Annotated in this window: 59 protein-coding genes and 3 tRNA genes; 48 read left to right on the top strand and 14 right to left on the bottom strand. The window is 70.2% G+C overall.

The window, feature by feature from the left end; genetic code table 11:
• Positions 1–57: 57 nt before the first annotated feature.
• The gene (locus tag E5N76_RS04640; RefSeq protein ID WP_149536147.1) at positions 58–822 is read right to left on the bottom strand and encodes a 2-keto-4-pentenoate hydratase; all 765 of its coding nucleotides are present in this window, start codon (positions 820–822) and stop codon (positions 58–60) included.
• Positions 823–842: 20 nt separating this feature from the next.
• Positions 843–1,697 carry a TrmH family RNA methyltransferase gene (locus E5N76_RS04645; RefSeq protein WP_187829983.1) on the bottom strand — a complete coding sequence of 285 codons (855 nt, stop codon included), beginning with the start codon at positions 1,695–1,697 and terminating at the stop codon, positions 843–845.
• A gap of 313 nt (positions 1,698–2,010) precedes the next feature.
• Between E5N76_RS04645 and E5N76_RS04650 the strand changes: the two genes are divergently transcribed.
• From E5N76_RS04650 to nusG, 7 genes are all read left to right on the top strand, one after another.
• Positions 2,011–2,093 (top strand) — tRNA-Tyr (locus tag E5N76_RS04650).
• A gap of 48 nt (positions 2,094–2,141) precedes the next feature.
• Positions 2,142–2,215: transfer RNA gene (locus E5N76_RS04655), tRNA-Gly, on the top strand.
• A gap of 98 nt (positions 2,216–2,313) precedes the next feature.
• On the top strand, positions 2,314–3,501 hold the full coding sequence (tuf, locus tag E5N76_RS04660; protein WP_149536149.1) for an elongation factor Tu: 1,188 nt from the start codon (positions 2,314–2,316) through the stop codon (positions 3,499–3,501).
• Between the two features lie 323 nt (positions 3,502–3,824).
• On the top strand, positions 3,825–4,310 hold the full coding sequence (locus E5N76_RS04665; RefSeq protein ID WP_149536150.1) for an RDD family protein: 486 nt from the start codon (positions 3,825–3,827) through the stop codon (positions 4,308–4,310).
• 31 nt (positions 4,311–4,341) lie between these two features.
• Positions 4,342–4,418 (top strand) — tRNA-Trp (locus tag E5N76_RS04670).
• Between the two features lie 284 nt (positions 4,419–4,702).
• The gene (gene secE, locus E5N76_RS04675; protein ID WP_149536151.1) at positions 4,703–4,897 is read left to right on the top strand and encodes a preprotein translocase subunit SecE; all 195 of its coding nucleotides are present in this window, start codon (positions 4,703–4,705) and stop codon (positions 4,895–4,897) included.
• 13 nt (positions 4,898–4,910) lie between these two features.
• Positions 4,911–5,447 (top strand): transcription termination/antitermination protein NusG, encoded by a 537-nt coding sequence (nusG, locus tag E5N76_RS04680; protein WP_149536152.1) that lies wholly within the window; start codon positions 4,911–4,913, stop codon positions 5,445–5,447.
• Between the two features lie 246 nt (positions 5,448–5,693).
• Here the strand turns inward: nusG and E5N76_RS04685 are convergent, their stop codons facing one another.
• Positions 5,694–6,413 carry a YidB family protein gene (locus tag E5N76_RS04685; RefSeq protein ID WP_207791888.1) on the bottom strand — a complete coding sequence of 240 codons (720 nt, stop codon included), beginning with the start codon at positions 6,411–6,413 and terminating at the stop codon, positions 5,694–5,696.
• Between the two features lie 142 nt (positions 6,414–6,555).
• Here E5N76_RS04685 and E5N76_RS04690 point away from each other — a divergent pair, with 142 nt between their 5' ends.
• The 37 genes from E5N76_RS04690 to rplQ all read left to right on the top strand — a co-directional run bounded on the left by E5N76_RS04690 (position 6,556) and on the right by rplQ (position 35,131).
• Positions 6,556–6,825, top strand: coding sequence for a GlsB/YeaQ/YmgE family stress response membrane protein (locus tag E5N76_RS04690; RefSeq protein WP_149536153.1), 270 nt, complete (start codon positions 6,556–6,558; stop codon positions 6,823–6,825).
• Between the two features lie 302 nt (positions 6,826–7,127).
• Complete coding sequence (gene rplK / locus E5N76_RS04695; RefSeq protein ID WP_149536154.1) at positions 7,128–7,562, top strand: 50S ribosomal protein L11; 435 nt, start codon at positions 7,128–7,130, stop codon at positions 7,560–7,562.
• A gap of 3 nt (positions 7,563–7,565) precedes the next feature.
• Positions 7,566–8,267 carry a 50S ribosomal protein L1 gene (gene rplA / locus E5N76_RS04700; protein WP_149536155.1) on the top strand — a complete coding sequence of 234 codons (702 nt, stop codon included), beginning with the start codon at positions 7,566–7,568 and terminating at the stop codon, positions 8,265–8,267.
• A gap of 298 nt (positions 8,268–8,565) precedes the next feature.
• Positions 8,566–9,084, top strand: a complete 519-nt coding sequence (gene rplJ / locus E5N76_RS04705) for a 50S ribosomal protein L10 (RefSeq protein ID WP_149536156.1) — start codon at positions 8,566–8,568, stop codon at positions 9,082–9,084.
• Positions 9,085–9,196: 112 nt separating this feature from the next.
• The gene (gene rplL, locus E5N76_RS04710; protein WP_149536157.1) at positions 9,197–9,583 is read left to right on the top strand and encodes a 50S ribosomal protein L7/L12; all 387 of its coding nucleotides are present in this window, start codon (positions 9,197–9,199) and stop codon (positions 9,581–9,583) included.
• A gap of 223 nt (positions 9,584–9,806) precedes the next feature.
• The gene (gene rpoB / locus E5N76_RS04715) at positions 9,807–13,985 is read left to right on the top strand and encodes a DNA-directed RNA polymerase subunit beta (protein ID WP_149536158.1); all 4,179 of its coding nucleotides are present in this window, start codon (positions 9,807–9,809) and stop codon (positions 13,983–13,985) included.
• 79 nt (positions 13,986–14,064) lie between these two features.
• Positions 14,065–18,222: a DNA-directed RNA polymerase subunit beta' gene (gene rpoC / locus E5N76_RS04720; protein ID WP_149536159.1), complete on the top strand. Its 4,158-nt coding sequence runs from the start codon at positions 14,065–14,067 to the stop codon at positions 18,220–18,222.
• A gap of 332 nt (positions 18,223–18,554) precedes the next feature.
• Positions 18,555–18,926, top strand: coding sequence for a 30S ribosomal protein S12 (rpsL, locus tag E5N76_RS04725; protein WP_149536160.1), 372 nt, complete (start codon positions 18,555–18,557; stop codon positions 18,924–18,926).
• A gap of 12 nt (positions 18,927–18,938) precedes the next feature.
• On the top strand, positions 18,939–19,415 hold the full coding sequence (rpsG, locus tag E5N76_RS04730; protein WP_149536161.1) for a 30S ribosomal protein S7: 477 nt from the start codon (positions 18,939–18,941) through the stop codon (positions 19,413–19,415).
• A 25-nt stretch (positions 19,416–19,440) separates the two neighbouring features.
• Positions 19,441–20,628: an elongation factor Tu gene (gene tuf, locus E5N76_RS04735; RefSeq protein ID WP_149536149.1), complete on the top strand. Its 1,188-nt coding sequence runs from the start codon at positions 19,441–19,443 to the stop codon at positions 20,626–20,628.
• A gap of 18 nt (positions 20,629–20,646) precedes the next feature.
• A complete protein-coding gene (gene rpsJ, locus E5N76_RS04740; RefSeq protein WP_007004401.1) occupies positions 20,647–20,955 on the top strand; it encodes a 30S ribosomal protein S10 in 309 nt (102 codons plus the stop codon).
• A gap of 22 nt (positions 20,956–20,977) precedes the next feature.
• Positions 20,978–21,697: a 50S ribosomal protein L3 gene (gene rplC, locus E5N76_RS04745; protein WP_149536162.1), complete on the top strand. Its 720-nt coding sequence runs from the start codon at positions 20,978–20,980 to the stop codon at positions 21,695–21,697.
• Positions 21,698–21,709: 12 nt separating this feature from the next.
• The gene (gene rplD / locus E5N76_RS04750) at positions 21,710–22,330 is read left to right on the top strand and encodes a 50S ribosomal protein L4 (protein ID WP_149536163.1); all 621 of its coding nucleotides are present in this window, start codon (positions 21,710–21,712) and stop codon (positions 22,328–22,330) included.
• Positions 22,327–22,650: a 50S ribosomal protein L23 gene (locus E5N76_RS04755; protein WP_149536164.1), complete on the top strand. Its 324-nt coding sequence runs from the start codon at positions 22,327–22,329 to the stop codon at positions 22,648–22,650. The genes rplD and E5N76_RS04755 overlap by 4 nt, the downstream gene beginning before the upstream one ends.
• A gap of 4 nt (positions 22,651–22,654) precedes the next feature.
• A complete protein-coding gene (rplB, locus tag E5N76_RS04760) occupies positions 22,655–23,491 on the top strand; it encodes a 50S ribosomal protein L2 (protein WP_149536503.1) in 837 nt (278 codons plus the stop codon).
• A 5-nt stretch (positions 23,492–23,496) separates the two neighbouring features.
• Complete coding sequence (gene rpsS, locus E5N76_RS04765; RefSeq protein ID WP_149536165.1) at positions 23,497–23,775, top strand: 30S ribosomal protein S19; 279 nt, start codon at positions 23,497–23,499, stop codon at positions 23,773–23,775.
• Between the two features lies 1 nt (position 23,776).
• Positions 23,777–24,178 (top strand): 50S ribosomal protein L22, encoded by a 402-nt coding sequence (gene rplV / locus E5N76_RS04770; protein WP_149536166.1) that lies wholly within the window; start codon positions 23,777–23,779, stop codon positions 24,176–24,178.
• A 1-nt stretch (position 24,179) separates the two neighbouring features.
• Positions 24,180–24,857 carry a 30S ribosomal protein S3 gene (rpsC, locus tag E5N76_RS04775; protein ID WP_149536167.1) on the top strand — a complete coding sequence of 226 codons (678 nt, stop codon included), beginning with the start codon at positions 24,180–24,182 and terminating at the stop codon, positions 24,855–24,857.
• 12 nt (positions 24,858–24,869) lie between these two features.
• On the top strand, positions 24,870–25,289 hold the full coding sequence (gene rplP, locus E5N76_RS04780) for a 50S ribosomal protein L16 (protein WP_149536168.1): 420 nt from the start codon (positions 24,870–24,872) through the stop codon (positions 25,287–25,289).
• A gap of 5 nt (positions 25,290–25,294) precedes the next feature.
• The gene (gene rpmC / locus E5N76_RS04785; protein WP_149536169.1) at positions 25,295–25,510 is read left to right on the top strand and encodes a 50S ribosomal protein L29; all 216 of its coding nucleotides are present in this window, start codon (positions 25,295–25,297) and stop codon (positions 25,508–25,510) included.
• Between the two features lie 16 nt (positions 25,511–25,526).
• Entirely contained in the window at positions 25,527–25,799 is a 273-nt protein-coding gene (gene rpsQ / locus E5N76_RS04790; RefSeq protein WP_149536170.1) for a 30S ribosomal protein S17, read from the top strand.
• Complete coding sequence (rplN, locus tag E5N76_RS04795) at positions 25,796–26,164, top strand: 50S ribosomal protein L14 (RefSeq protein WP_043364848.1); 369 nt, start codon at positions 25,796–25,798, stop codon at positions 26,162–26,164. Before rpsQ ends, rplN begins: the two co-directional genes overlap by 4 nt.
• Before the next feature lie 3 nt (positions 26,165–26,167).
• A complete protein-coding gene (gene rplX, locus E5N76_RS04800; protein WP_149536171.1) occupies positions 26,168–26,488 on the top strand; it encodes a 50S ribosomal protein L24 in 321 nt (106 codons plus the stop codon).
• Positions 26,485–27,159, top strand: a complete 675-nt coding sequence (gene rplE / locus E5N76_RS04805; protein WP_149536172.1) for a 50S ribosomal protein L5 — start codon at positions 26,485–26,487, stop codon at positions 27,157–27,159. The genes rplX and rplE overlap by 4 nt, the downstream gene beginning before the upstream one ends.
• Positions 27,160–27,209: 50 nt before the next feature.
• Positions 27,210–27,515, top strand: a complete 306-nt coding sequence (gene rpsN / locus E5N76_RS04810; protein ID WP_149536173.1) for a 30S ribosomal protein S14 — start codon at positions 27,210–27,212, stop codon at positions 27,513–27,515.
• Positions 27,516–27,530: 15 nt separating this feature from the next.
• The gene (gene rpsH, locus E5N76_RS04815; RefSeq protein WP_149536174.1) at positions 27,531–27,929 is read left to right on the top strand and encodes a 30S ribosomal protein S8; all 399 of its coding nucleotides are present in this window, start codon (positions 27,531–27,533) and stop codon (positions 27,927–27,929) included.
• A 14-nt stretch (positions 27,930–27,943) separates the two neighbouring features.
• Positions 27,944–28,477, top strand: a complete 534-nt coding sequence (gene rplF, locus E5N76_RS04820) for a 50S ribosomal protein L6 (RefSeq protein WP_149536175.1) — start codon at positions 27,944–27,946, stop codon at positions 28,475–28,477.
• On the top strand, positions 28,477–28,839 hold the full coding sequence (gene rplR / locus E5N76_RS04825; protein WP_149536176.1) for a 50S ribosomal protein L18: 363 nt from the start codon (positions 28,477–28,479) through the stop codon (positions 28,837–28,839). The genes rplF and rplR overlap by 1 nt, the downstream gene beginning before the upstream one ends.
• 11 nt (positions 28,840–28,850) lie before the next feature.
• Positions 28,851–29,495: a 30S ribosomal protein S5 gene (gene rpsE / locus E5N76_RS04830; protein WP_149536177.1), complete on the top strand. Its 645-nt coding sequence runs from the start codon at positions 28,851–28,853 to the stop codon at positions 29,493–29,495.
• Positions 29,488–29,676 carry a 50S ribosomal protein L30 gene (gene rpmD, locus E5N76_RS04835; protein ID WP_149536178.1) on the top strand — a complete coding sequence of 63 codons (189 nt, stop codon included), beginning with the start codon at positions 29,488–29,490 and terminating at the stop codon, positions 29,674–29,676. The genes rpsE and rpmD overlap by 8 nt, the downstream gene beginning before the upstream one ends.
• Before the next feature lie 69 nt (positions 29,677–29,745).
• On the top strand, positions 29,746–30,240 hold the full coding sequence (gene rplO / locus E5N76_RS04840) for a 50S ribosomal protein L15 (protein WP_149536179.1): 495 nt from the start codon (positions 29,746–29,748) through the stop codon (positions 30,238–30,240).
• Positions 30,241–30,384: 144 nt separating this feature from the next.
• On the top strand, positions 30,385–31,743 hold the full coding sequence (secY, locus tag E5N76_RS04845) for a preprotein translocase subunit SecY (protein ID WP_149536180.1): 1,359 nt from the start codon (positions 30,385–30,387) through the stop codon (positions 31,741–31,743).
• Positions 31,744–31,764: 21 nt separating this feature from the next.
• Positions 31,765–32,427: an adenylate kinase gene (locus E5N76_RS04850; RefSeq protein ID WP_149536181.1), complete on the top strand. Its 663-nt coding sequence runs from the start codon at positions 31,765–31,767 to the stop codon at positions 32,425–32,427.
• 350 nt (positions 32,428–32,777) lie between these two features.
• Entirely contained in the window at positions 32,778–33,155 is a 378-nt protein-coding gene (gene rpsM, locus E5N76_RS04855; protein WP_149536182.1) for a 30S ribosomal protein S13, read from the top strand.
• A gap of 1 nt (position 33,156) precedes the next feature.
• Entirely contained in the window at positions 33,157–33,558 is a 402-nt protein-coding gene (gene rpsK, locus E5N76_RS04860; protein ID WP_149536183.1) for a 30S ribosomal protein S11, read from the top strand.
• Positions 33,559–33,641: 83 nt separating this feature from the next.
• The gene (locus E5N76_RS04865; RefSeq protein WP_149536184.1) at positions 33,642–34,673 is read left to right on the top strand and encodes a DNA-directed RNA polymerase subunit alpha; all 1,032 of its coding nucleotides are present in this window, start codon (positions 33,642–33,644) and stop codon (positions 34,671–34,673) included.
• 26 nt (positions 34,674–34,699) lie between these two features.
• On the top strand, positions 34,700–35,131 hold the full coding sequence (gene rplQ, locus E5N76_RS04870; RefSeq protein WP_149536185.1) for a 50S ribosomal protein L17: 432 nt from the start codon (positions 34,700–34,702) through the stop codon (positions 35,129–35,131).
• 167 nt (positions 35,132–35,298) lie between these two features.
• On the opposite strand, the gene E5N76_RS04875 is transcribed toward rplQ, so the two are convergent.
• Positions 35,299–36,159: an FkbM family methyltransferase gene (locus tag E5N76_RS04875; protein ID WP_149536186.1), complete on the bottom strand. Its 861-nt coding sequence runs from the start codon at positions 36,157–36,159 to the stop codon at positions 35,299–35,301.
• A 461-nt stretch (positions 36,160–36,620) separates the two neighbouring features.
• Between E5N76_RS04875 and E5N76_RS04880 the strand changes: the two genes are divergently transcribed.
• On the top strand, positions 36,621–37,598 hold the full coding sequence (locus E5N76_RS04880) for a cyclase family protein (RefSeq protein ID WP_149536187.1): 978 nt from the start codon (positions 36,621–36,623) through the stop codon (positions 37,596–37,598).
• Between the two features lie 129 nt (positions 37,599–37,727).
• Here the strand turns inward: E5N76_RS04880 and E5N76_RS04885 are convergent, their stop codons facing one another.
• The 9 genes from E5N76_RS04885 to fliF form a co-directional block, all read right to left on the bottom strand.
• A complete protein-coding gene (locus E5N76_RS04885) occupies positions 37,728–38,807 on the bottom strand; it encodes an OmpA family protein (protein ID WP_149536188.1) in 1,080 nt (359 codons plus the stop codon).
• 270 nt (positions 38,808–39,077) lie between these two features.
• On the bottom strand, positions 39,078–39,860 hold the full coding sequence (locus tag E5N76_RS04890) for a nucleotide-binding protein (RefSeq protein ID WP_149536189.1): 783 nt from the start codon (positions 39,858–39,860) through the stop codon (positions 39,078–39,080).
• Positions 39,857–40,861: a flagellar biosynthesis protein FlhF gene (locus tag E5N76_RS04895; protein WP_149536190.1), complete on the bottom strand. Its 1,005-nt coding sequence runs from the start codon at positions 40,859–40,861 to the stop codon at positions 39,857–39,859. Before E5N76_RS04895 ends, E5N76_RS04890 begins: the two co-directional genes overlap by 4 nt.
• Before the next feature lie 16 nt (positions 40,862–40,877).
• Positions 40,878–42,944: a flagellar biosynthesis protein FlhA gene (gene flhA / locus E5N76_RS04900; RefSeq protein ID WP_149536191.1), complete on the bottom strand. Its 2,067-nt coding sequence runs from the start codon at positions 42,942–42,944 to the stop codon at positions 40,878–40,880.
• A gap of 246 nt (positions 42,945–43,190) precedes the next feature.
• Positions 43,191–44,594, bottom strand: a complete 1,404-nt coding sequence (locus E5N76_RS04905) for a sigma-54 interaction domain-containing protein (protein ID WP_457852672.1) — start codon at positions 44,592–44,594, stop codon at positions 43,191–43,193.
• Positions 44,591–44,887, bottom strand: coding sequence for a flagellar motor switch protein FliN (fliN, locus tag E5N76_RS04910; protein ID WP_235907595.1), 297 nt, complete (start codon positions 44,885–44,887; stop codon positions 44,591–44,593). Before fliN ends, E5N76_RS04905 begins: the two co-directional genes overlap by 4 nt.
• Before the next feature lie 30 nt (positions 44,888–44,917).
• Positions 44,918–45,640, bottom strand: coding sequence for a hypothetical protein (locus tag E5N76_RS04915; protein ID WP_149536192.1), 723 nt, complete (start codon positions 45,638–45,640; stop codon positions 44,918–44,920).
• Positions 45,641–45,753: 113 nt separating this feature from the next.
• Positions 45,754–46,758, bottom strand: a complete 1,005-nt coding sequence (fliG, locus tag E5N76_RS04920) for a flagellar motor switch protein FliG (protein ID WP_268921285.1) — start codon at positions 46,756–46,758, stop codon at positions 45,754–45,756.
• Entirely contained in the window at positions 46,755–48,449 is a 1,695-nt protein-coding gene (fliF, locus tag E5N76_RS30945; protein WP_149536193.1) for a flagellar basal-body MS-ring/collar protein FliF, read from the bottom strand. The genes fliG and fliF overlap by 4 nt, the downstream gene beginning before the upstream one ends.
• 574 nt (positions 48,450–49,023) lie before the next feature.
• On the opposite strand from fliF, the gene E5N76_RS04930 reads away from it, so the two are divergent.
• The 3 genes from E5N76_RS04930 (at position 49,024) to E5N76_RS04940 (ending at position 51,463) form a co-directional block, all read left to right on the top strand.
• Positions 49,024–49,956, top strand: coding sequence for a ribose-phosphate pyrophosphokinase (locus E5N76_RS04930; protein WP_149536194.1), 933 nt, complete (start codon positions 49,024–49,026; stop codon positions 49,954–49,956).
• A 123-nt stretch (positions 49,957–50,079) separates the two neighbouring features.
• Complete coding sequence (locus E5N76_RS04935; protein ID WP_149536195.1) at positions 50,080–50,697, top strand: glutathione S-transferase family protein; 618 nt, start codon at positions 50,080–50,082, stop codon at positions 50,695–50,697.
• A gap of 184 nt (positions 50,698–50,881) precedes the next feature.
• Positions 50,882–51,463, top strand: coding sequence for a histidine phosphatase family protein (locus tag E5N76_RS04940; RefSeq protein ID WP_149536196.1), 582 nt, complete (start codon positions 50,882–50,884; stop codon positions 51,461–51,463).
• Positions 51,464–51,829: 366 nt separating this feature from the next.
• Here E5N76_RS04940 and E5N76_RS04945 read toward each other — a convergent pair whose 3' ends face one another.
• Positions 51,830–54,478: a DUF2339 domain-containing protein gene (locus E5N76_RS04945; RefSeq protein ID WP_149536197.1), complete on the bottom strand. Its 2,649-nt coding sequence runs from the start codon at positions 54,476–54,478 to the stop codon at positions 51,830–51,832.
• Positions 54,479–54,685: the final 207 nt, after the last annotated feature.

The following is a 54,685-nucleotide window of genomic DNA, read 5'->3' on the forward strand; positions in this document are numbered from 1 at the left end:
GGGCCGCGCCCCCAAACGCCCGCTGCAGAAGCTGGCGTCCTTGCGCAGGGCCTCGTTTCAGGTGAAGCGCAGCCGCGCCGTCCCCAGCCCTTCGAACCGCGCTTCCACCGCGCAGGGCCCGTCCAGCCAGATCGGCGGCGTCACCGAGCCCAGCCACACCACCTGCCCGGCTTTCAGCCCGCCGAACACCTCTGCCGCGCCGGACCCGGCCAGCCAGGCCAGCGCCGCCATCGGGTGACCCAGCAGGTCCCGCCCATGCCCGGCCCCCACCACCTTCCCGCCGACATGGAATTCCCCGCGCACCGCGCCGAGATCCATCTCCCGCCACCCCGCGCAGGGCGCGCCGATGACCCCGGAGGCGTGGAACACCTGGTCGGCGATCAGCGTCGGCGCGTGCAGCCTGCCCATATCGCCATAGCGCTTCTCGACGATCTCGATAGCGGGAAATACCTCCGCCACCGCCGCGGTCGCCGCCTCGGGCGAGCAGGGCCCGGGCGGCAGGTCGCGCCCCAGCCGTACCCCGATCTCGCACTCCACCCCCGGCTGGCGGAAACCGGCGAAGCGGAATTCCGTGCCATCCGGGTTCACGCTGCCGGCCGGCACGAAGCCCGCCGCCGGGCCGGTCAGCCCCAGGATCTTCTGCATCTGCTGCGTGGTGGCGCCGATCTTGAAGCCCGCCGGCGGCACCGCACCCAGCGCCTTCGCCACCTCCCATTGCAGGGCGTAGCCGGATTCCGGCGTCGCCGGCGCCAGATCGCCTGGCAAAGCGAGGTCGGCCTTGGCCCGGCGCGCGGCAAGGATGGTGTCGAGGGCAGCGGACATGGCTTTTTTCCTCCCCGGGGTCAGCCCCGATTCAATTCATAGAGGGCGACGGCGGCGGCGGCGCTGACATTCAGGCTTTCCATCTCCGGCGCGATGGGCAGCCGGGCCAGCTCGTCGCAATGCTCCCGGGTCAGGCGGCGCATGCCCTCGCCCTCCGCGCCCAGCACCAGCGCCACCCGGCGGCCGCCCAGGCCGGCCTGGGCCAGGGTGACGGGCGCCGCCCCCTCCAGCCCCACCACCCAGAGGCCGGCCTGCTTCAGCGCCTCGATAGCGCGGGCCAGGTTCACCTCCCGCACCACCGGCACCAGCTCCAGCGCGCCGGAGGCGGCGCGGGCCAGGGCGCCGGTCTCGGGCGGGGCGTGGCGGTCCTGCATCACCAGCGCGGCGGCGCCGAAGGCGGCGGCGGAGCGCAGGATGGCGCCGATATTGCGGGGGTCCGTCACCTGGTCCAGCACCAGCACCGGGCCGTCGCGATGCGCCAGGGCCTTCTCCAGCGGCGGGTTGGGCAGCTTCTCCACCAGCAGGGCGGCGCCCTGATGCACCGCATCCTCCGGCAGGAAGGTGGCGAAGCGGGCGCGCTCCGCCCGTTCCGGCGCGATGCGCCAGGGCGGCGGCAGACGGGCGGCGAGGGCCTGCTCCGCCTCCGCCGTCAGCAGCAGGCGGCGCAGGCGGCGGGCAGGGTTGGCGAGGGCGGCGGCGACCGGGTGCAGCCCGTGCAGCCAGACGCCGCCTTCCTTCGGTGCGGACTCGCCCCTGGCTTCTCCCCTGGGTTCTCCCCTGGGTTCTCCTCTGGCTTCTCCCCTGGGTTCTCCCCTGGGTTCTCCTCTGGCCTCTCCCCTGACTTCTCCCCTGGGGCCTCCCCTTTGGCCACCCATGGGGGGGCCGCCCGAGGGGGCGGCGCGATCCGGGGCCGGGGGGCGCGCGGGACGGCGCGGCGGGGAAGGGCGCATGCGGCGGAGATTGCCCGTCGCCGCCCGGCGGCGCCAGAGGGGCGCAGAAAGGGGCGCAGAAAGGGGAGGGAAGGCGGCATGCAGGGTGGAGACGGCAGCGGCGCCTTCCGCCCGGGCGGAGCAGGGCGGCCGGCCCCGGGGATCGGCGCCGGCGCGGCGCGATTCCGCCGCGGCCACATTGACATCCCACCGCCGACCCGGTACGCGCCCCCCCACTCGCCGGCCCGACCTGGCCCGCGGAGGGGTGCCCGAGTGGCTAAAGGGGACGGACTGTAAATCCGTTGGCTCGCGCCTACGTTGGTTCGAATCCAACCCCCTCCATATCTCCGGCCCGGGATGTCTTCCCTTGGGGCGGCGGTGCTGGCGCGGGCGGGTGTAGCTCAATGGTAGAGCCCCAGCCTTCCAAGCTGGTTGTGCGGGTTCGATTCCCGTCACCCGCTCCAGCCGGCGGGCCGCCCGGGCCGCGCAGCCGGGGGCAAGGCCGGGGTTGGCCTGCGCGGGCTCGGTGCAACGGGTATGCGGGCAACGGGGTAGCGGACAGATGGCGAAGGCGAAGTTTGAGCGGAACAAGCCGCACTGCAACATCGGGACGATCGGGCATGTGGACCATGGGAAGACGTCGCTGACGGCGGCGATCACCAAGGTTCTGGCGAAGACCGGCGGCGCGACGTTCACGGCGTATGATCAGATCGACAAGGCGCCGGAGGAGAAGGCGCGCGGGATCACGATCTCGACGGCGCATGTCGAGTACGAGACGACGAACCGGCACTACGCGCATGTGGACTGCCCTGGCCACGCCGACTACGTGAAGAACATGATCACCGGCGCGGCGCAGATGGACGGCGCGATCCTGGTGGTGTCGGCGGCGGACGGGCCGATGCCGCAGACGCGGGAGCACATCCTGCTGGCGCGGCAGGTGGGCGTGCCGGCGCTGGTGGTGTTCCTGAACAAGATGGACATGGCCGACCCGGACCTGGTCGAGCTGGTGGAGATGGAGGTGCGCGAGCTGCTGTCCTCCTACCAGTTCCCGGGCGACGATATTCCGGTGATCAAGGGCTCGGCGCTGGCGGCGCTGGAGGACAAGACGCCAGAGATCGGCGAGCAGGCGGTGCTGCAGCTGATGGCGGCGGTGGATGAGTACATCCCGCAGCCGGAGCGGCCGATCGACCGCCCCTTCCTGATGCCGATCGAGGACGTGTTCTCGATCTCGGGCCGTGGCACGGTGGTGACCGGCCGTGTCGAGCGCGGCATCGTGAAGGTGGGCGAGGAAGTCGAGATCGTCGGTCTGAAGGACACCGCGAAGACGGTGGTGACCGGGGTCGAGATGTTCCGCAAGCTGCTGGACCAGGGCCAGGCGGGCGACAATATCGGCGTGCTGCTGCGCGGCACGAAGCGGGAGGATGTGGAGCGCGGGCAGGTGCTGGCGAAGCCCGGCTCGATCACGCCGCATACCGGCTTCAAGGCGGAGGCGTACATCCTGACGAAGGAGGAGGGTGGGCGGCACACGCCGTTCTTCACCAACTACCGGCCGCAGTTCTATTTCCGGACCACGGATGTGACGGGCATCGTGAAGCTGCCCGAGGGCGTCGAGATGGTGATGCCGGGCGACAATGTGACGATGGACGTGGAGCTGATCGCGCCGATCGCCATGGATGAGGGGCTGCGCTTCGCCATCCGCGAAGGCGGCCGCACCGTCGGCGCCGGCGTCGTCGCCAAGATCGTGAAGTAAGGCCAACGATTTCGGGTTGCCGGCAGGGGGCGGGCCGCCGCAAGGTGGCCCGCCCTTTTGCCGTTCCGCCTCTTGCGGTCCCGGGGCGCTAGTGTCCTGCCCGCGACGTTCGCTGGATTTCCAGCGAACGCAGCGGACAAGCAGGCCACTGAAAGCCAGGCCAGTGGCCCGAGAATGAAGTCCACAGGCCTTCGGAATCGGGACACTGGAGCGGTTTCCTCGCCTGCGCTCGGCAAACCCGCTCCAGCCCTTCGTTTGGTCGCATTTTCCGAGTCGTCCGGCGATTCCGCCGGAATTGAGAATGCTCTAGTCGGGAGTGCCGCATGCAGAGCTATGGGACGCGCCCGGTGGACTCGCCCGGGATGGTGCTGGCGGGGTTCTGGCGCCGGGTGCTGGCGCAATTCATCGATGTGCTCTGGACCCTGCCGCTCTCCCTGGCGATGGGGCTGCTGGGCAGCCTGCTGCGCGGCGGCGGCGAGGCGCCGCTGCTGTCCGAGCTGCTGCAGAACGTCATCATCGGCCTGGTGGTGCTGATCTTCTGGGCCGGACGGCAGGCGACGCCGGGGAAATGGGTGCTGGGCCTGCGCATCGTCGCCGCCGAGGATGGCGGGCATGTGCCGATCGGCCGGCTGGTGGCGCGCTATCTCGGCTACATCGTCTCGGCGCTGCCGCTCTGCCTTGGCTTTCTCTGGATGCTGTGGGATTCCCGCCGGCAGGGCTGGCACGACAAGCTGGCGCGCACCCTGGTGGTGCGGGACCTGGCGCCGGGCGAGGCGCCGCCCGGCCCCTCGACAGCCCTGTTCCGCTGACCTATAGGGCCGCTCTGCGCGCCCGCGCCGCAGGGGCATAGCTCAATTGGCTAGAGCGCCGGTCTCCAAAACCGGAGGTTGGGGGTTCGAGACCCTCTGCCCCTGCCATTCCGCCGGTCCGCCGGTTCGGGATGCTGCGTGGTGGCGCCGCGGGAGCTTTGCGGCGGGCCGCCGGGCTTTCGGCCAGGACATAGCTCGCCGGCCATGGCCCCTTGGCATGGCCCCCCGGGCACGCCCCCTGCACGCCCCCTGGGGCCTGCGCGGCGGCCGGCCGGTCCGGCGCCTGGGCTTCCCTTGGCCTGCCGGGGCGTGTAGTGGCGCGTAATATGGGGCGGCGGCCATGGGGCCGGCCGCCCGCTGGATGATTCACCCGAGCCTGAGGATCGACCGAGTTGGCCAAGCTTGATCCCGCGCAGTATGTCCGGGACGTGCGGTCGGAGGTGGCCAAGGTCACCTGGCCGACCCGCAAGGAGACCCTGATCACCACCGGCCTGGTGCTGGCCATGTCGGCGCTGGCGGCGGTCTTCTTCCTGGTGGTCGATCAGCTCATCGCCCTGGCGATGCGCGGCGTGTTCGGGCTGGGCTGAGGAGGACGGGATCATGGCCGAGAAGCGCTGGTACGTGGTGCACGTCTATTCGGGCTTCGAGAAGAAGATCGCCCAGCAGATCAAGGAACAGGCCGCCCAGAAGGGCCTGGCCGAGTCCTTCGACGAGATCCTCGTCCCCTCCGAGGAGGTGACCGAGGTGCGGCGCGGCCAGAAGGTGAATGCCGAGCGCAAATTCTTCCCCGGCTATGTGCTGGTGAAGATGGAGATGTCGGACGACGCCTGGCACCTGGTGAAGGACACGCCGAAGGTCACCGGCTTCCTCGGCAACAAGAACAAGCCGACGCCGATCCCGGAAAGCGAGGCGATGCGCCTCATCAACCAGCTCAAGGAAGGCGTGGACAAGCCGCGCAAGCCGGCGGTGGTGTTCGAGGTGGGCGAGCAGGTGCGCGTCGCCGACGGGCCCTTCACCAGCTTCAACGGCACGGTGGAGGAGGTGGATGAGGAGCGCGGCCGGGTGAAGGTCAGCGTCTCCATCTTCGGCCGCTCCACCCCGGTGGAGCTGGAATACAACCAGGTCGAGAAGGTCTAGCACCGGCCCGGCCTGCCCGTCCCCGAAGTCCGCAGGACTTCGGAATCGGGACGCTAGAGCATTCTCCATGCACCAAGGGGGATCGAGAATGCTCTAGTTCTTTGTTCAGGCGAGCAAATTACCCCAATCAGGTGATTCCACCTAGTCGGAGCTTGCTCTAGCTCACCGACGGGCCGCGCCGGGCGGGTCCTGCTGCCGGCTCCGTCGCGTTCTCAGGCCAGCCGATGATCAGGCCGCCCCGGCAGGTCAGCGGCCGGGAGGCGGATCGCCACCCGCGAGCCGCGCCAGGATGTCGCCGATGCCGCCGGTGCCGAGCTCTTCCTCCCGCGCCGGCACCTGGCCGCCAGGGGTCATCCGGTCCACCATCTCCGGCAGCATCCGGCTCAGCTCCTGCAGCAGGGTGCCGCTATCGGTCCCCGCCTGCTGCGCTGCATTCTCCACCGCCTCCGGGTCCAGCTCCTGGCGCAGCGCCTCCGGGCTCACCGGCTCGTTCGGGCCGGGCGCCACCCAGGAATCCACCTGCTGCCCGAGGCCGTGGCCGCGCATGCTGCCGAGCAGCCCACCCAGCCCGCCCAGCAGCCCACCCGCCGCGGCGCCGCCGCCGAGCAACCCGCCCAGGATGTCGCCGAGCCCGCCGCCGGCGGAGGGCCCGCCCGGCACCCCGCGCCCTGCGCCGCCGCCGCCCAGCAGCCCGCCCAGCACGTCGCCGAGCCCGCCGCCGCCGGCGGACGGCCCGCCCGGCCCCGCGCGCCCCGCGCCGCCGCCCAGCAGCCCGCCGAGGACGTCGCCGAGCCCGCCGCCGGTGCCAGCGCCGCCGGCCGGCGCTTCCGCCTGGCCCGCCCCGGCCTCGCCGGACCGGGCATGCTTCATCAACTGGTGCACCAGCAGCGCGATGGCCGCGAGCTTCACCCCACCCGAAAGCCCCCCGGCCACCCCGCCGGAGCGACCGAACAGTGATCCGCTCATGCTCCATTCCTCCCTTGCTGCCTGCCTCATGGAACGCCGCGGCGGCGCCTTCGTGCCACCGGCGCTGGAACCGGGCCGGGCGTCGCCGCCTTGTCCGGGATGGGCCCGGGCATCGGCGCCGGGGCCCCGGAGGGGCTTTGGCATGGGCATCATCGGTACGATCATCATCGGCTTCCTGGCGGGGCTGGTAGCGCGTTTCCTGCACCCGGGGCGGGACCCGGGCGGCTTCATCATCACCACCCTGCTCGGCATCGTCGGCGCGGTGGTGGCCACCTATCTGGGCCAGGCCATAGGCTGGTACCGCGCCGGGGAGGGCGCGGGCTTCATCGGCGCGGTGGTGGGCGCCGTCATCGTGCTGGCCCTCTACAACATGCTGGCGCGGCGGTCCGGCAACAACGTGGCGCGGCAATAGGCCAATCCCGGGGCAGCGAGGCGCCCGGGCGCGCCGGAGCATCCCCGGATCCGAAACTCCCACCGGGGTCCGGGGAGGGTCCCCTCTACGGCGGGGACCGAGCGCATGCGTTCGATGGGGGCAGCGCCCCTGCTCAGGGTGCCGGGGGCGAGCCCCCGGCGGCACGATTCCGCTTGACAGCCGTGCCGCGCGCGCCCATACGCCGCGCCTCACTTCATCCGGGACGCGGGAGGTGGCGGGGCGGCTATCGCCCCGTTGCCGCAGGCACCGCGCCTCCCTGACAGCAGGGACCAGGAGCCGTCATGGCGAAGAAGATCACCGGCTACATCAAGCTGCAGATTCCGGCGGGCAAGGCCAACCCCTCCCCGCCCGTGGGCCCGGCGCTCGGCCAGCGCGGCCTGAACATTATGCAATTCGTCAAGGAATTCAACGCGGCGACGCAGCAGATGGAGCCGGGCACGCCGACGCCCGTCGTCATCACCGCCTATTCCGACCGCACCTTCTCCTTCATCACCAAGACCCCGCCCAACACCTACTTCCTGCTGAAGGCGGCGAAGATCGACAAGGGCAGCCAGACCCCCGGCAAGGGCGGCTCGGTCGGCCGGGTGACCAAGGCCCAGCTCCGCGAGATCGCGGCGATCAAGATGAAGGACATGAACGCCAACGATGAGGAGGCGGCGGTGCGCATGCTGGCGGGCTCGGCCCGGGCCATGGGCCTGACCGTGGTGGAGGGCTGAGCCATGGCGAAGCAGGGCAAGCGGCTGAAGGCGGTCTATGCCGGCCTCGACCGGGAGGCGGTGGTGCCGCTGGAGCAGGCGATCAGCCTGGTGAAGGCGAATGCCAAGGCGAAATTCGACGAGACCATCGAGATTTCGATGAATCTCGGCATCGACCCGCGCCATGCCGACCAGATGGTGCGCGGCGTGGTCGGGCTGCCGAACGGCACCGGCAAGACGGTGCGCGTGGGCGTCTTCGCCCGCGGCCCGAAGGCCGAGGAGGCGCTGGCCGCCGGTGCCGACGTGGTGGGCGCGGACGACCTGGCCGCGGCCGTGCAGGAAGGCCGGATCGAGTTCGACCGCTGCATCGCGACGCCCGACATGATGGGCATCGTCGGCCGCCTCGGTAAGATCCTCGGCCCGCGCGGGCTGATGCCGAACCCGCGCCTCGGTACGGTGACGATGGATGTGAAGGGCGCCGTCACCGCCGCCAAGGCCGGCCAGGTGGAGTTCCGCGCCGAGAAGGCCGGCATCGTCCATGCCGGCATCGGCAAGGCGAGCTTCGACGACGCCAAGCTGCTGGAGAATGCGCGGGCCTTCGTGGACGCCATCCAGAAGGCCAAGCCGACCGGTGCCAAGGGTACCTATGTGAAGAAGGTCGCCGTCAGCTCCACCATGGGGCCGGGCGTGAAGGTCGACATCGCCTCGCTCAGCGCGACGGCGTAACCAGATACGCCGCCCCGTATGGGGTGGCGGGCAGGCGGGGCTTTGGCCCCGCCGAAACCTGTCGGAGACCGCGGGTGGCCTTCGGGCCCTAAGGGGGTGCGCCCCGCCAGCGATAGACGGGAAGCCGAGAAAGACGCGCCGCCCGGGGTCTTGCCCCGGCGGTTCTGATGGCTTGGCGGTCCGGCTCAGACAGGCGAACCGGGGTTCCGGGTGATGGGGAATGGTCCCCGGCCCGGCACCCCCGTGTGAACCGGCCGGCGCCCCTCCACCAGGCGCTGGCCACCGACGGAGACGGGATTTGGACCGCACGGAAAAGCGCGAGTTCATCGCCCACCTCGCCGCGGTGTTCGCCGATACCTCCTTCGTGCTCGTCGCCCAGAACAAGGGTCTGACGGTCGCGGATGTGAGCGATCTGCGGCGCCGCATGCGGGGCGCGGGGGCGACGTACAAGGTCGCGAAGAACCGGCTGGCCATGCTCGCCCTCGACGGCACCCGCTTCCAGGGCGTCAAGCCGCTGCTGAAGGGCCCGACCGCGCTTGCGTGGTCGAAGGACCCGGTGGCGGTGGCGAAGACCGCCACGGAGTTCGCCAGGGGTAACGACAAGTTCGTCATCCTGGGCGGGGCACTCGGGACCCAGACGCTGAACCCCGACGGGGTGAAGGCGCTGGCCGAACTGCCCTCGCTCGAAACGCTGCGGGCGCAGCTGCTGGGTCTGCTCCAGACCCCGGCGACGCGCATCGCGGGCGTCCTGCAGGCCCCTGGCTCGCAGCTGGCACGGGTGTTCAGCGCCTTCGCAAAGAAGGACGAGGCGGCATAGCCGAACGGACCGGACAAGGAACGGGATGGCCCGGCCCCGGCAATTGCCGGATGGGCCACCCCGGGGTGTTGCAAAAGTCAAGCCAAGCCATTAGATCGAAGGACACACAGACATGGCCGATCTCGCAAAGCTGGTCGAGGAGCTCTCCAGCCTGACCGTTCTGGAAGCCGCTGAGCTTTCGAAACTGCTGGAGGAAAAATGGGGCGTCTCTGCCGCGGCTCCGGTCGCGGTGGCGGCGGCGCCGGCGGCTGGCGGCGGTGCCGCGGCGGCCGCCCCGGCCGAGGAGCAGACGGAGTTCACCGTCATCCTGGCCGCGGCCGGCGACAAGAAGATCAACATCATCAAGGAAATCCGCACCATCACCGGCCTGGGCCTGAAGGAGGCCAAGGACCTGGTCGAGGGCGCGCCGAAGACCGTGAAGGAGGCTGTCTCGAAGGACGAGGCCGCCAAGATCAAGAAGGTGCTCGAGGACAACGGGGCGACCGTAGAGGTTAAGTAAGGGGCCCGGCCAGGTCAGGCCTCGTCGCCTCGCCGGTCCCGGGCGTCCGTCGCCGGGGCCGGTACAGTTTGGGTCAGGTACGGGCGGGAACCCCCTGGGTTGCCGCCCGTACCGCCGTTTCTTCGCCCCGCCGGGTTGTTCCGGCCGGACGGGAAAGGGTTGGCGGACGACAGTTCGGAAGACGCCGGGCGGTTAGCCGGGGCGAGAGGGACACGGGACAGGCATGAACGCTATCACGAAGTCGTTCACCGGGCGCAAGCGGATCCGCAAGAGCTTCGGGCGGCTGCCCGAAGTCGCGCCGATGCCGAACCTCATCGATGTGCAGCGCGCCTCCTACGAGGCCTTCCTGCAGATGGAGGTCAATCCGGATGCGCGCACCCATACCGGGCTGCAGGAAGTTTTCAAGTCGGTCTTCCCGATCGATGATTTCGCCGGCCGCGGCCGGCTGGAATTCGTCCAGTACGAGCTGGAAGAGCCGAAATACGACGTCGAGGAGTGCATCCAGCGTGGCCTGACCTTCGCCGCGCCGCTGAAGGTGCGGCTCAGGCTGATCGTCTGGGACGTGGATGAGGACACGGGCAGCCGTTCCGTCCGCGACATCAAGGAGCAGGATGTCTACATGGGCGACATGCCGCTCATGACGGACAACGGCACCTTCATCATCAACGGCACCGAGCGCGTCATCGTCTCCCAGATGCACCGCTCCCCCGGCGTGTTCTTCGACCACGACAAGGGCAAGACGCACAGCAGCGGCAAGTATCTCTTCGCCGCCCGCGTCATCCCCTATCGCGGCTCCTGGCTCGACTTCGAATTCGACGCCAAGGACATCTGCTATGTCCGCATCGACCGCAAGCGGAAGCTGCCGGCGAGCACGCTGCTGCTGGCGCTGGATTCCGCGCGGACCGAGGCGCTGCGCGCCGAGAAGGGGGCGAACCTGGAGCTGAACGAGGTCCGCGGCATGGATGCCGAGGAGATCCTCAACCAGTTCTACGGCCAGGTCGCCTTCACCCGCAGCGCCAATGGCTGGTCGCGCCCCTTCGACCCCGACGCCTTCCGCGGCGTCAAGCTCTCCGAGCCGCTGATCGACGCCAAGACCGGCGCCGTCGTCGCCGAGAAGGATGTGAAGCTGACGCCGCGCGCGGCGCGGAAGATCGCCGAGGGCGGCACCACGGAGGTGCTGGTCGGCCGCATGGATCTGCTCGGCCGCTACGTCGCCGAGGATCTGGTGGACATGACCACCGGCGAGATCTGGGCCGAGGCGGGCGAGGAGCTGACCGAGGTGAAGCTCGCCCTGATCGAGCAGGTCGGCCTTGAGCGGCTGCCGACGCTGGCCATCGACCAGCAGACCGGGCCCTGGATGCGCAACACGCTGGCGGTGGACAAGAACACCAACCGCGACGAGGCGCTGATGGACATCTACCGGGTGATGCGCCCGGGCGAGCCGCCGACGCCGGAGACCGCGGAGACGCTGTTCCGCGGGCTGTTCTTCGATTCCGAGCGCTACGACCTCTCCTCGGTCGGGCGGGTGAAGATGAACATGCGCCTCGGCTTCTCCGCCGAGGAAGTGCCGGACACCATCCGGGTGCTGCGCAAGCAGGACATCATCGCCACGCTGCGCGTGCTGCTGGACCTGAAGGATGGCCGCGGCCAGATCGACGACATCGACAATCTCGGCAATCGCCGGGTGCGCTCGGTCGGCGAGCTGATGGAGAACCAGTACCGCGTCGGCCTGCTGCGCATGGAGCGCGCGATCAAGGAGCGCATGGGGTCGGTCGATATCGACACCGTCATGCCGCATGACCTGATCAATGCGAAGCCGGCGGCAGCGGCGGTGCGGGAGTTCTTCGGCTCCTCGCAGCTCAGCCAGTTCATGGACCAGACCAACCCGCTCTCCGAGGTGACGCATAAGCGCCGCCTCTCGGCGCTGGGTCCGGGCGGTCTGACCCGCGAGCGCGCGGGCTTCGAGGTGCGCGACGTGCACCCGACGCATTACGGCCGCATCTGCCCGATCGAGACGCCGGAAGGGCCGAATATCGGCCTGATCAACTCGCTGGCGACCTTCGCCAAGGTGAACAAGTACGGCTTCATCGAGACGCCCTACCGCCTGGTGCGGGACGGCAAGATCGTCGGCGAGCCGCGCTACCTCTCCGCCATGGAGGAGGAGCGGCTGGTGGTCGCCCAGGCGGATGCCGAGGTCGATGCCGAGACCGGCGAGTTCAAGTCGGAGCTGGTGAGCGTGCGCCAGGGCGGCGATTTCCGGCTGGTGAAGCCGGAAGAGGTCACCGCCATCGACGTCTCGCCGAAGCAGCTCGTCTCGGTGGCGGCGGCGCTCATTCCGTTCCTGGAGAACGACGACGCCAACCGCGCGCTCATGGGCTCCAACATGCAGCGCCAGGCGGTGCCGCTGGTGCGGGCCGATGCGCCGCTGGTGGGCACCGGCATGGAATCCGCGGTGGCACGGGATTCCGGCGCGACCATCGTGGCGCGGCGGGACGGCGTGATCGACAGCATCGACGGCGCGCGCATCGTGGTGCGGGCGACCGGGGAGGACGGCACGACGCGCGGCGTCGACATCTACCGGCTGCGGAAATTCCAGCGCTCCAACCAGTCCACCTGCATCAACCAGCGCCCGCTGGTGAAGGTGGGCGATCAGGTGCTGGCCGGCGACATCATCGCCGACGGGCCCTCGACCGAGCTCGGCGAGCTGGCGCTGGGGCGGAACGTCCTCGTCGCCTTCATGCCGTGGAACGGCTATAATTTCGAGGACTCGATCCTGATCTCCGAGCGGATCGCCAAGGACGACGTCTTCACCTCGATCCATATCGAGGAATTCGAGGTGATGGCCCGCGACACCAAGCTGGGCCAGGAAGAGATCACCCGCGACATCCCGAATGTCGGCGAGGAAGCGCTGCGCAACCTCGACGAGGCGGGGATCGTCTATATCGGCGCCGAGGTGCAGCCGGGCGACATCCTCGTCGGCAAGGTGACGCCGAAGGGCGAGAGCCCGATGACGCCGGAGGAGAAGCTGCTCCGCGCCATCTTCGGCGAGAAGGCCTCCGATGTGCGCGACACCTCGCTGCGCCTGCCGCCGGGTGTCGCCGGCACCATCGTCGATGTCCGCGTCTTCGCCCGCCGGGGCGTGGACAAGGATGAGCGCGCGATGGCGATCGAGCGCGCCGAGATCGAGCGGCTGGCCAAGGACCGCGACGACGAGAAGGCAATCCAGGAGCGCAGCTTCCACTCCCGCCTCAGGGAGCGGCTGCTGAACCGCAAGGCCAGCGGCGGCTTCAAGGGTGTGAAGGCCGGCACGGTCATCACCGATGAGGTGCTGGACCAATTCGCCAAGGCGACCTGGCGCCAGATCGGCGTGCAGGACGATGCGGCGATGGCAGAGATCGAGGCGCTGAAGCGGGAATTCGACGCCGCGGTGGAGAAGCTGCAGAAGCGCTTCGAGTCCAAGGTGGAGAAGCTGCAGCGCGGCGACGAGCTGCCGCCCGGCGTGATGAAGATGGTGAAGGTCTTCGTCGCGGTGAAGCGGAAGCTGCAGCCGGGCGACAAGATGGCTGGCCGCCACGGCAACAAGGGCGTGGTCTCCCGCGTCGTGCCGGTGGAGGACATGCCGTTCCTCGAGGACGGCACTTCGGTCGATCTGGTGCTGAACCCGCTCGGCGTGCCGTCGCGCATGAATGTCGGGCAGATCCTCGAGACGCATCTCGGCTGGGCCTGCGCCAATCTCGGCCGCCAGGTCGGCGAGCTGGTGGAGGAATACCGCCGCACTGGCGCGATGCGCGAGGAGCTGCTGGAACGCCTGCGCGAGGTCTATGGCGAGCAGGTCTTCAACGAGCAGATCGCGCCGATGAATGACGACCAGCTCATCGAGCTGTCGGAGAACCTGAAGAAAGGCATCCCGATCGCCACGCCGGTCTTCGACGGCGCGCGGATGTCGGACATCGAGGGCATGCTGGACCGGGCGGGGCTCGACCTCTCCGGCCAGATGTGGCTGACCGATGGCCGCACCGGCGAGGTGTTCGAGCGCAAGGTGACGGTCGGCATCATCTACATGCTGAAGCTGCACCATCTGGTGGACGACAAGATCCACGCCCGCTCCATCGGCCCCTACTCGCTCGTCACCCAGCAGCCGCTGGGCGGCAAGGCGCAGTTCGGCGGCCAGCGCTTCGGCGAAATGGAGGTCTGGGCGCTGGAAGCCTATGGCGCCGCCTACACGCTGCAGGAAATGCTGACGGTGAAGTCCGACGACGTCTCCGGCCGCACCAAGGTCTATGAGGCGATCGTCCGCGACCAGGACAATTTCGAGGCCGGCATCCCGGAGAGCTTCAACGTCCTGGTGAAGGAGCTGAAGTCGCTCGGCCTCAATGTCGATCTGGAGACTCGCGGCAGCTAAGGCGGCTGCCGCCCCTGTTTGAACCACTCGCGGCCGCGCCCCCGTTCGGGCGCGGCGGCCCGACCCCGAGGAAGGCCGCATGAACGAGCTGATGAAGATCCTGGGCCAGACCGGCCAGGCGCTGACCTTCGACCAGATCAAGATCCAGATCGCCTCGCCGGAGCAGATCCGCTCCTGGTCCTATGGCGAGATCAAGAAGCCGGAGACGATCAACTACCGCACCTTCAAGCCGGAGCGGGACGGGCTGTTCTGCGCCCGCATCTTCGGCCCGATCAAGGACTACGAGTGCCTCTGCGGCAAGTACAAGCGGATGAAGTTCCGCGGCATCATCTGCGAGAAGTGCGGCGTCGAGGTCACCCTGGCCAAGGTGCGGCGCGAGCGGATGGGGCATATCGAGCTCGCCTCGCCGGTGGCGCATATCTGGTTCATGAAGTCGCTGCCCTCGCGCGTCGGCCTGATGGTCGACATGTCGCTGAAGGAGCTGGAGAAGGTCCTCTACTTCGAAAGCTATGTGGTGCTGGAGCCGGGGCTGACCGACCTGAAGCTGCACCAGCTCCTCACCGAGGAGCAGTACCAGGCGAAGATGGATGAGTTCGGCGAGGATGCCTTCAGCGTGGGCATCGGCGCCGAGGCGGTGAAGCAGATGCTCACCGGCATCGACTGTGCCAAGGAAGCGGTGCGGCTGCGGGCGGAGCTGAAGGAGACGACCTCCGAGGCGAAGCGCAAGAAGCTGGTGAAGCGGCTGAAGCTGATCGAGGCCTTCGCCGAGAGCGGCGCGCGGCCGGAATGGATGATCCTGGGCGTGATCCCGGTCATCCCGCCGGAGCTGCGGCCGCTGGTGCCGCTGGATGGCGGCCGTTTCGCGACCTCCGACCTGAACGACCTGTATCGCCGCGTCATCAACCGGAACAACCGGCTGAAGCGGCTGATCGAGCTGCGCGCGCCGGACATCATCGTCCGCAACGAGAAGCGCATGCTGCAGGAGGCGGTGGACGCGCTGTTCGACAATGGCCGCCGCGGCCGCGCCATCACCGGCGCCAACAAGCGGCCGCTGAAGTCGCTCTCCGACATGCTGAAGGGCAAGCAGGGCCGGTTCCGGCAGAACCTGCTCGGCAAGCGCGTCGACTATTCCGGCCGCTCGGTCATCGTGGTCGGGCCGGAGATGAAGCTGCACCAGTGCGGGCTGCCGAAGAAGATGGCGCTTGAGCTGTTCAAGCCCTTCATCTACTCGAAGCTCGAGAAGTACGGCCACGCCACCACCATCAAGGCCGCAAAGCGGATGGTGGAGAAGGAGCGGCCGGAGGTCTGGGACATCCTCGAGGAGGTGATCCGCGAGCATCCGGTCATGCTGAACCGGGCGCCGACGCTGCACCGCCTCGGCATCCAGGCTTTCGAGCCGGTGCTGGTGGAAGGCAAGGCGATCCAGCTTCACCCGCTGGTCTGCACCGCCTTCAATGCCGACTTCGATGGCGACCAGATGGCGGTGCATGTGCCGCTCAGCCTGGAAGCGCAGCTCGAAGCGCGCGTGCTGATGATGTCCACCAACAACATCCTCAGCCCGGCCAATGGCAAGCCGATCATCGTGCCGAGCCAGGACATCGTCCTCGGCATCTACTACCTGACGCTGGAGACGCCGGAATTCCGCGAGTCCAAGGATGAGGAGGCGCCCGCCTTCTCCGAGATGGGCGAGCTGGAGCAGGCGCTGCAGGCCGGCGCCATCAAGCTGCACACCAAGATCCGCTTCCGGCGGAAGGCGATGGACAGGGACGGCAACGTCATCCGCGAGCGGGTGGTGACGACGCCGGGCCGCGTCATGATCGCGCAGCTCCTGCCGCTGCACCCGAACCTGCCCTTCAGCCTGGTGAACCGGCAGCTCACCAAGAAGAACGTCTCCGACGTCATCGACGCGGTGTACCGCCACTGCGGCCAGAAGGAGAGCGTGATCTTCGCCGACCGGCTGATGGGTCTCGGCTTCCGCCAGGCGGCGAAGGCCGGCATCTCCTTCGGCAAGGACGACATGGTGATCCCGGAGAGCAAGCCGGAGATGATCGGCCGCACCAAGGCGGAGGTGAAGGAGTTCGAGCAGCAATACCTCGATGGCCTCATCACCGCCGGCGAGCGCTACAACAAGGTGGTCGATGCCTGGTCGCGCTGCACCGAGGAGGTGGCGCAGGCGATGATGAAGGAGATCTCCAAGCAGGAGGTCGGGAAGGCGACGAATTCCGTCTGGATGATGTCGCATTCCGGCGCGCGTGGGTCGCCCGCCCAGATGCGTCAGCTTGCCGGCATGCGCGGCCTGATGGCGAAGCCGAGCGGCGAGATCATCGAGCAGCCGATCATCAACTGCTTCAAGGAAGGCCTGACCGTCCTGGAATACTTCAACTCCACCCACGGCGCCCGCAAGGGGCTGGCGGATACGGCGTTGAAGACGGCGAATTCCGGCTACCTCACGCGGCGTCTGGTCGATGTGGCGCAGGACTGCATCATCGTCGAGAATGATTGCGGGACGGAGCGCGGCATCACCGTGCGTGCGGTGATGGATGGGGGCGAGGTGATCTCCTCCCTCTCCGAACGCATCCTGGGCCGCACGGCGCAGCGCGAGATCCTCGACCCGGCGAATGGCGAGGTCCTCGTGCCGCGCAACCACCTGATCGAGGAATCCGATGCGGAGCAGGTGGAGAAGGCCGGCGTCGAGGAGGTCTATATCCGCTCGGTGCTGACCTGCGACAGCCGGTCCGGCGTTTGCGCCCATTGCTATGGCCGCGACCTGGCGCGCGGCACGCCGGTGAATGCCGGCGAGGCGGTGGGCGTCATCGCCGCGCAGTCGATCGGCGAGCCGGGCACGCAGCTCACCATGCGCACCTTCCATATCGGCGGTGCGGCGCAGCGCGGCGCCGAGCAATCGGCAGTGGAGGCCACCTCCGACGGCACGGTGAAGATCGCCAACCGCAACGTGGTCGCCAACAGCGCCGGCGCGCCGGTGGTGATGAGCCGCAATTGTGAGATCATCCTGAGCGACGCCCAGGGCCGCGAGCGTGCGCGCTACCGTGTGCCCTATGGCGCAAGGCTGCTGACCGAGGAGGGCGCGGCGGTCACTCGCGGCCAGAAGCTGGCTGAGTGGGACCCCTTCACCCTGCCGATCATCACCGAGCGGGCCGGCACCCTGGAATTCGCCGACCTGATCGAGGGCGTGACCCTCTACGAGGAGACCGACCCGGTCACGGGCCTGTCCTCGAAGGTGGTGCGCGAGCCGGTCGACAAGGCGAAGAACGCCAATCTCCGGCCGCGCCTGCTGCTGCGTTCGGAGGATGGCCAGACCCAGCAGTACTTCCTGCAGCCGGCCTCGGTGCTCAATGTCGAGAATGGTGGCCGGGTGCAGGCGGGTGACGTGCTGGCGCGCCTGCCGCGCGAAAGCTCGAAGACCCGCGACATCACCGGCGGTCTGCCGCGCGTCGCGGAGCTGTTCGAGGCGCGGCGGCCGAAGGACCATGCGATCATCAGCGAGATCGACGGCCGCGTGGAGTTCGGCAAGGACTACAAGGCGAAGCGCCGCATCGTCGTGGTGCCGGAGCAGGTGGGCGACGAGCCGCCGGTGCCGCGCGAATACCTGGTGCCGAAGGGCAAGCACGTCTCGGTGCAGGAAGGCGACTATGTGAAGGCCGGCGATCCGCTGGTCGATGGTCCGCGCGTGCCGCACGACATCCTGCGGGTGCTGGGCGTGGAGGCGTTGGCGAACTACCTCGTCAACGAGATCCAGGACGTCTATCGGCTGCAGGGCGTGAAGATCAACGACAAGCACATCGAGGTCATCGTCCGGCAGATGCTGCAGAAGGTCGAGATCCTCGATCCGGGCGACACCACCTACCTGATCGGGGAGCAGGTGGATCGCATCGAGTTCGAGATCGAGAACGAGAAGCGCATCGCGGCGAAGGAGCGGCCGGCGCGGGCCGAGCCGGTGCTGCAGGGCATCACCAAGGCCTCGCTGCAGACCACCTCCTTCATCTCCGCCGCCTCCTTCCAGGAGACGACGCGGGTGCTGACCGAGGCGGCGACGGCGGGCAAGGTCGATACGCTGGCGGGGCTGAAGGAGAACGTCATCGTCGGGCGGCTGATCCCGGCGGGCACGGGCTCCGTCATGAACCGGCTGCGCGCCCTGGCGGCGCAGCGCGACCGCAGCCGCCTGCCTTCCGGCCAGCCGAGCCTGCCCGAGCCGGAAGGGCGCCAGGCGGCCGAATAGGCCGCCTGATGCCGCAATGAAGCAGGCCGGGCTCCGCAAGGGGCCCGGCCTTTTTCATGCATTGCGGGGAAAGCGCGGGCGGGGGGGCTCGGCGCGCTTGACTCCCGGTGGGGGCACGCGTAGTAAGCCCGCCCTTGGCAAGGCCGGGCGCAATGCGCGGGCCGTGCCGGGATTTGGTCCTACAACGCTGCGCAGCCGGCGCCGCGGCCCCGCTTCCGGGGTTTGCTGAGGCCGGCAGCGGGTCGGGGCGCCTGCAGGGGAGCGTGAAGCTCGCCTTGCGGGCATTCGGCTTTTGGCGTCCCGGGGCCGGGGAAGTTTTGCGAAGGGGCGTCATGCCGACGATCAACCAGCTCATCGCCCAGGGGCGCGAGCCGAACGCGAAGCGGAACAAGGTGCCCGCGCTGCAGGGCTGCCCGCAGAAGCGCGGCGTCTGCACCCGCGTCTACACCACCACGCCGAAGAAGCCGAACTCGGCGCTCCGCAAGGTCGCCAAGGTGCGGCTGACCAATGGCTACGAGGTGGTGAGCTACATCCCGGGTGAAGGCCACAACCTGCAGGAACACTCCGTGGTGCTGATCCGCGGCGGCCGCGTGAAGGACCTGCCGGGCGTGCGCTACCACATTCTCCGTGGCGTGCTCGACACCCAGGGCATCGCCAAGCGCCGTCAGCGCCGTTCGCTCTACGGCGCGAAGCGGCCGAAGTAAGGAGAGGACGAGATGTCCCGCCGCCATAGCGCGCAGAAGCGCGAGGTCCTGCCGGATCCGAAATTCGGCGATATCGTGCTCAGCCGTTTCATGAACGTGCTGATGTATGACGGCAAGAAGAGCACCGCCGAGCGGATCGTCTATGCCGCCATGGATGCGCTGAAGCGCCGCGTCGGCCCGAATGGCGACCCGCTGCGCCTGTTCCATGAGGCGATGGATAATGTGAAGCCGGCCGTGGAGGTGCGCAGCCGCCGTGTCGGCGGCGCCACCTACCAGGTGCCGGTGGAAGTGCGGCCGGAGCGGCGCCAGGCCCTGGCGATCCGCTGGCTGATCGAGAGCGCGCGCAAGCGCGGCGAGAATACGATGGAAGAGCGCCTTTCCGGCGAGCTGCAGGACGCGGCGAACAACCGCGGCGCCGCCGTGAAGAAGCGCGAGGACACGCACCGGATGGCGGAGGCGAACAAGGCCTTCAGCCATTATCGTTGGTAACGCTAGCCGATCGGGAACGACGACAATGGCGAAGGCGAAGTTTGAGCGGAACAAGCCGCACTGCAACATCGGGACGATCGGGCATGTGGACCATGGGAAGACGTCGCTGACGGCGGCGATCACCAAGGTTCTGGCGAAGACCGGCGGCGCGACGTTCACGGCGTATGATCAGATCGACAAGGCGCCGGAGGAGAAGGCGCGCGGGATCACGATCTCGACGGCGCATGTCGAGTACGAGACGACGAACCGGCACTACGCGCATGTGGACTGCCCTGGCCACGCCGACTACGTGAAGAACATGATCACCGGCGCGGCGCAGATGGACGGCGCGATCCTGGTGGTGTCGGCGGCGGACGGGCCGATGCCGCAGACGCGGGAGCACATCCTGCTGGCGCGGCAGGTGGGCGTGCCGGCGCTGGTGGTGTTCCTGAACAAGATGGACATGGCCGACCCGGACCTGGTCGAGCTGGTGGAGATGGAGGTGCGCGAGCTGCTGTCCTCCTACCAGTTCCCGGGCGACGATATTCCGGTGATCAAGGGCTCGGCGCTGGCGGCGCTGGAGGACAAGACGCCAGAGATCGGCGAGCAGGCGGTGCTGCAGCTGATGGCGGCGGTGGATGAGTACATCCCGCAGCCGGAGCGGCCGATCGACCGCCCCTTCCTGATGCCGATCGAGGACGTGTTCTCGATCTCGGGCCGTGGCACGGTGGTGACCGGCCGTGTCGAGCGCGGCATCGTGAAGGTGGGCGAGGAAGTCGAGATCGTCGGTCTGAAGGACACCGCGAAGACGGTGGTGACCGGGGTCGAGATGTTCCGCAAGCTGCTGGACCAGGGCCAGGCGGGCGACAATATCGGCGTGCTGCTGCGCGGCACGAAGCGGGAGGATGTGGAGCGCGGGCAGGTGCTGGCGAAGCCCGGCTCGATCACGCCGCATACCGGCTTCAAGGCGGAGGCGTACATCCTGACGAAGGAGGAGGGTGGGCGGCACACGCCGTTCTTCACCAACTACCGGCCGCAGTTCTATTTCCGGACCACGGATGTGACGGGCATCGTGAAGCTGCCCGAGGGCGTCGAGATGGTGATGCCGGGCGACAATGTGACGATGGACGTGGAGCTGATCGCGCCGATCGCCATGGATGAGGGGCTGCGCTTCGCCATCCGCGAGGGCGGCCGCACCGTCGGCGCCGGCGTCGTCGCCAAGATCGTGAAGTAAGGCGCGGACCCGCACACCATGGACAGCCAGAATATCCGGATCCGCCTCAAGGCGTTCGATCACCGCGTGCTCGATGGCAGCACGCGGGAGATCGTCAACACCGCGAAGCGGACCGGCGCACGGGTGCGCGGGCCGATCCCGCTGCCGACCGAGATCGAGCGGTTCACCGTGAACCGCTCCCCGCATGTCGATAAGAAGAGCCGCGAGCAGTTCGAGATCCGGACGCATCGCCGGCTGCTGGATATCGTCGATCCCACGCCGCAGACCGTGGACGCGCTGATGAAGCTCGACCTGGCCGCGGGTGTGGACGTCGAGATCAAGCTCTGATCGCCCGCAGGAGTAGCGTATCATGTCGGCCAAGACCGGGCGCACCGGGCTGATCGCCAAGAAGCTGGGGATGACCCGCCTCTTCAACGAGGATGGCAGCACCGTGCCTGTCACCGTGCTCCACCTGGATGAGGTGCGGGTGATCGCGCGCCGCAGCGCGGAGAAGGATGGCTATGACGCCGTCCAGCTCGGCATCGGCCGCGCCAAGCCGAAGAACGTCACCAAGGCCAATCGCGGCCACTTCGCCAAGGCCGGCGTCGAGGCGCCGAAGAAGCTGGTGGAATTCCGCGTCGGCGCCGATGCCGCGCTCGATCCGGGCGCGAAGCTCTCGGCCACGCATTTCGTGAAGGGCCAGAAGGTGGACGTCACCGGCGTCACCCAGGGCAAGGGCTTCGCGGGCGCGATGAAGCGCTGGAACTTCGCTGGTCTCGAGGCCTCGCACGGCGTCTCGATCAGCCACCGTTCGCACGGCTCCACCGGCAACCGCCAGGATCCGGGCAAGACCTTCAAGAACAAGAAGATGGCCGGCCACCTGGGTGTGGAGCGCGTCACCACGCAGAATCTCGAGATCGCCGGTTACGATCTCGACAAGGGGCTGCTGCTGGTGAAGGGCGCAGTGCCTGGGGCCAAGGGAGCTTACGTGTTGGTGCGCGACGCCATCAAGCGCGCGCGCCATGCCGATGCGCCTTTCCCGGCCGGCCTCTCTTCTGACGCGCCGGCTGCGCCGGCCGCGGACGCCTAAGGACCAATGACGATGCAGGTTCCGGTCATCACGCTGGATAACGGCTCGGCTGGTGAGATCGAGCTGCCGGAGGCGCTGTTCGCGGCGCAGCCGCGCGCCGATATCATGGCGCGCGTCGTGCACTGGCAGCTCGCCAAGCGGCGGGCGGGCACCCACAAGGTGAAGGGGATGGGCGAAGTCTCCGGCACCACCAAGAAGCCATACCGGCAGAAGGGCACGGGCAATGCCCGTCAGGGCTCGCTGCGGGCGCCGCAATTCCGCACGGGCGGCGCGGTGCATGGCCCGGTGGTGCGCGACCATGGCTATTCGCTGAACAAGAAGGTGCGGCGGCTCGGCCTCATCAGCGCGCTCAGCCAGAAGGCGGCCGAGGGCAAGCTGGTGGTGCTGGAGGCGGCGACGGCCGGCGGGACGGCGAAGACCTCGGCGGTGGCGAAGCAGCTCAAGGCGCTTGGCTGGAGCAGCGCGCTGGTGGTGGATGCCGCGGTGGAGGAAGGCTTCGGCCGCGCCATCGGCAACCTGCCGCATATGCACGTGCTGCCGACCATCGGCGCCAATGTCTACGACATCCTGAACCATGACGTGCTGGCCGTGACCCGCGCCGGCCTCGAGGCGCTGAAGGAGCGGCTGGCATGAGCGCGACGACCGCACGGCCGCTGCTCTCCAAGGAGCAGCAGTACCAGACCATCCTTGCGCCGCTGGTGACGGAGAAGGCGACCGCGCTTTCCGAGAAGAACCAGGTGGTCTTCCGCGTGCCGCTCTCGGCCTCCAAGCCGGAGATCAAGGCGGCGGTCGAAGGCCTGTTCGGCGTGAAGGTGCTGGCGGTGAACACGCTGGTGGTGAAGGGCAAGACCAAGCGCTTCAAGGGCCGGCCTGGCCAGCGTTCGGACTGGAAGAAGGCGATGGTGCAGCTGGCCGAAGGCCAGAGCATCGACCTGACCACGGGGCTTGCGTGACGCCATGGCACTGAAGAGCTTCAATCCCGTCACGCCGAGCCTGCGCGGCACCATCCTGGTGAAGCGCAACGAGCTGTGGAAGGGCGCGCCAGTCAAGGGCCTGACGGAGGGCAAGCATTCCTCCGGCGGGCGCAACAACCATGGCCGCACCACGGTCCGGTTCCGCGGCGGCGGACACAAGCAGACCTACCGCATCGTGGACTTCAAGCGCCGCGCGAAGTTCAACGTGCCGGCGGTGGTCGAGCGGCTGGAGTATGACCCGAACCGTACCGCCTGGATCGCGCTCCTGAAGTACCAGGATGGCGAGCTGGCCTATATCCTCGCGCCGCAGCGGCTGAAGGCCGGCGACGCGGTGATCGCCGGCGACCGTGCCGACATCAAGCCGGGCAATGCGATGCCGCTGGGCGCGATTCCGGTCGGGACGATCGTCCATAACGTCGAGCTGAAGCCCGGTGCGGGCGGCAAGATCGCGCGCGCGGCGGGCACCTATGTGCAGCTCGTCGGCAAGGATGCCGGCTATGCGCAGATCAAGCTGATGTCCGGCGAGCTGCGGACGGTGCGGGCCGAGTGCATGGCGACCGTCGGCGCGGTCTCCAACCCGGACAATTCCAACCAGCAGATCGGCAAAGCCGGTCGTTCCCGCTGGCTGGGCCGCCGCCCGCACAACCGCGGCGTGGTGATGAACCCGGTCGACCACCCGCATGGCGGTGGTGAGGGGCGCACCAGCGGCGGCCGTCATCCGGTCACGCCCTGGGGCAAGCCGACCAAGGGCGCGAAGACGCGCAACAACAAGCGGACCGACCGGCTCATCGTCCGGCGCCGCCACGCGACGAAGGGCTGAGCGCGATGCCGCGGAGCGTATGGAAGGGGCCGTTCGTGGACGGCTACCTGCTGAACAAGGCGGAGGCCGCACGGGCTTCGACGCGGAACGAGATCATCAAGATCTGGTCGCGCCGCAGCACCATCCTGCCGCAGTTCGTCGGCCTGACCTTTGGCGTCTACAACGGGAAGAAGTTCATCCCGGTGCAGGTGAACGAGAACATGGTCGGCCACAAATTCGGTGAGTTCTCGCCGACGCGGACCTTCACCGGACATTCGTCCGACAAGAAGGCGAAGCGGGGCTGAGATGAGCAAGCCGAAGCATGAGCGCAGCCTCGCCGAAACCGAGGCCCAGGCGGTGACGCGGAACATCCGCGTGTCTCCGCGCAAGCTGAACTTGGCGGCCGGCCTTATCCGCGGCCGCCGGGCGCAGGACGCGATCGCGACGCTGGCCTTCAGCAAGCGCCGCATCGCCCAGACGGTGAAGAAGACGCTGGAAAGCGCCATCGCCAACGCCGAGAACAACCACCAGCTCGATGTTGATCAGCTCGTGGTCTCGCGCGTGGAGGTGGGGCGCAGCCAGGTGATGAAGCGCTTCATGGCGCGGGGCCGTGGCCGCGCCGCCCGGGTGGAGAAGTGGTTCAGCCACCTCACTATCGTGGTGGCGGAGCAGCAGGCCGCGCCGGCGGCAGAGCGGGAGGCCGCGTAACATGGGTCACAAGGTCAATCCGGTCGGCTTCCGGCTCGGCATCAACCGCACCTGGGACAGCCGCTGGTTCGCCGATGGCGACTACTCGAAGCTGCTGCACGAGGACCTGAAGCTGCGCGACACGCTGCGCACCCGGCTGAAGGGTGCGGGTGTCAGCCGCGTGGTGATCGAGCGTCCGGCGAAGAAGCCGCGGGTGACGATCCATGCCGCGCGTCCTGGCGTCGTCATCGGCAAGAAGGGCGCCGATATCGAGAATCTGCGCAAGGACATGGCCAAGCTGGCCGGTGCCGAAGTGGCGCTGAACATCGTGGAGATCCGGAAGCCCGAGATCGACGCGACGCTGGTGGCCGAGAACATCGCGCAGCAGCTCGAGCGCCGCGTGGCTTTCCGTCGCGCGATGAAGCGCGCCGTGCAATCCGCCATGCGGCTGGGTGCCGGCGGGATCCGAATCAATTGCTCTGGCCGGCTGGGCGGGGCGGAGATCGCGCGGATGGAGTGGTACCGCGAGGGGCGGGTGCCGCTGCACACGCTGCGCGCAGATATCGATTTCGGCGTGGCGACGGCGAAGACGACTTACGGCACCTGCGGCGTGAAGGTCTGGATCTTCAAGGGTGAGATTCTGGCGCATGACCCGCTGGCGCAGGACAAGCGCGCCGCCGAGCAGGCGCCGCAGCGCTGAGGAATTGGGATCATGCTGCAGCCTAAGCGCACGAAATTTCGCAAGGCCCATAAGGGCCGCATCAAGGGCCTGGCCAAGGGCGGCTTCTCGCTGTCCTTCGGTGGCTTCGGCCTGAAGGCGCTGGAGCCGGAGCGCGTCACGGCGCGGCAGATCGAGGCGGCGCGCCGCGCGATCACCCGCGCCATGAAGCGCCAGGGCCGCGTCTGGATCCGCATCTTCCCGGATGTGCCGGTCTCGACCAAGCCGGCCGAGGTCCGCATGGGCTCCGGCAAGGGCGCGCCGGAATACTGGGTGGCGCGGATCAAGCCGGGCCGCGTCATGTTCGAGATCGACGGCGTCTCCACCGAGACGGCGCGGGAAGCGCTGACCCTCGGCGCGGCCAAGCTGCCGATCCGCACCAAGATCGTCGCCCGCCTCGGCGGGGAGGCCTGAAGGTTATGACCAAGATCGTCGATATCCGCGCGAAGACGCCGGACGAGCTGCAGACGCAGCTTCTCGACCTGCGGAAGGAGCAGTTCAACCTGCGCTTCCAGCGGGCGACCGGCCAACTCGAGGCGACGGGCCGCATCAAGGCGGTGCGGCGCGACATCGCCCGCATCAAATTCGTCCTGCACGAGCGGAAGCGCTCGGCAGCTTCTCAACCCAAGGCTTAAGGGGAGACCGGCGGCAATGCCGAAGCGCGTCCTCACGGGCCGGGTGGTCAGCGACAAGATGGACAAGACGGTCACCGTCCTTGTCGAGCGTCGCGTGATGCATCCGCTCTACAAGAAGTTCATCAAGCGCTCGAAGAAGTATGCGGCGCATGACGAGGCCAACCTGTGCAAGGAAGGCGATGTCGTGCAGATCGAGGAATGCCCGCCGATCTCGAAGCGCAAGGCCTGGACCGTGGTCCAGCGGAACGGTGCGCCGGTCGCCGCGCCGGCTGAGGCGGTGGCGTCGTGATCGGGGTCGAAGCCAATCTGGACGTCGCCGACAATTCCGGCGCGCGTCGCGTGCAGTGCATCAAGGTGCTCGGCGGCTCGAAGCGGAAGACGGCTTCGGTCGGCGATGTCATCGTCGTTTCCGTGAAGGAGGCGATTCCGCGTGCCAAGGTGAAGAAGGGCGAGGTGCATCGCGCCGTCATCGTCCGCACCGCCTACCCGGTGCGGCGCATCGATGGCACGGCGATCCGCTTCGACAACAACGCCGCCGTGCTGATCAACAAGCAGGGCGAGCCGATCGGCACCCGCATCTTCGGCCCGGTGGTGCGCGAGCTGCGGGCGCGGAAGTACATGAAGATCATCTCGCTGGCGCCGGAGGTCCTGTAGGCCATGGCCGCGAAGATCAAGAAGGGCGACACGGTCGAGGTGCTGACCGGTCGCGACAAGGGCAAGCGTGGGGAAGTGCTGGCGGTGCGCCCGGATGAGACGCGCGCGCTGGTGCAGGGCGTGAACATCGTGAAGCGCCACCAGAAGCCGACCGGCATGAACCAGCCGGGCGGGATCGTGGAGAAGGAGGCGGCGATCCACCTCTCTAACCTGGCGCTGATCGATCCGAAGACCGGCAAGGCCACCCGCGTCGGCTTCCGCATCCTGGAGGATGGCCGGAAGGTGCGCGTGGCGAAGCCCTCCGGCGAGGTGCTTGACGCATGAGCGATTCGAAGAAGGGCGGGCCGAAGGGCGCCGCCAAGAAGCCCGCCGAGAGCGGGCGCGAGGAAGGCCGCAGCGGCGGCACGCAGATCGCGGCGGCGGCCGGCAAGGCTGCGGCGTCGCCGGGCGAGAAGCCGCGCCTGGCCGCCTACTATGCCGAGGTGGTGCGGGCCGAGCTGGTGAAGGAATTCGGGTACAAGAACCCGATGGAAGTGCCGAAGCTCGAGAAGATCGTCATCAACATGGGTGTCGGCGAGGCGGCGGGCGACCAGAAGAAGCTCGACGCCGCGGTGGCGGATCTGACGGCGATCTCCGGCCAGAAGCCGGTGCGGACCAAGGCGAAGAAGGCGATCGCCGGCTTCAAGATCCGCGCCGGCCAGCAGATCGGCTGCAAGGTGACGCTGCGCAAGGCGCGGATGTACGAGTTCCTCGACCGGCTCGTCACCATCGCCCTGCCGCGGGTGCGGGACTTCCGCGGCATCCCGGGCAACCGGGGCTTCGATGGCCGTGGCAACTACGCCATGGGGCTGAAGGAGCAGATCGTCTTCCCCGAGATCAACTACGACCGGGTGGACACGGTGCGCGGGATGGACATCCAGTTCGTCACCACGGCGAAGACCGACAAGGAAGCGAAGGCGCTGCTCAAGGCGTTCCAGCTTCCCTTCCAGAATTGATCTTGGAAAACCGCCCGGCCTGCCGGGCAGGTTCCGGAGGATAGAATCGCATGGCCAAGACTTCGGCAGTGGAGAAGAACAAGCGGCGCGAGCAGCTCTCCAAGCTGCATGGCGACAAGCGCGCTGCGCTGAAGGCGGTGGTGATGGATCGCAGCCTGCCGGTCGAGGACCGGTTCGAGGCGACGCTGAAACTCGCCCAGCTTCCGCGCAACGGCGCCAAGGTGCGCGTCCGTCTGCGCTGCGAGCTGACCGGCCGCCCGCGTGGCAATTACCGCAAGTTCAAGCTCAGCCGGAACATGCTGCGGGACCTGGCCAATAATGGCCAGATCCCCGGCGTGACCAAGGCAAGCTGGTAAGGGAGCGCGCGCAGCATGTCGCTGTCCGATCCGCTCGGGGATCTCCTCACCCGCATCCGCAACGCCCAGGCGGCGCGGCAGAGCCGTTGCGTGGCGCCCGCCTCGCGGCTCCGCACCGACGTCCTCGAGGTGCTGAAGCGGGAGGGCTATATCCGCGCCTGGCGCGTGGAGGAGCTGCGCCCCGGCATCCGCAATATCGAGATCGAGCTGAAGTACTCGGAAGGCGAGCCGGCCATCAAGGAGATCACCCGCGTCTCCAAGCCCGGCCGCCGCGTGTACAGCAAGATCAAGGAGCTGCCGAAGTTCTACAACGGCCTCGGCATCTCCATCCTCTCCACGCCCCGTGGCGTGATGAGCGACAATGAGGCCCGCGCTGCCAATGTCGGCGGCGAGGTCCTCTGCCGCGTGTTCTGAGGGAGGGAGAGAGCATGTCGCGCGTCGGCAAATATCCCGTCCCGGTGCCCGCCGGCGTCCAGGTGGCGCTGCAGGGCCGGACCGTGGTGGCCAAGGGCAAGTTGGGCGAGCTGAAGCTCGATCTGACGGATGAGGTGGATGTGGAGATCGCGGACAACCAGGTGGCGGTGAAGCCGCGCCGGGATGATCGCCGGTCCCGCACCATGTGGGGTACCACCCGCAGCCTCATCAACGGCATGTGCATCGGCGTCTCCTCGGGCTTCACCAAGTCCATGGAGATCACCGGCACGGGCTACCGCGCCGCGGTGCAGGGCAAGGAGCTGGTGCTCAATCTCGGCTACAGCCACGAGATCCGCTATCCGATCCCGGCCGGCATCACCATCGTCTGCGAGCGGCCGACGGCGGTGAAGGTCAGCGGGGCGGACAAGCAGGTGGTCGGCCAGGTGGCCGCCGAGATCCGCGCCTATCGCGGCCCCGAACCCTACAAGGGCAAGGGCGTCCGCTACGACAACGAGCAGATCCTCCGGAAGGAGGGTAAGAAGAAGTAATGGCGAAGAAGCTCGATTTGCAGACGCGCCGGCGCTCCCGGCTGCGCTACCAGCTTCGGCAGAAATCGGGGGGCCGGCCGCGGCTCTCCATTTTCCGCTCCGGCAAGCATATCTATGCGCAGATCATCGACGATGCGCAGGGCCGCACCCTGGCCGCCGCCTCCTCCCTCGAGAAGGAGCTGCGGGAGAGCCTGAAGACCGGCGCGGACAAGGACGCGGCGAGCGTGGTCGGCAAGCGGGTGGCGGAACGCGCCCTCGCCGCCGGCATCACCCTCGTGGTGTTCGACCGCGGGCCCTATCTCTACCACGGCCGGGTGAAAGCCCTGGCGGACGCCGCCCGTGAGGGCGGCCTGTCCTTCTGAGGATCGCACAGATGGCACGTACCCCCCATGGCGGTGGCGGCGAGCATGGCGGCGACGGCGAGCGTCGTGGCCGTGGGCGCCGTGGTGACCGCGAGCGCGAGAACCGCCAGGAGCGGCAGGAAGGCGATGAGCTGAAGGACAAGCTCGTCACCATCAACCGCGTCGCAAAGGTGGTGAAGGGCGGCCGTCGCTTCAGCTTCGCGGCCCTGGTCGTCGTCGGCGACCAGAAGGGCCGCGTCGGCTGGGGCGCGGGCAAGGCGCGCGAAGTGCCGGAAGCCATCCGCAAGGCGACCGAACAGGCCAAGCGCACCATGATCCGCGTTCCGATGCGGGAAGGCCGCACCCTGCACCATGACGTCATCGGCGAGTTCGGCGCCGGGCAGGTGACGCTGCGCGCGGCGCCGGCCGGCACCGGCATCATCGCCGGCGGCCCGATGCGCGCGGTGTTCGAGACGCTGGGCATGGGCGATGTCGTCGCCAAATGCACCGGCTCGACCAACCCGCACAACATGATCAAGGCGACCTTCGCGGCGCTGCAGCGCAGCACCTCCCCCCGGGCGGTGGCGGCGCGGCGCGGCAAGAAGGTCTCCGACCTGCTCGGCCCGCGCAAGGACCAGGCGCCCGAGGCTCCGGCGGCGGAGGCGACCAATGTCTGAGCAGAAGCCCACCGTGAAGGTCACGCAGATCGGCTCCCCCATCGGGCGCAAGCCCGGCCAGCGGGAGACGCTGATCGGCCTCGGCCTGAACAAGCTGCACCGGTCGCGGGAGTTGGAGGATACTCCGGCGGTCCGCGGCATGATCCGCAAGGTCGCCCATCTGGTGAAGGTGGGGGACTAGCCGTCCGATCGCCGGAGGGCCGCAAGGCCCGGAGGCGGGAATCGGCCGGCTTGCCACGGAAGCAAAGCCATGAAACTGAATGAGATCCGCGACAATCCGGGCGCGCGCTACAAGGCCAAGCGCCTGGGCCGGGGCATCGGCTCCGGCAAGGGCAAGACCTCCGGCAAGGGCGTGAAGGGCCAGAAGGCCCGTGAAGGCGTGGCGCTGAACGGGTTCGAGGGCGGTCAGCTCCCGATCTATCGCCGCCTGCCGAAGCGGGGCTTCGTCAACCCGTTCCGCAAGGAATATGCCCCGCTCAATCTCGGCACGCTGGAGAAGGCGATCGAGAGCGGCAAGCTGGAAGCCGGCGCGGCGCTGGACGAGGCGGCGCTGCAGGCGGCCGGGCTGGTGCGCAGCAGCGCCAAGCTGGCGGGCGTGCGGCTGCTGGCCAAGGGCAGCCTGTCCAAGCCGCTGACCCTCACCGTCTCCGGTGCCTCCGCCGCCGCCATCGCCGCGGTGCAGGCGGCGGGCGGCAGCGTCACCGTCACCGCCGCCCCGGCGGCCGAGCCGGCCGCAGAGGCATAAGATCCCGCGCGTAAAGCCCGGGGCGGAAAGCTTGCCGCCCGGCAGGGCGGCAGCTACCTAAGCAGCGTGCGTGGCAGCGGCGCCACGGCCGGGGGCTTTTCCCTCGGACGGTGGCGCCGCTTCCGTGAGGAGGGTTTCGGGTCCATGGCCTCCGCCGCCGAACAGCTTGCGGCCAATCTCAACCTCGGCGTCCTGTCCAAGGCCACCGAGCTCAAGAAGCGCATCTGGTTCACCCTCGGCGCGCTCATCGTCTACCGCATCGGCACCTATGTGCCGGTGCCGGGCATCGATGCCGCGGTGATGGGCGAGCTGCTGGCGCAGCATGGCGGCGGCATCCTCGGCATGTTCGACATGTTCACCGGCGGCGCCCTGGGGCGCATGACGGTGTTCGCGCTGAACATCATGCCCTACATCTCCGCCTCCATCATCGTCCAGTTGATGACGGCGGCGGTGCCGAGCCTCGAGGCCCTGAAGAAGGAGGGCGAGGCCGGGCGGAAGAAGCTGAACCAGTACACCCGCTATCTCACCGTCCTCATCGCCGTCTTCCAGGCCTGGGGCATCGCCGTGGGGCTAGAGGGGATGCGGGGCAGTTTCGGCCCCGCGGTGCATGACCCGGGATGGTTCTTCCGCCTCTCCTGCGTCATCACCCTGGTCGGCGGGACCATGTTCCTGATGTGGCTAGGCGAGCAGATCACCGCCCGCGGCGTCGGCAACGGCATCTCCCTCATCATCTTCGCCGGCATCGTGGCCAACCTGCCGCATGCGCTGGTGGCGACGCTGGAGCTGGGCCGCACCGGCGCCCTCTCCACCATCTTCATCATCGTCTTCCTGGCGATCGCGCTCGGCGTCATTGCGCTGGTGGTGTTCATCGAGCGCGCCCAGCGCCGCATCCCGGTGCAATACCCGAAGCGCCAGGTGGGCAACCGCATGTTCGGCGGCGAGAGCACCCATCTGCCGCTGAAGCTGAACACCGCCGGCGTCATCCCGCCGATCTTCGCCTCTTCCCTGCTGCTGCTGCCGGCGACCATCGCCGGCTTCTCCGGCGACCCGAATGCCGAGGGCTGGCTGACCTCGGTCACCAACCTGCTGGCGCATGGCCAGCCGCTCTACATGGCGCTCTATGTGGCGCTGATCATCTTCTTCGCCTTCTTCTACACCGCGGTGGTGTTCAACCCGGTGGAGACGGCGGACAACCTCAAGAAGTATGGCGGCTTCGTCCCCGGCATCCGGCCCGGCCAGAACACCGCCGATTACTTCGACCGGGTGCTGACGCGGCTGACCGCCATCGGCGCCCTCTATCTCTGCCTGGTCTGCCTGCTGCCTGAGCTGCTGATCAGCCATTACGGCGTACCCTTTTATTTCGGCGGCACTTCGCTGCTCATCATCGTCTCGGTTACGATGGATACAGTGGCGCAGGTGCAGTCGCACCTCTTCGCCCATCAATATGAGGGGCTGATCCGGAAATCGCGTCTCGGCGGCCGCGGCGCGCCGCGGCCCCGGTAACGGCCGCGAGGAGAGAGACGCATGAAGCTGATCCTGCTGGGCCCGCCCGGGGCCGGGAAGGGAACCCAGGCCAAGCGGCTGGAAGAGCGCTACGGGCTGAAGCAGATCTCGACCGGCGACATGCTGCGGGCCGAGGTGAAGTCCGGCAGCGAGATCGGCCAGCAGGCCCGGGCGATCATGGAGCGCGGTGAGCTGGTGCCGGACGCCATCATCATCGCCATGCTGGGCGCCCGGGTGGCGCAGCCGGATGTGGCGCAGGGCTTCATCCTGGACGGCTTCCCCCGCACCGTGCCGCAGGCCGAGGCGCTGGACCTGATGCTGCGGGAGAAATCCATGCCGCTCGACCACGTGATCGAGCTGCAGGTGGATGACGCTGCCCTGGTGGAGCGGATTTCCGGCCGCTTCACCTGCGCCAGATGCGGCGAGGGCTACCACGACCGCTTCAAGCAGCCGGCCAAGCCGGGGGTCTGCGACGTCTGCGGCAGCACGGAATTCACCCGCCGCGCCGATGACAAGGCGGAGACGGTGGCAGCGCGGCTGGAGGCCTATCACCGCCAGACCGCTCCGCTGCTGCCCTATTACGCCGCCAAGGGCATCCTCCGCGTCGTGGACGGCATGGCGGAGATGGGGGAGGTGGGGAAGCAGATCGCCGCCATCCTCGGCCCGCCGCCGGGAAAGGGCTGAACCCCATGTTTCCGGGCTTGACGCAAGGGGTTCCGCCGGTATAGTCCGCGCCTCCCGCGGACCGGGCGCTCGTCATCGGGCGGCCCGTTCGCGCGTGCAGCCGTTTCAAAGCTGGCTCCGTCACGTCGCTCCCCGCGGCGGTACGGCCGCCCAGCGGCCCGGAAGGGTTGGGCCTGAAGGCCTGGGGGCCGGGCCAGGGACCCCGGGACCGGGGAGAGTGGGGCCGCAAGGCGCCGGCAGCAGGGCCGGGGCAGGGTGGTCCAGGGTTTCGTCAGGACGCTTTCCGGGCCGCGGCTTCAGGGCCGCTCCGGGGGGGCGAAAGCAGGGGCCGGGGCCCCAGGAGCTGAGCAGTGGCGCGCATCGCCGGTGTCAACATTCCCACGAACAAGCGGGTTCCGATCTCGCTGCGGTACATCTACGGCATCGGGCCGAAGAACGCGGTCGATATCTGCAAGGCGCTGAACATCCCGGAGGAACGCCGGGTCAACCAGCTCACCGATGAGGAGATCCTCCGCATCCGTGAGCTGATCGACCGCGAATACCGCGTGGAAGGCGACCTCCGCCGCGAAGTGGCGATGAACATCAAGCGGCTGATGGACATGGCCTGCTACCGCGGCCTGCGCCACCGCCGCGGCCTGCCCGTGCGCGGCCAGCGCACCCACACCAATGCCCGCACCCGCAAGGGCAAGGCGGTGGCGATTGCCGGCAAGAAGAAGGTGACGAAGTAAGATGGCCCGCGAACCCCGCGGCGGCGCCCGCGCCCCCCGCAAGAAGGAACGGAAGAACATCTCTTCCGGCGTGGCGCATGTCCTCGCCTCCTTCAACAACACCATCGTCACCATCACGGATGCCCAGGGCAACGCCATTGCCTGGTCCTCCTCCGGCAGCCAGGGCTTCAAGGGCAGCCGGAAATCCACCCCCTACGCCGCCCAGGTCGCCGCGGAAGACGCCGGCCGCAAGGCCCGCGAGCACGGGATGGAGACGCTCGAGATCATGGTGAGCGGTCCCGGCTCGGGTCGTGAATCGGCGCTGCGCGCGCTGCAGGCGGTGGGCTTCTACGTCACCGCCATCCGCGACGTGACGCCCATCCCCCACAATGGCTGCCGCCCCCGGAAGCGCCGCCGCGTCTGAGACGTGCGAGCGCGGCCGCGCCTGAGATGCGGCCGCATTGCGCCGGCAACAGCACAGCTCAGGGTCGGCGCAGCTTCGGGGCGATGAGGAGACAGGACGTGATCGAGAGGAATTGGCGGTCGCTGATTCGCCCGGAGAAGCTGGGCGTGGAGGTCGGGTCGGACCCCGAGCGCGTGGCGACCATCGTGGCCGAGCCGCTGGAGCGTGGCTTCGGCATGACGCTCGGCAATGCGCTGCGCCGCGTGCTGCTGTCCTCCCTGCAGGGCGCGGCGGTGACCGCCATCCGCATCGATGGCGTGCTGCATGAATTCAGCAGCATCCAGGGCGTGCGGGAGGATGTGACCGACCTCGTCCTCAATGTGAAGCAGCTCGCCATCCGGATGCAGGGGGAGGGGCCGAAGCGCCTCGCCCTCACCGCCACCGGCCCGGGCGAGGTGACCGCCGGCCAGATCCAGACCACCGGCGATATCGAGATCGCCAACCCCGATCTCGTCATCTGCACCCTGGATGACGGCGCGAAGCTCTCCATGGAGCTGACGGTCGGCACTGGCAAGGGCTACGTCCCCGCGGCGATGAACCGGCCGGAGGATGCGCCGATCGGCCTCATCCCGGTGGACGCCATCTACTCCCCGGTGCGCCGCGTGGCCTACCGGGTGGAGCCGACCCGCGTCGGCCAGGTGACCGACTACGACAAGCTGGTCATCAACCTCGAGACCGACGGTACCGTGGCGCCGGAGGATGCGGTGGCGCTCGCCGCCCGCATCCTGCAGGACCAGCTCCAGCTCTTCATCAATTTCGACGAGCCGCGCGAGCGCAAGGTGGAGGAGGAGCGGGACGACCTGCCCTTCAACCGCAACCTGCTGCGCAAGGTGGACGAGCTCGAACTCTCGGTCCGCAGCGCCAATTGCCTGAAGAACGACAACATCGTCTATATCGGCGACCTGGTGCAGAAGACCGAGCAGGAGATGCTCCGCACCCCGAATTTCGGCCGCAAATCGCTGAACGAGATCAAGGAGGTCCTCGCCTCCATGGGTCTCGGCCTCGGCATGACGGTCACCGGCTGGCCGCCGGAGAACATCGAAGACCTGGCGAAGAAGCTGGAAGAGCCTTTCTGAGCACGGCACCCTAGGGACAGAGAACAATGCGTCACGGAATTGCCGGCCGGAAGCTCGGCGTCACCTCCACCCATCGGCTCGCCATGTTCCGCAACATGGCGACCAGCCTGCTGAAGCACGAGCAGATCACCACCACCCTGCCCAAGGCGAAGGAGCTGCGCCCCTATGTGGAGCGCATCATCACCCTCGGGAAGCGCGGCGGCCTGCATGCGCGGCGCCAGGCCTACGCCCAGCTCATGGATGAGAAGGTGGTGGACAAGCTCTTCACCACCATCGCCGAGCGCTACAAGGCGCGGCCGGGCGGCTATACCCGCGTGCTGAAGGCCGGCATCCGCTATGGCGACGCCGCCGACATGGCGGTGATCGAGCTGGTCGAGCGTGACGTCTCCGCCAAGGGCCAGGATAGCGGCCCGAAGCCGGAAGCGGCGGCGGAAGAGGACGAGCAGCCGCAGGGCTGACCCCCGCCGGCCCGGCTTGCCCGGGCGCCGGGGCCGAGGAGGCTGTCCGCGCCAGGGCTGCCGAGGCGCGTCGGGGCCGCGGGGCTGCACGCCGTGGCCAGGATCGGGAAGCGTGGAAGGGCGGCGGGGTGACCGGCCGCCCTTTGTCGTTCGCGGCCGGCGCCGCCTCAGCCGCCGGCCGCCGGCGGCAGGGCGCGGGCGATCACCACCTCGCCATGCGGCAGGGCGGGCAGAGCGTCGCGCGCCACCGGCTCCAGCCGTGCCTCCGCCCCCAGCCACCAGAAGCCGAAGCCCAATTCGGCCAGCCAGCCGATCATCCCGCCCAGGTCGCTGCGCACCGCCATCATCGGCGCCGACCATTCGGTGACGATGACGAGGTCCGGGCTTTCCCGCAGCAGCGCGGCGGCGCCGCGCAGCACCTGGGGCTCCGTTCCCTCCGCATCCATCCGCAGCAGGTCGAAGGGGCCGGCCCTGGCCAAAGCGGCATCCAGCGTCACCGCCTGCACGCTGACGCGGCGGGAGTAATTCGCCGCCTCCCCGGGTACCGCCAGATGGCCGCTGCCGATATGCGCGGGGTCGGAGGTGAACTCCACCACCCCCTCCGCCTCCAGCGCCGCCTCCGGATGCACCGTCACCCGGGTGGCCAGGCCGTTCACCGCCAGGGTGGCGCGCAGCAGGGGCAGCACGGCCGGATTCGCCTCGAAGGCATGGACATGGCCGGCGGCGCCCACCGCCTCCGCCATGGCCAGGGTGTGGTAGCCCATATTGGCGCCCACCTCGGCCGCCCGGGCCCCCGGCCGCAGCAGCCGGCCGAGCAGCAGCTCCACCTCCCGCTCCCACACCCCGTCGAGCGCGATATGCGGCGTCATGCCGATGTCGTTGGTGTCGAGGAAGATCTTGTGGCCGCGATGGGTGACGGTCAGCGCCCGGTGGTCGCCGAGATAGCAATAGGTCTCCCGCCTGCGGGCGGGGAGAGGCGGCACCGGGGACTCGGCACGGCCGAGCCAGCGCAGCATGGGATTGGTCATGGCGGGAGTTTTTCCCGTCTCCGTCAGGGGGTGGCAATCCCGGCCGGTGTCCTGCCCGCCCCCTTCGCCGGGTTCCCCAGCGAACGGGGCGGGCAGGCAGGCCGCTGAAAAGAAAATAGCTGGTGGCCCGGGAACGAAGTCCGCAGGACTTCGGAATCGGGACACTAGAGCGGTTTCACCTCGCCTGCGCTCGGCGAAGCCGCTCCAGCCCTTTGTTTGCTCGCATTTTCCGAGTCGTCCGGCGATTCCGCCGGACTTGAAAATGCTCTAGCGGGAAAGCCTTCACGAAGGGTTAGGCACGGGAATGGCTATGCCCACGGGACGTGCGGGCGCCGGAAGGGCCCGGGCCGGCAGCGCCCAGCCTCTGCCGCCGGGCGCCGCGGCCGGGACGGGTTGCCGGCCCCGGCGGGGCGCCGCACACTCGCCGGCGACGTCCAGGCACAAGAAGAAGGGCCTTCCCCATGCCGCCGCGCTATGCCGAGCTGCCTCGCCCCGAGGATGGATCCGGCCTGCCCCTCGCCTGGGGCGTCTGGGGCCCGGAGGATGAGGTCGGCACGCTGAACCGCATCACCCCGGAGACGGTGGCCGCCGCCGCCGGCGAGATCCGCGAGGGCCGCCGCTTCAACCTGAACCTGCCGCTGGACGAGCCCTTCGGCGTGGCGCTGGAGACCCCGCATCGCCGCCGCACCGCCCCGAGCCCGACGCTGATCGCCGATGAGCAGCCCGGCCGGCTGATCCGCGACGACAAGCTGGACAGCTTCTGGCTGCAGGGCAGCACGCAATGGGACGGGCTCTCGCATTTCGCGGACCCCTATCACGGCTTCTACAACCACGCCCCGCTGGCGGCGATCACCCATGGGAAGGAGAGCCGCAACGGCATCGACAAGGCGCTGCGCCACGGCATTGCCGGGCGCTGCGTGCTGGCCGATCTGGCGCGGTTCTTCGCCGCCACGGGGCGCGACTGGGGCCCCCTGGGGGGCCGACCCGCCAGCGCCGAGGAGCTGGCGTCCTGCCTCGCCCAGCAGGGCGTGGCGCTGCGCCCGGGCGATATCCTGCTGGTCCGCACCGGCTGGCTGGAGGCCTTCCGCGCCGCGCCGGATGCTGCCGCCCGTCACCACCTGCTGCGCGGAACGAATAACGGCCAGGACTATAGCGGGCTGTCCGGCGGGGAGGATATGTGGGGCTTCCTCTGGGACCAGGGGGTGGCCGCCACCTGCGCCGACAACCCGACGGTGGAGGTCTGGCCCTATTTCCCCTGGAAGCCGACCTTGCACTGGGCGATCGCCCGGCTCGGCCTGGTCATCGGCGAGTTCTTCGATTTCGAGGCCCTGGCCGCCGACAGCGCCGCCAGCGGCCGCTACACCGGGTTCTTCACCGCCGCGCCGCTGCATCTCCGCGGCGGCGTCGGCTCCCCCGGCAACGCCCTGGCCATCCGGTAACGCCGCGCCGGCCAGCCAGCCCGGCGTCGGGCGCCCGGCCTCTGCCCGTTGTCCCGCCGCGGCTCTGCCGCGGCGGGCTGTGCAAGGTGCCGGTCGTGAGCGACTCCAGGCCCGGCGGCGCCGTGGGGATCAGCGCAGGACGATCTCGACGCGGCGGTTCTGCGGCTCGCGCACGCCATCGGCCGTCGGGACCAGCGGGCGGGTCTCGCCATAGGCGCTGACGGCGATCAGGTCGCGGGCGATCCCCCGCCGCACCAGCTCGGCCGCCACCGCATCGGCGCGGCGCTGCGACAGGCGTTGGTTGTATTGCGGCGTGCCGGAGCGGTCGGCATGGCCCGCCACCTCGATCCGGGTGGTCTGCACCTGCGGCGCCGCGGCCGCCGCCTCGGCGATGATCTGCCGGGCGCGATCGGTCAGGTCGGCGCGATCCCAGTCGAAGAAGACCAGGTAGGTCCGGGCGGTGGCGGGCGGGGGCGGCGGCTCCACCACGGCCGGCGCCGGCCGCGGCGTGTTGAAGACGTAGCGCAGGCCGAACAGCACGCTGTGGTTCTCGGTGGCCAGCTTCACCTTGCCCGGCACGGTGGCCAGGCCCGGCCCGGCGGTGCGGGTGACGTCGTGGCTGCTGTCCAGCGCGCCGACATAGCGGTACTCGGTGGTGAAGGAGAGGCCCGGGACCATGCCGCCGAGGCCCCAGGAAATGCCGGCGATCGCCTGGTAGCCGAAGCTGCCGGCAGTGTCCTCGATGCGGTAGGAGGAGGTGCCGCCGCTGAATTTGGCGCTGCTGATCTCGCGCCACAGATAGCCGACGCCGCCGCCGAGATAGGGCATCATGCCGTTCGGCGCGATGCCGAAGCTCGACAGGTCGAAGTCGAACAGCACATTCGCCATGGCGCCGTATTGCCGGACATAGCCGCTGCTGCCGCGGAACCCGGCACCGGAGACGGTGTCGATGTCGCTATAGCGGTAATTGCCCTCCAGCTCGGCGCGGAAGCCGTTGCCGAAGCCGTAGCCGACATTCACCAGCCCGACATAGCCCACATCCTCGTCATGCACCCGGAGGCCGCGGCTGGACTGGTCGTGCCAGAAATTGATGCCGGCCCCGGCGCCGATATAGGGGCCGCTCACGGTCTGGGCCGCGGCCTGGCCTGGGCCGAGGAGCAAGGGCAGCGCCAGGCAGGTGGTGGCAAGGAGACCAAGGCGAAGCGACATGCGGGATTCTCCGGCGAGCCAAAGGGAATGTCGATCGGGCAACCTTCCGGGGAAGGCTGTTACGCGTGACCTGGGCGTGAAGGCGAGCCTGCGACAGCCCCATTCACTCCCCGGAAGAAAGCGCGCCCGGGAAATTCCCGCGAGGCAATGTCTCACTTCAAGCCTTCAAATTGCTGCGAGTCCGGCAGCAACCGGAACGCTTGCACAAGCGATCCTTCGGCGAAGCCAGGCCGAGGCATGCCGTGCGAAGACGACTCTCCCGTGGCGACCTCAGCGGGCCGGGGCGACGGCCAGGCCCTGCGGCGCCAGCAGCCGGGCGGCCAGGGCCTCCACATCCCTGGCCGCTTCGCAGGCGGGGTGGCGGGTCAGCAGCGGGGTCTGGCGGCGGATCGCCTCCTTCACCCTGGCGTCGCGGCGCACCACCCCGGCCAGGGGCACGCCGGCCCCGAGGAAGCCGCGGCAGGCCCGGTCCAGCGCCTGCCATGTGCGCTCGCCGGCGGCAGCATCGGCCGCCTGGTTCACCACCACTGCCGCCGCCCCGCCCGGCCGGTCCCGCCGATGCAGCTTCAGCACGGCATAGGCGTCGGTCAGGCTGGTCGGCTCCTCCGTCGCCAGCACCAGCAGCAGGTCGGCGGCGGCGGCCAGGTGCCGCACCCCCTGATCCAGCCCGGCGCCGAGATCCAGCACCACCTCCTGCCATGCACCCCGCGCCCCCTGCAGCGCCGTGGCCAGCCGGGCGAAGCCGGTGGCGCCGACCGTGGCGAAGGCGCCGGAGCCGGAGCGGCCGGGCAGCAGGTCGAATCCCGCCGCATGGCGCTGCACCGCAGCCGCCAGCACCTGCCCGCCGGCGAGCACCGCGCCGACATCCCGGCCGGGGTCGAGGCCGAGCTGCACATCGACATTGGCGAGGCCCAGATCGGCATCCGCCAGCAGCACGCGCCGCCCGGCCCGGGCCAGGGCCTGCGCCAGGGTGATGGACAGCCAGGTCTTGCCCACCCCGCCCTTGCCGGAGGCGATGGCGATCAGGCGGCCGGCCGGGGGGGAGGCGCTCATGCGGAAGGCTCCGGGGCAGCGGCGCTGGCGGGCGGTGGCCAGGCGCCGAGCCGCGCCGCGAGCCAGGCGGGATCGAGGGGGGTGAGCCCCGCCGCCGCACCCGGCCCGGTGCCGGCTTCGGTGAGGAGAAGGCCGGCGGCGGCCGCCGCCAGCACCCCGCCCAGGCGGCGGGCGGTGTCCAGCCGGGTCGGCAGCAGATGCCGGGCGCCGAGGGCGGCATAGGCGCGGGCGATCTCGCTGGCCTCATCGGCATCGAGGCCGGCGGGCAGCACCAGCACCATGGCGGCCTCCGCGGCGCGGGCGAGGGCGGCCAGCTCCGCTGCGGCGGCGGGGTCGAAGGGGTCGCAGCCGGCGGTGTCGATCAGCACCGCCTGGCCCGACAGGCGCCGGGCCAGGGCCTTCACCAGCGTGGCCGGGGCAGGGGCGACGGCCAGGGTCAGGCCGAGCAGCCGGGTGAAGGCGGCGAGCTGCTCCGTGGCGCCGGCCCGGGCGCCATCCGTCGTCACCACCAAAGGCGGCTGGCCGGCGAGCACGGCGCGGGCGGCCAGCTTGGCGCAGGTGAGGGTCTTGCCGGAACCGGCCGGGCCGGCCAGCAGCAGCGGGCGGGCGGCGCCGTCCGGCAGTGGGCCGAAGCCCAGCGCCGCTTCCAGCCGCGCCGCCAGCGGTACCTCCTGCTGCGCCGTCGGCGGTACCTCTGGTCGCGCCGCAAGCGGCGACGCCGCCTTGGGCGGGGCTGGGCCAGGCAGTAGCCGGGCGGCCAGGGCGGCCGGCAGGTTGTGCCGGGCCAGGGCGGGCGGCAGGGCCAAGGGGGCGGCGGAGGCCGGGGCTGGCGCCTCGGCCGGGAGGATGAAGAGCGGCTCGGCCGGCTCCACCGCCGCCGTCACCTCCACGCCGTTTCCGGTGCGGCGGGTTTCGAGGATCACCGCCTCCTCGCCCAGCTCCGCCCGCACCAGGGCCATGGCCTCGGCCATCCGGCTCGCCTGGAACAGCTTCAGCCGCATGCGGGCAGCCCGGGCATCAGATGCTGCCCACCGTGCGGATGCGGGCGCGGGGATGGATCTCCTGCTGGCTCATCACCGTGGTGGCGGGGCGGAAGCGCTCGACGATGGCGCGGACATGGAAGCGGATGGCGCCGGAACAGACCAGCACCGGATTCTCCCCGGCATTGGCCGCGGCGTCGAAGGCCTCCTTCAGCCGCAGCATGAATTCCTGCAGCCGCGCCGGCGCCATGGCGAGCTGGCGGTCCTCCGGCGGGCCGGTCAGCGCCTCGGCGAAGGCCATTTCCCAATCGGCGGAGAGGGCGATGAGCGGCACATAGCCCTGCGGCCCGCGCGCCGCGTCGGAAAGCTGCCGCGCCAGCCGTACCCGCACCGCGGCAAGAATCGCCGGCACGCTGCGCTGGCCGGAGGCGGCGGCTTCCTGGATGCCCTCCAGGATGGTCGGCAGGTCGCGGATCGAGACCCGCTCCGCCAGCAGCGCCTGCAGCACCCTTTGCAGCCCGCCGATGCCGATCTGCGCCGGGATGATGTCGGCGACCAGCTTCTGGTGCTCCTTCGGCAGCTCGTCCAGCAGCTTCTGCGTTTCGCTGAAGGAGAGCAGCTCCGGCATGTTGTCGCGCACCGTCTCGGTCAGATGCGTCGCCAGCACGCCGGCGCAATCCACCACGGTGCAGCCGCGCGCCAGGGCATCCTCGCGCAGCGATTCCTCGATCCAGAGGGCGGGCAGGCCGAAGGTGGGTTCGGTGGTGCGCTCGCCCGGCAGGTTCGGCACCTGGCCGGAGGGGTCGATGGCCAGGTGCAGCGGTGGCCGCAGCCGGCCGCGCCCGGCCTCGATCTCCTTCACCCGCAGCACATAGGTGTCCGGCGGCAATTCCAGATTGTCCTGGATGCGGACGCTGGGCAGGACGAAGCCCATCTCCTGCGCCATGGAGCGGCGGAGCAGGCGGATCTGCTCGGTCAGCCGCGGCGCCTCCCCGGCCGCCAGGGCCAGCAACCCGTAGCCGAGTTCGAGGCGCAGCAGGTCCAGCCGCAGCGCCTCGGCCACCGGCGGCTCGCCGGGCGGCGGCGGCGGCGGGGGCGGGGCCTCGGCGGCCTTGCGCTCCGCCTCCCGCTTGCTCCAGGCGGTGGCGCCGGCGGCGCCGGCCAGCGCCAGGAAGGGCAGCAGCGGCATGCCCGGCAGCAGGCCGAGAATGCCCGCCGCGCCGCCCGCCAAAGCCATCGGCTTCCAGCCGGCGCCGAGCTGACGGCCCATCACCTCATCGGCCCGCTCGTCCCCGGAGCCTTTGGTGACGACGATGCCGGCAGCGACGGAGATCAGCAGCGCCGGAATCTGGCTGACCAGGCCGTCGCCGACCGTCAGCATGGAGTAGGTGGTCGCCGCCTCCGCCACGCCCAGATTGTGCCGCACCACGCCGATGGCGAGGCCGCCGATCAGGTTGATGACGGTGATGATGAGGCCGGCCACGGCATCGCCGCGAACGAATTTGGCAGCGCCGTCCATGGCGCCGTGGAAGGCGCTTTCCTGCTCCAGCTCGCTGCGGCGGCGGCGCGCCTCCGCCTCGTTGATCAGACCCGCGGAGAGGTCGGCGTCGATCGCCATCTGCTTGCCCGGCATGGCGTCCAGGCTGAACCGCGCCGAGACCTCGGCAATGCGGCCGGAGCCCTTGGTGACCACCATGAAATTCACCACCAGCAGGATGGCAAAGACGATGAGGCCGACCACCACGTCGCCGCCCATCAGGAAGCCGCCGAAGGCCGCCACCACATGGCCGGCGGCCTGCGGTCCTTCGTAGCCGTGGGTGAGGATGATGCGGGTGGTGGCGACGTTCAGCGCCAGGCGGAACAGGGTGGAGAGCAGCAGCACCTGCGGGAAGGCGGTGAAGTCCAGCGGCCGCTGCAGGAACAGCGCGACCATCAGGATCAGCACCGAAAGCGTGATGGAGAGCGCCAGCGCCGCATCCAGCAGCAAGGTCGGCAGCGGGATAACGAGGACGGCGAGCAGCAGCGCCACGCCGAGGGCGAGCATGACATCGCCGCCCGGCCGGGCCAGGCGGAGCCAATTCGGCAGGGTCAGCGTGCCGAGCATGACTCATTCCCGATGACGGCGCTGGGCGCCGCCGTGGTGAGTCCGGAATTCGTCCCGATCGGCGCCTCGCCCGGCCTGGCGCGGCGAAGCGGGGCCAGGGCGCCGGGCAGCGACCGGGAGAATTGCATCCCTATGGCCTTGTGGCAGGGCGGCCCGGGCGCGTCGGCGGCTCTCCCAGGCAGCTCCTCGCAGGGCCGGGCGCGGCGGTGCCGCGCCAGGGCAACCGGCGGCGTCGGGCGGGCGTGATCAGCCATCCGCGCTCCAGGCGCCGGCGGGCAGCAAAGCGGGCTGGCCGGTGGGCACCTGCACGCCCTGAGCGCGGTATTCATGCAGCTTGTTGCGCAGGGTGCGGATGGAGATGCCGAGGATCTCCGCCGCCCGCGTCCGGTTGCCGAGGCAGTGGGTGAGGGTCTCCAGGATCAGGTCGCGCTCCACCTCCTCCATCCGGCGGCCGACCAGGGCGCTGACGCCGCGCTGCGGCGGGGCACCGGCGGGCGGCGCGCCCGGGGGAGGGGCCGACGCTGCAGCAGCGGACGCCGCCTCGGCCGGCGCCAGCGGCGTCAGCTCGATCGCCTCGGCGCCGATGTTGGGGCCGGCGGCCAGCAGCACGGCGCGGTGCAGGGTGTTCTCCAGCTCCCGCACATTGCCGGGCCAGGGATGCGCCAGCAGCAGCGCCTCCGCCTCGGCCGAAAGGCCCCGCCGCGGCAAGCCGTTGGCGGCGGCGAAGCGGCGGGCGAAATGGTCTGCGAGTGCCAGGATGTCGCCGGGCCGTTCGCGCAGCGGCGGGATGCGCAGGGTCACGACGTTCAGGCGGAAGTAAAGGTCCTCGCGGAACCGCCCCGCCCGCACCTCGGCGGAAAGGTCGCGGTTGGTGGCGGCCAGCAGCCGCACATCCACCTTCACCGGCGCGCTGCCGCCCAGCCGGTCCACCTCCCTTTCCTGGATCACCCGCAGCAGCTTGGCTTGCAGCCGCGGGTCCATCTCGCCGATCTCGTCCAGCAGCAGGGTGCCGCCATCGGCCTGCTCGAATTTCCCCTTGCGGGCGGCGACGGCGCCGGAGAAGGCGCCCTTCTCATGGCCGAACAGCTCGCTCTCCAGCAGCGTCTCCGGCAGGGCGGCGCAGTTCAGTGCGACGAAGGGGCCGCGGGCGCGGCGGCTTTCGGCATGGAGGAAGCGCGCCAGCACCTCCTTGCCCGTGCCGCTCTCCCCGGTGATCAGCAGGCTGGCGTTGGAGACCGCCAATTGCCGTGCCCGTTCCAGCAGCGCGCCCATCACCGGGTCGCGGTGGATCGGTCCTTCCGCCTCGCCGCTCACCGCCTGCAGCATGGCGGCGATCAGCTCCGCCTCCGGCGGCAGGGGGAGGAATTCCTTGGCGCCGGCCCGGATGGCGCGGACCGCCGCCGCGGCATCGGCATTGCGGCCGCAGGCGATCACCGGGCAGGCGATGCGCTCCTCGGCAAGCTGCGCCACCAGCCAGCCGATATCATGCGTCAGCTCGCAGAGCACGAGGTCGGCGCCCTCGCCGCGCAGCCGGGCGAGCGCCGCCGCCACCCCCTCCGCCTGGGCCAGCCTGGCGCCACGGGCGGCGGCGATGCGAGCCGCCTGGCCCAGCTCCCCCTCCAGCGCGCCGATGATGAGCAGCCGGATCATCCCTGGCGGTCCGCCTTGACGATTTCCGTCATGGTCACGCCGAGGCGGTTCTCATCCACCATCACCACCTCGCCGCGCGCCACCAGGCGGTTGTTGACGTAGATATCCACCGCCTCGCCCAGCTTGCGGTCGAGTTCGACCACCGCACCGCGGCCGAGCTTCAGGAGCTGCGAGACCTGCATGGTCGCGCGGCCGAGCACGGCGCTGACCTGCACCGGGATGTCGTACACCGCCTCCAGGTCCCGAGCGGAGGCGGCGGCGCCGCCGCGGCCGCCGGTCTCTGCCGCATTCATCGCCTCGAAGGCGCTCGGTTCCGGCATGGCTCAGCACTCCTCGGTGGTGGGGGTCAGGCCGAAGCTGGCCAGCAGCGCCGTCACGGCCTGGCGGCGGGCGGCCAGCGAGAGGGTCGCGCCGCCGCCGCGCCATTCCGCCCGGGCATCGCCCAGGGCCAGGGCGGCGTCCTCAGCCAGGCCGAGGCGCGGATCGGCGAGCCGCGCCGCCACCGCCTCCGCCTGGCCGGGCGGGACGAAGAGGGTCACCGCCTTGCCCTCCGCCAGCAGCGGCGCCAGCACGGTGGCGAGGCGGGCGGCGCAATCCGGCGCCAGCCGCGCCGCGGCTTCCGGCAGGGCGGCGTCCAGCGCGCCCAGCAGCAGCTCCGCCAGGGCCTGGGCGCTGGCCTCGGCGGCGGCGACCAGCGCCGCCTCCTGCGCCGCCAGGGCGGCGGCGATGGCTTCCAGCGCGCGGGTGCTGCGCTCCGCCTGGTCGGCGGCGGCGGCGGCGAGGCCGGCCGCCTCGCCCGCCGCATGGCCGGCCCGGCGAGCCGCTTCCAGCCGCGCGGCGGCCTCCGCCGCGGCGGCGGCAGCGGCGGCTTCCGCCTCGGCCGCCGCGGCCGCGGCCAGGGCGATGGCGGGATCGGGCTCCGGCGGCGCGTCGAAATCCGGCAGGCGGATGCCGGGCTGGGACGCGGGCCGGGGCGGCGGCGCCAGGCCGGTGCGCGGCGGCAGGAAGGGCTCGAAGCCCGGGCTTGCCCTCGGAGCCTGTCTCAAGGGGGCCTGCGGCGTGTCCCGGCGGGTCTTTTCCGCCCTGGCGGCATCCGCGTCCTGGCCGGGACGCAAAATCCCTCCTCGGTCCATCGCCGGGGTCCCTTCGAGACAGGCTCTCACTGCACCATCTCCTCCTCACGCCCATCCTGCAGCGCGATCTGGCCCTGGGCGGCGAGGTCCTTGGCGGTGGCGACGATGATCGCCTGCGCCTCGTCCACGTCGCGCAGCCGGACCGGGCCAAGCGCGGCGATGTCGTCGCGCAGCAGCTTCGCCGCGCGTTCGGTCAGGTTGCGGAAGAACAGGTCGCGCAGCTCGTCCGAGGCACCCTTGAGGGCCAGGGCGAGCTTGTCCTTCTCCACCCCCCGCAGCAGCACCTGCAGCCCCGCGCCATCCACCCGCCGCAGATCCTCGAAGGTGAACATCAGCGTGCGGATGCGCTCGGCAGCGTCGCGGTTGCGCTCCTCCAGCGCGCCGAGGATCCGGCTTTCCGACTGGCGGTCGAGGTTGTTGAAGATCTCCGCCATCAGCTCATGCGCGTCGCGGCGCTGGCTGCGGGCGAGGTTGGACATGAACTCCGCCTTGAGGGTGCGCTCCACGCCTTCCAGCGCTTCCTTCTGCACCGTCTCCATGCGCAGCATGCGCATGACGACCTCCATGGCGAAGCCCTCCGGCAGCAGGGAGAGGACGCGGGCGGCATGGTCCGGCCGCACCTTGGTCAGCACCACGGCGACGGTCTGCGGGTATTCGTTCTTCAGGTAATTGGCCAGCACGCCTTCGTTCACATTGCCCAGCTTGTCCCACATGGTGCGGCCGGCGGGGCCGCGGATCTCCTCCATGATCTGGGCGACGCGGTCGGCCGGCAGGCTCTTCATCAGCAGCCGCTCGGTGCTTTCGAAGGAGCCGGTGAGCGCGCCGGTGCGGCCGAGCTGCTCGCCGAATTCGCGGCAGAGCTGCTCGATCTGCTCGGCGGTGATGGTGCCGAGCATGGCCATGGCCTGGGAGAGATCGCGGATCTCGTCCTGATGCATCTTGGCGAAGAGGCGGGAGGCGTAGTCATCGCCGATCGCCAGCATGATGGCGGCGGCCTTCTGCGGCCCGCTCAGGGTGCGGGTATAGCTCACGAGGCATCCTCCGGGTTCAGCCAGCGGCGCAGCACGGAAACCGCCTCATCGGGATGCGCGTCGATCAGGTCGGTCAGCGCCTTGATGGCGGAGGCGCGCATCTGCCCCTGCACATTCTGCACCTGCACCATCGCCTCCGCATCGCCATTGGCGACGGCGGCCAGCGTCGCGGCGACGGTCGCGGCATCGGCGCCGGGCGGCAGGGCGGCCAGCGCGGCAAGGGCCGCCGGGTTGCCGGCCAGCGCCGCCTCCGCCGCCGCGCCTTCCGCCAGCGCGCCCTCCGCCCCGGCCGCGGCCAGGGCCGGCTGCGGCAGCAGCGTGGCGGCGAGGCGCACGACCATCGGCTTGCCGATCAGCAGGATGGCGGCGAGCGCCACCAGCGCCAGCAGCACGCTTTCCAGCAGCCGGGTGCCGAGCACCGGGGCGATCGGCAGGCCAAGGAAGGCCTCCGGCGCCGGCGGGGCCAGCCCGTCCTCGGCGAAGCGCATGGAGACCACCTCCACCCGATCGCCGCGCCGCTCATCGAAGCCGACGGCGCTGCGGACCAGGGTGGCGATGCGCGCCAGCTCCTCCGGCGTGCGTTCGCGCCAGCGCGGCGCGCCGCCCTCCTGCGGCTCCATCACCCCGTCCACCAGCACGGCGACGGAGAGCCGCTTCACCACCGGCCCTTCCCGCAAGGTGGTGCGGTTGGTGCGGCCGATCTCGAAATTCGTGGTCTCCTCGGTGCGGCTTTCCGAGGTGCCGCCGGCCGCCGCCTGCTCGGCCCCCGGGATGTTGCCGGCGACGGAGGTGGGCTGCGGCTCGCTGTTGCGGCTCTGCTCGGCGGAGCTCTGCTGGCTGCGCGGCACCTGGTTGTCCGGGTCGAAGCGCTCCTCGCGCGTCTCGACCCGGTCGAAATCCAGCTCTACCGTGGTTTCCGCCCGCACCCGGCCGGGGCCGAGGCTGCGTTCCAGCAGCTCCTCCACCGCCCGTCCCAGGCGCATTTCCTGGGCGCGGCGCAATTCCTCCTGGGTCAGGGATTGGGTGGCGGCGGCCAGCGCCTGGCCGCCGCGCGCCAGCAGCTCGCCCCGGCTGTCCACGATGGAGATGTTCTGCGGCCGGAGGCCGGGCACCGCGGTGGCGACCAGGTGCAGCACCGCCTGCACGCCTTCGCGGTCCAGCCGCTGGCTGCCCTGCATGGCCAGGACGACGGAGGCCTGCGCCTCGCCCCGCTCGCGCGAGAAGGCTTCCCGCCGCGGCAGCACCAGATGTACCCGGGCGGCGCGGACGCCGGCGAGGCCGCGGATGGTCCGCCCCAGCTCGCCTTCCATGGCGCGCAGCCGGTTCATGTCCTGCTGGAAGGGGCTGGTGGTCAGGCTTTCGTTGCGGTCGAAGATCTCCCACCCTACCCCGCCGCCGGCCGGCAGGCCTTCCCGCGCCAGCATCAGGCGGAGGCGGGGGATCTGGTCCACCGGCGCCAGCACCTGGGTGCCGTTGCCGGCGATGCGGTAGGGCACGCGCTGGCGGTCCAGCGCTGCCACCACCGCCGCCGCGTCGCGGCTTTCCATCTCCCCGAACAGCGCCGCCATGGGCGGCTCCCCGGCGCGGAAGGCGAGTACCGCGAGCAGCACCAGCAGCCCGATGCCGACGGCGGCCAGCGCCGCCAGCCGCCTGGGACCCAGGGCCTGCAGCCCGGCCAGGAGTCCGGCCATCACGCCACCTCCTGTGGCCCAGCGCGTCCTGGCATGTGCTGCCTGCCTCGCCTTTCCCGCTGCCCGCTGCCGGTCCAGCACCGGCCGGCAGAAAATGCCGCAGGCCGGTTGCAGCCGGGTTAACCGGCCTGGGTAGAGATGCCGGCGGTCCCGGCTCCGGTCAGCGAGGCGGAAAGTCGGCCGAAGTCAACGGATTGACCGGGTTCACCCGGCGCGGCCTGTTGGTTGGGCCTGCCGGCCCCGGGGCGGAGTCGAGGGAAGCGCTGCCGGCTGTGCCGGCAACTCCCCCAGCGAGGGTGCAGGGGCAGAGTCGCCGGCCGGGGCGGCGGCGCGGAGCCCCATGCCCCCACCGCATGCGGCCGATGCACCCGCCGGGCCCGCCGATGATTTACACTGTTCCGTCACCTTGATATGTCCCCGCCCGCAGGCCCCCAGGCCGCTTCCTCCGCCAGCCCGCCCCGTTTCCCCGCCGGGGCGGCCGACCCTGGCTTGAACGTGAACCCAGATGCCCGGGGCCGGGGTGACGGATCCCGGGGCTTGGCTTTAGGCGTCCCGCCCGGATGAGGCTCCCTGCATGAAGATCGTCGCCTGCAACAGCAACCGCCCGCTCGCCGAAGCCGTGGCGGCTGCGCTCGGCCTGCCGCTGACCAGCGCCTCCATCCGCCGCTTCGCCGACATGGAGGTGTTCGTCGAGATCAACGAGAATGTCCGCGGCGAGGATGTCTTCATCGTCCAGTCCACCAGCTACCCGGCCAACGACAACCTGATGGAGCTGCTGATCACCCTGGACGCGCTGCGCCGCGCCAGCGCCCGGCGGGTGACCGCGGTGATCCCCTATTTCGGCTATGCCAGGCAGGACCGGAAATCCGGCTCCCGCACCCCCATCTCCGCCAAGCTGGTGGCGAACCTCATCACCGCCGCCGGCGCCAACCGGGTGCTGACCATGGATCTGCATGCGGCGCAGATCCAGGGCTTCTTCGACATCCCGGTGGACAACCTCTTCGCCGCGCCGCTGTTCAGCCGCGACATCCAGGAGCGCTACAAGGGCCGCGACCTGATGGTGGTCTCCCCCGATGTCGGCGGCGTGGTGCGGGCCCGGGCACTCGCCTCGCGCATCCACACCGACCTCGCCATCATCGACAAGCGTCGCCCGCGCGCCGGCGTCTCCGAGGTGATGAACGTGATCGGCGAGGTCGAAGGCCGGCACTGCATCCTGGTGGACGACATCGTCGACTCCGGCGGCACCCTCTGCAACGCCGCCGAGGCGCTGATCAAGAACGGCGCCACCGGCGTTTCCGTCTATGTCACCCATGGCGTCTTCTCGGGCGGCGCGGTGGCGCGGGTCGGCGCCTCGCCCATCGAGCAGATGGTGGTGACGGACAGCATCCTGGCGACCGAGGCGGTGCGCGTCTCCTCCAATATCCGCCAGCTCACCATCGCCCCGCTGCTGGCCGAGGCGATGCGGCGCATTTCCGAGGAAAGCTCGGTCTCCTCCCTCTTCAACTGAGGGCGCCGGCACCGCCGGGCGGCGGCACGGCTCCCCCCGCCCCCTGACCCGCATTTAGCCGGTTGCGCGAAAGCCCGGCCTCGGGGAGGCTGCGCCGGCCCGCTGTTGAGGGGAGGCATTCCAATGAAGCTGTACTACGCGCCCGGCGCCTGCTCGGTCGGCATCCATGTGCTGCTCGAGGAGATCGGCAAGCCCTATGAGGCGGAGGCGGTGAATCTGCGCGAGGGCGCGCAATTCAAGCCGGACTTCACCGCCATCAACCCGAAATCCAAGGTGCCGACCCTGGTGAAGGATGACGGCGCCGTCATCACCGAATTCCCCGCCATCGCCACCTGGCTGGCCAGCAGCTTCCCGGAGGCGAAGCTGCTGCCGCAGGGCGCCGACAAGCTGGCCAAGGCGCTGGAATACGTGGATTACGCGGTGGCGACGCTGCATATGCAGGGCTTCTCCCGCATCTTCCGCCCGTCCAATTACGCGCCCAACGAGGCCGACCATGAGGCGGTGAAGGCGAAGGGGGAGGAGATCTTCTCCAAGGGCCTGGCGATCTTCGACAAGGCGCTGGAGGGCAAGGACTACCTGCTGGGCGAATTCTCCTTCGCCGATGCGGCGCTGTTCTATGTCTCCTTCTGGTGGAAGGGGCGGCTGGGCAAGGAGCTGCCGCCGAATGTCGCGGCGCATTACGCCCGCATGCTGGCCCGGCCGGCGGTGCAGCGCACGCTGCAGGCCGAGGGGCTGGCATAGCTTCCCATGACGTTGCTGGCGCAACGTCATGGGGGCCCGGAGGCGCCCGGTGATCGGCGCCTCGCACAGCCTGCCGCGGCGAAGCCGCGGCAGGACAACGGGCAGGGGGTGGGCGGCGTGCCGCCCATGGCCCGGCTGCGGGGCCGCCATCCCCGGCCCGCTCACTGACAAGGAAGGCTGATTCATGGTGGCGCTCAATCCGACCGGGTTCTGGTTCCTGCGGCATGGCGAGACCGATTGGAACGCGCAGGGACTCTCCCAGGGCACCACCGACATCCCGCTGAACAGCGTCGGCCTGCTGCAGGCGGAGCGGGCGGCGAAGACGCTGCTGGGCCTTGGCCCCATCGCCACCATCGTCAGCTCGCCGCTCGGCCGGGCCAGGGTCACGGCGGAGATCGCCGGCCGGGCGCTGGGCCTGCCCGTCGCCATCGACCCCGATCTGCGGGAGGTCGAGTTCGGCGAGCAGGAAGGCCAGCCGATGGGCGATTGGTATGATGACTGGATCGCCGGCACCTACACGCCCGCCGGTGCCGAGACCTTCGCCGCCCTGCACGACCGCGCGGTCGGCGCCATCAACCGTGCCACGGCCCGGCCCGGCCCGGTGCTGGTGGTGGCGCATGGGGCGCTGATGCGCGCCCTGCGCCTGGCCTTCGGGCATGAGCCGAATGTCCGCACCCCGAACGCCCTGCCGATCTGGTGCGCCCCGCCGAAGGATGGCGGCCGGGTGTGGGAGGTGACGCCGGCGGCGCTGACGCCGGACGCTTAGAGCAGATCGCCGGAGGGCGGCATCGCGCGGAGGCGTGAATCTGCTCTACAATCCATAAGCTAGAGCGGTTTCGCGCTGCACAGTCAGCGTGAAGCCGCTCTAGCAGGCTGCTGAAAAAGGAAAATCGGAGGGCACCGGCGCAACCTTGCTTCGCGTCGCGCCGATGCGCGCGGTTGATTCGCGACGCGCCGTCCCTCGACTCTTTATCGGACTCCGTTGCGATGCCGGGGGACTTTTTCAGCAGCCTGTCAGAGCGTGATCGGTTGAGGCCAAATCGGCGAAACCATGGATCACGCCACCAGACAATGAACCGGAGCGGGACGGTGAGCGAGGCTCAACCGATCCCGCTTCAGCGCCCCGCCTGGCTCAGCCCGGCCCGGCCGGCACGGGCGGCGGCGCCGGGCTGACCACGAAGCGCCGATAGACCCAGCCCAGCGCGATCAGCGCCAGCCCCAGCCCGAGGAAGCTCAGCACCCGCCACAGCCCGGTCAGCTCCGCCATATCCACCAGGAAGGCCTTGCCGATGGTCAGGCCGATCACCGCGAGCGCCGCCAGCCGCAGCGCCTTGGCCCCGGTCCTGATCCCCAGCGCCAGCAGCGCCCCACCGAAGGCCAGCCAGGCACCGCTATAGGCCCAGAGCTCGGCGGCCGGGACCTCCTCGAAATCCAGCGCCATCTCCACCGGGTGGAAGCGGTGCCGCACCGTCAGCGTCACCCAGGCGAAGGCGCCGAGCAGCGCCTGCACCGCCAGCACCCGCGCCAGCCAGGGCGCCGCCGCCCGCCGCGCCGCGAAGCCGGCCAGCACGGCCGGCACCAGGAAAGCCAGGCTCAGCTCGTTGAAGACCGGCCAGGGCCAGAGCGTCTCGCCCGGGGTGAAGGCCGGGTTCTCCGCCAGCAGCACCAGGGAGAACCCGGCCAGCCCCAGGAAGAGCAGCCGCCACCCCCAGCCCAGCACCTCCCGCCCGCCGAGCCGCCGATCCAGCCCTCGCGCCAGGCTGGCGAGCACGGCGAGCGCCGTCGCCTGCAGCGCCATTTCGCGGAAGCCGATCGCCGCCTCCGGCAGCAGCGCGCCGCTGCCCATGGCGTGGCGGATTTCCAGCAGCACGAGGGCGGTGAGGAGGGCGAGCGCCCCACCCTCCAGCACCCCCACCACCGCATCCTCCCGCCGTCGGGCGAAGACCCAGGCGGCCAGGGCGAAGCCGGCGGCCGGCGCGGCATAGGCCGGCAGCAGCCCGTTCAGCAGCGGCGTGGTGCCGAGTGCATACTCGGCGACGTTCCAGTTCAGCAGCAGCCGCGCCAGCACCACCAGCGCCACCGCCAGGGCGACCCAGCGCAGGGCGGGCAGCCCGGCCCGCCCCTCGATCCAGGCGAGCGGCGGCAGCAGCAGGGCGATGGCGAGGGTCAGCCACTGGTCGCTGAGCAGCATGGCGGCGCCGAGCGCCAGCGCCGCCACCGCCCCGGCCGCATGCGCGCCCGCCCGCGCCGTCGCGCCCTGCCGGGCGGCGCGCGCCGCCCAGCCCGTCAGCGCCGCCGCCAGGGCCAGCGCCGCCAGCGCCCAGCGCGCATCCAGGGCGAAGCCCCGCACCCGCGCATAGGCGGCGAGCAACGCCAGCACCGGCACCGCCGCCGGCAGCGCCGCCCAGGCCAGGGGCCGTGCGCTCCGCCCCTCCTGCCAGGCCCCCGCCAGGGCGTGCAGCAGCGCCAGCGCCAGGGCGGCGCCGAGGAAGGGCCGCAGCGCCTCCGGCAGCCAGGGATGGATCGGCAGCATGGCCTGCGCCACCCCGGCGACCGTCACCGCCTCCTCCGCCGGCAGCCAGCCCGGCACCCGCCAGAGCAGCAGCATCAGCAGCCCGGCCAGGGCGGAGAGCCAGGGCAGGGCGGCGAGCCTGTCCTCCCGCCAGGCCCGGGCGATCGCCACCGGGCCAAAGGCCAGCATGCCGATCGCCGGCCAGGGGCTCTCCGCCCCCGGCACCAGCAGCAGCGCCGCCGCCGCCAGCAGCACGAAGGGCAGGAAGGCGAGCCGCCGCCCGATGCCCGAGTCCAGCGCCGCCCCCGGCAGCAGGAAGAGGTGCAGCGCCGCCGCTGCCGGGGCGAAGAGGGCAGGGGCCCAGAGCGCCTCCCCGCTGCCGGCCACCATGCCGCCCGCCAGCACCCAGAGCGCCGCCGCGGCGCTGGCCGCCCAGCCGAGCCACGCCGCCGCCACCTGCCGCAGCACCACCAGCGCCGCCGCGGTGACGGCCAGCAGATAGGCGTAGAGGCCGGGCAGGAAGGGGTCCGCCGTCTGCACCAGGGCCGGCGTCAGATAGGCGCCGGCGATGCCGATGGCGGCGACCAGCGGGCCGAAGAGCAGCGCCAGGGCGACGCCCGCCAGCGCCGCCGCCGCCAGCAGGGCGAAGGCGAGCAGCGGCGGCACCAGGCCGTAGAGCGGGCCGGCGGCATAGGCCGCGCCGAACAGCAGCGCCACGCCGCCCGCCGCCAGCGCCGCCGGCGCCTGGTCCGGCCAGGGAAGGTTCGGCCGCGCCGCCTGCGGCAGCCGCCGCAGCCACAGCGCCCCGGCGACCATGGCCAGCCCCAGCAGCGCCGCCAGCACGCAGCGCGGGCCGGGGCCGAGCCAGCCTTCCTCCACCGCCGTCCGCACCAGGAAGATGCCGGCCAGCAGCAACGCCGCGGCGCCCAGCCAGACGCCCCAGCGGAGGGTCAGCGCCTCCTCCAGCCCCGGGCGGGGCGGCGGCGGGGCGACGGCCTCGGCCGGGGCCGGCCTCGGCTCCGCCGGCGCGGCGGCCGGTTCCGGCCTCGGCGGCGCCGCCCAGGGGGAAGGGACGGACGTGGCAGCCGCCGCCCCGGGCGCGACGGCTGCCGCCGGCGTGCCCTCGGCCATGCCCCGGGCCGCCAGGCGCTGCTCCAGCACCGCAACCCGTTGCTCCAGTCGCCCCGCCTTCAGCCAGCCGGCGATGCCGAGGCCCCAGCCGAGGAAGAAGCCGCCCACCAGCAGCAGGCCGAAAACGATGAAATCCATGCCGCGACGCTAGATCAGGATCGCCCTGGCACGAAACGCTCCGTGATGGTACCGGCCTGGGGAGGGCCGTCCGGCCGCCCGTCAAGCCCTTTCGCCGTTGCGCCGGCCGCCCCGATCCGCTAAGGGCCGCGCCGCGCCGGCACCCCTGGAGGCCGGCGTACCTGTTTCCGGGCCCTATCGGCGCGGGCCAGGTCCATACCCATACCA

The organism is Siccirubricoccus phaeus (genome assembly GCF_008360935.1).
Classification (GTDB): Bacteria; Pseudomonadota; Alphaproteobacteria; order Acetobacterales; family Acetobacteraceae; genus Siccirubricoccus; species Siccirubricoccus phaeus.

Coding starts and splice junctions, on each gene's coding strand:
- E5N76_RS04640 (WP_149536147.1), bottom strand. CDS start 822: ATGTCCGCTGCCCTCGACACCATCCTTGCCGCGCGCCGGGCCAAGGCC.
- E5N76_RS04645 (WP_187829983.1), bottom strand. CDS start 1,697: ATGGGTGGCCAAAGGGGAGGCCCCAGGGGAGAAGTCAGGGGAGAGGCC.
- tuf (WP_149536149.1), top strand. CDS start 2,314: ATGGCGAAGGCGAAGTTTGAGCGGAACAAGCCGCACTGCAACATCGGG.
- E5N76_RS04665 (WP_149536150.1), top strand. CDS start 3,825: ATGCAGAGCTATGGGACGCGCCCGGTGGACTCGCCCGGGATGGTGCTG.
- nusG (WP_149536152.1), top strand. CDS start 4,911: ATGGCCGAGAAGCGCTGGTACGTGGTGCACGTCTATTCGGGCTTCGAG.
- E5N76_RS04685 (WP_207791888.1), bottom strand. CDS start 6,413: ATGAGCGGATCACTGTTCGGTCGCTCCGGCGGGGTGGCCGGGGGGCTT.
- E5N76_RS04690 (WP_149536153.1), top strand. CDS start 6,556: ATGGGCATCATCGGTACGATCATCATCGGCTTCCTGGCGGGGCTGGTA.
- rplK (WP_149536154.1), top strand. CDS start 7,128: ATGGCGAAGAAGATCACCGGCTACATCAAGCTGCAGATTCCGGCGGGC.
- rplA (WP_149536155.1), top strand. CDS start 7,566: ATGGCGAAGCAGGGCAAGCGGCTGAAGGCGGTCTATGCCGGCCTCGAC.
- rplL (WP_149536157.1), top strand. CDS start 9,197: ATGGCCGATCTCGCAAAGCTGGTCGAGGAGCTCTCCAGCCTGACCGTT.
- rpoB (WP_149536158.1), top strand. CDS start 9,807: ATGAACGCTATCACGAAGTCGTTCACCGGGCGCAAGCGGATCCGCAAG.
- rpoC (WP_149536159.1), top strand. CDS start 14,065: ATGAACGAGCTGATGAAGATCCTGGGCCAGACCGGCCAGGCGCTGACC.
- rpsL (WP_149536160.1), top strand. CDS start 18,555: ATGCCGACGATCAACCAGCTCATCGCCCAGGGGCGCGAGCCGAACGCG.
- rpsG (WP_149536161.1), top strand. CDS start 18,939: ATGTCCCGCCGCCATAGCGCGCAGAAGCGCGAGGTCCTGCCGGATCCG.
- tuf (WP_149536149.1), top strand. CDS start 19,441: ATGGCGAAGGCGAAGTTTGAGCGGAACAAGCCGCACTGCAACATCGGG.
- rpsJ (WP_007004401.1), top strand. CDS start 20,647: ATGGACAGCCAGAATATCCGGATCCGCCTCAAGGCGTTCGATCACCGC.
- rplC (WP_149536162.1), top strand. CDS start 20,978: ATGTCGGCCAAGACCGGGCGCACCGGGCTGATCGCCAAGAAGCTGGGG.
- rplD (WP_149536163.1), top strand. CDS start 21,710: ATGCAGGTTCCGGTCATCACGCTGGATAACGGCTCGGCTGGTGAGATC.
- E5N76_RS04755 (WP_149536164.1), top strand. CDS start 22,327: ATGAGCGCGACGACCGCACGGCCGCTGCTCTCCAAGGAGCAGCAGTAC.
- rplB (WP_149536503.1), top strand. CDS start 22,655: ATGGCACTGAAGAGCTTCAATCCCGTCACGCCGAGCCTGCGCGGCACC.
- rpsS (WP_149536165.1), top strand. CDS start 23,497: ATGCCGCGGAGCGTATGGAAGGGGCCGTTCGTGGACGGCTACCTGCTG.
- rplV (WP_149536166.1), top strand. CDS start 23,777: ATGAGCAAGCCGAAGCATGAGCGCAGCCTCGCCGAAACCGAGGCCCAG.
- rpsC (WP_149536167.1), top strand. CDS start 24,180: ATGGGTCACAAGGTCAATCCGGTCGGCTTCCGGCTCGGCATCAACCGC.
- rplP (WP_149536168.1), top strand. CDS start 24,870: ATGCTGCAGCCTAAGCGCACGAAATTTCGCAAGGCCCATAAGGGCCGC.
- rpmC (WP_149536169.1), top strand. CDS start 25,295: ATGACCAAGATCGTCGATATCCGCGCGAAGACGCCGGACGAGCTGCAG.
- rpsQ (WP_149536170.1), top strand. CDS start 25,527: ATGCCGAAGCGCGTCCTCACGGGCCGGGTGGTCAGCGACAAGATGGAC.
- rplX (WP_149536171.1), top strand. CDS start 26,168: ATGGCCGCGAAGATCAAGAAGGGCGACACGGTCGAGGTGCTGACCGGT.
- rplE (WP_149536172.1), top strand. CDS start 26,485: ATGAGCGATTCGAAGAAGGGCGGGCCGAAGGGCGCCGCCAAGAAGCCC.
- rpsN (WP_149536173.1), top strand. CDS start 27,210: ATGGCCAAGACTTCGGCAGTGGAGAAGAACAAGCGGCGCGAGCAGCTC.
- rpsH (WP_149536174.1), top strand. CDS start 27,531: ATGTCGCTGTCCGATCCGCTCGGGGATCTCCTCACCCGCATCCGCAAC.
- rplF (WP_149536175.1), top strand. CDS start 27,944: ATGTCGCGCGTCGGCAAATATCCCGTCCCGGTGCCCGCCGGCGTCCAG.
- rplR (WP_149536176.1), top strand. CDS start 28,477: ATGGCGAAGAAGCTCGATTTGCAGACGCGCCGGCGCTCCCGGCTGCGC.
- rpsE (WP_149536177.1), top strand. CDS start 28,851: ATGGCACGTACCCCCCATGGCGGTGGCGGCGAGCATGGCGGCGACGGC.
- rpmD (WP_149536178.1), top strand. CDS start 29,488: ATGTCTGAGCAGAAGCCCACCGTGAAGGTCACGCAGATCGGCTCCCCC.
- rplO (WP_149536179.1), top strand. CDS start 29,746: ATGAAACTGAATGAGATCCGCGACAATCCGGGCGCGCGCTACAAGGCC.
- secY (WP_149536180.1), top strand. CDS start 30,385: ATGGCCTCCGCCGCCGAACAGCTTGCGGCCAATCTCAACCTCGGCGTC.
- E5N76_RS04850 (WP_149536181.1), top strand. CDS start 31,765: ATGAAGCTGATCCTGCTGGGCCCGCCCGGGGCCGGGAAGGGAACCCAG.
- rpsK (WP_149536183.1), top strand. CDS start 33,157: ATGGCCCGCGAACCCCGCGGCGGCGCCCGCGCCCCCCGCAAGAAGGAA.
- E5N76_RS04865 (WP_149536184.1), top strand. CDS start 33,642: ATGAGGAGACAGGACGTGATCGAGAGGAATTGGCGGTCGCTGATTCGC.
- rplQ (WP_149536185.1), top strand. CDS start 34,700: ATGCGTCACGGAATTGCCGGCCGGAAGCTCGGCGTCACCTCCACCCAT.
- E5N76_RS04875 (WP_149536186.1), bottom strand. CDS start 36,159: ATGACCAATCCCATGCTGCGCTGGCTCGGCCGTGCCGAGTCCCCGGTG.
- E5N76_RS04880 (WP_149536187.1), top strand. CDS start 36,621: ATGCCGCCGCGCTATGCCGAGCTGCCTCGCCCCGAGGATGGATCCGGC.
- E5N76_RS04885 (WP_149536188.1), bottom strand. CDS start 38,807: ATGTCGCTTCGCCTTGGTCTCCTTGCCACCACCTGCCTGGCGCTGCCC.
- E5N76_RS04890 (WP_149536189.1), bottom strand. CDS start 39,860: ATGAGCGCCTCCCCCCCGGCCGGCCGCCTGATCGCCATCGCCTCCGGC.
- E5N76_RS04895 (WP_149536190.1), bottom strand. CDS start 40,861: ATGCGGCTGAAGCTGTTCCAGGCGAGCCGGATGGCCGAGGCCATGGCC.
- flhA (WP_149536191.1), bottom strand. CDS start 42,944: ATGCTCGGCACGCTGACCCTGCCGAATTGGCTCCGCCTGGCCCGGCCG.
- E5N76_RS04905 (WP_457852672.1), bottom strand. CDS start 44,594: ATGATCCGGCTGCTCATCATCGGCGCGCTGGAGGGGGAGCTGGGCCAG.
- fliN (WP_235907595.1), bottom strand. CDS start 44,887: ATGAATGCGGCAGAGACCGGCGGCCGCGGCGGCGCCGCCGCCTCCGCT.
- fliF (WP_149536193.1), bottom strand. CDS start 48,449: ATGGCCGGACTCCTGGCCGGGCTGCAGGCCCTGGGTCCCAGGCGGCTG.
- E5N76_RS04930 (WP_149536194.1), top strand. CDS start 49,024: ATGAAGATCGTCGCCTGCAACAGCAACCGCCCGCTCGCCGAAGCCGTG.
- E5N76_RS04935 (WP_149536195.1), top strand. CDS start 50,080: ATGAAGCTGTACTACGCGCCCGGCGCCTGCTCGGTCGGCATCCATGTG.
- E5N76_RS04940 (WP_149536196.1), top strand. CDS start 50,882: ATGGTGGCGCTCAATCCGACCGGGTTCTGGTTCCTGCGGCATGGCGAG.
- E5N76_RS04945 (WP_149536197.1), bottom strand. CDS start 54,478: ATGGATTTCATCGTTTTCGGCCTGCTGCTGGTGGGCGGCTTCTTCCTC.